The organism is Acinetobacter psychrotolerans, from assembly GCF_048552595.1.
In the GTDB taxonomy this organism is placed as follows: Bacteria; Pseudomonadota; Gammaproteobacteria; order Pseudomonadales; family Moraxellaceae; genus Acinetobacter.
In genome coordinates this window covers 1-57671 of the sequence record NZ_JBIMDK010000010.1, presented here as the reverse complement: position 1 = coordinate 57671, position 57671 = coordinate 1, and the positions used below count along the sequence as shown (strand labels likewise).

At 36.8% G+C, this 57671-nt stretch carries 46 protein-coding genes and 5 tRNA genes (1 of these 51 running past the window's edge); 27 read left to right on the top strand and 24 right to left on the bottom strand.

From position 1 onward, the window contains the following. Window positions 1–176, bottom strand: the start of a protein-coding gene (locus tag ACG94X_RS10435) for an L-cystine transporter (protein WP_419383665.1). 1216 nt of this gene lie to the left of the window's left edge; the window shows 176 of its 1392 coding nt (coding positions 1–176); it begins with the start codon at window positions 174–176; the stop codon falls past the left edge of the window. Window positions 177–686: 510 nt separating this feature from the next. Between ACG94X_RS10435 and ACG94X_RS10430 the strand changes: the two genes are divergently transcribed. Further along, window positions 687–1829 carry a YbfB/YjiJ family MFS transporter gene (locus tag ACG94X_RS10430; RefSeq protein WP_419383712.1) on the top strand — a complete coding sequence of 381 codons (1143 nt, stop codon included), beginning with the start codon at window positions 687–689 and terminating at the stop codon, window positions 1827–1829. A gap of 187 nt (window positions 1830–2016) precedes the next feature. On the opposite strand, the gene ACG94X_RS10425 is transcribed toward ACG94X_RS10430, so the two are convergent. Together ACG94X_RS10425 and icd are read right to left on the bottom strand one after the other, a co-directional pair. Beyond that, window positions 2017–2379, bottom strand: a complete 363-nt coding sequence (locus tag ACG94X_RS10425) for a DUF4124 domain-containing protein (protein WP_419383664.1) — start codon at window positions 2377–2379, stop codon at window positions 2017–2019. 432 nt (window positions 2380–2811) lie between these two features. Continuing rightward, a complete protein-coding gene (gene icd, locus ACG94X_RS10420; RefSeq protein ID WP_419383663.1) occupies window positions 2812–4068 on the bottom strand; it encodes an NADP-dependent isocitrate dehydrogenase in 1257 nt (418 codons plus the stop codon). A gap of 1062 nt (window positions 4069–5130) precedes the next feature. On the opposite strand from icd, the gene ampC reads away from it, so the two are divergent. Further along, entirely contained in the window at window positions 5131–6300 is a 1170-nt protein-coding gene (gene ampC / locus ACG94X_RS10415; protein ID WP_419383662.1) for a class C beta-lactamase, read from the top strand. Between the two features lie 221 nt (window positions 6301–6521). On the opposite strand, the gene ACG94X_RS10410 is transcribed toward ampC, so the two are convergent. Next, window positions 6522–6722 (bottom strand): hypothetical protein, encoded by a 201-nt coding sequence (locus ACG94X_RS10410; protein ID WP_419383661.1) that lies wholly within the window; start codon window positions 6720–6722, stop codon window positions 6522–6524. Between the two features lie 502 nt (window positions 6723–7224). On the opposite strand from ACG94X_RS10410, the gene ACG94X_RS10405 reads away from it, so the two are divergent. Then, window positions 7225–8013 carry an rRNA large subunit pseudouridine synthase E gene (locus ACG94X_RS10405; protein ID WP_419383660.1) on the top strand — a complete coding sequence of 263 codons (789 nt, stop codon included), beginning with the start codon at window positions 7225–7227 and terminating at the stop codon, window positions 8011–8013. A gap of 298 nt (window positions 8014–8311) precedes the next feature. Here ACG94X_RS10405 and ACG94X_RS10400 read toward each other — a convergent pair whose 3' ends face one another. Further along, a complete protein-coding gene (locus ACG94X_RS10400) occupies window positions 8312–10543 on the bottom strand; it encodes an NADP-dependent isocitrate dehydrogenase (RefSeq protein WP_419383659.1) in 2232 nt (743 codons plus the stop codon). Between the two features lie 720 nt (window positions 10544–11263). Between ACG94X_RS10400 and ACG94X_RS10395 the strand changes: the two genes are divergently transcribed. Beyond that, a complete protein-coding gene (locus ACG94X_RS10395; protein WP_419383658.1) occupies window positions 11264–11650 on the top strand; it encodes a carboxymuconolactone decarboxylase family protein in 387 nt (128 codons plus the stop codon). Between the two features lie 75 nt (window positions 11651–11725). Here the strand turns inward: ACG94X_RS10395 and ACG94X_RS10390 are convergent, their stop codons facing one another. Continuing rightward, window positions 11726–11980 (bottom strand): hypothetical protein, encoded by a 255-nt coding sequence (locus ACG94X_RS10390; protein WP_419383657.1) that lies wholly within the window; start codon window positions 11978–11980, stop codon window positions 11726–11728. 387 nt (window positions 11981–12367) lie between these two features. Between ACG94X_RS10390 and ACG94X_RS10385 the strand changes: the two genes are divergently transcribed. The 4 genes from ACG94X_RS10385 to ACG94X_RS10370 all read left to right on the top strand — a co-directional run bounded on the left by ACG94X_RS10385 (window position 12368) and on the right by ACG94X_RS10370 (window position 15460). Next, window positions 12368–12721, top strand: coding sequence for a hypothetical protein (locus ACG94X_RS10385; RefSeq protein WP_419383656.1), 354 nt, complete (start codon window positions 12368–12370; stop codon window positions 12719–12721). A gap of 1 nt (window position 12722) precedes the next feature. After that, window positions 12723–14486: a PepSY-associated TM helix domain-containing protein gene (locus ACG94X_RS10380; RefSeq protein ID WP_419383655.1), complete on the top strand. Its 1764-nt coding sequence runs from the start codon at window positions 12723–12725 to the stop codon at window positions 14484–14486. Continuing rightward, window positions 14483–14821 (top strand): DUF3325 domain-containing protein, encoded by a 339-nt coding sequence (locus tag ACG94X_RS10375; protein WP_419383654.1) that lies wholly within the window; start codon window positions 14483–14485, stop codon window positions 14819–14821. The genes ACG94X_RS10380 and ACG94X_RS10375 overlap by 4 nt, the downstream gene beginning before the upstream one ends. Before the next feature lie 111 nt (window positions 14822–14932). Continuing rightward, complete coding sequence (locus ACG94X_RS10370; protein WP_419383653.1) at window positions 14933–15460, top strand: tetratricopeptide repeat protein; 528 nt, start codon at window positions 14933–14935, stop codon at window positions 15458–15460. 55 nt (window positions 15461–15515) lie between these two features. Here the strand turns inward: ACG94X_RS10370 and ACG94X_RS10365 are convergent, their stop codons facing one another. The 5 genes from ACG94X_RS10365 to kdpA all read right to left on the bottom strand — a co-directional run bounded on the left by ACG94X_RS10365 (window position 15516) and on the right by kdpA (window position 23577). Continuing rightward, on the bottom strand, window positions 15516–16223 hold the full coding sequence (locus ACG94X_RS10365; RefSeq protein ID WP_419383652.1) for a response regulator: 708 nt from the start codon (window positions 16221–16223) through the stop codon (window positions 15516–15518). A 25-nt stretch (window positions 16224–16248) separates the two neighbouring features. Beyond that, a complete protein-coding gene (locus tag ACG94X_RS10360; protein WP_419383651.1) occupies window positions 16249–18903 on the bottom strand; it encodes an ATP-binding protein in 2655 nt (884 codons plus the stop codon). Between the two features lie 199 nt (window positions 18904–19102). Further along, window positions 19103–19720 (bottom strand): potassium-transporting ATPase subunit KdpC, encoded by a 618-nt coding sequence (kdpC, locus tag ACG94X_RS10355; RefSeq protein WP_419383650.1) that lies wholly within the window; start codon window positions 19718–19720, stop codon window positions 19103–19105. A gap of 48 nt (window positions 19721–19768) precedes the next feature. Further along, window positions 19769–21838, bottom strand: coding sequence for a potassium-transporting ATPase subunit KdpB (gene kdpB, locus ACG94X_RS10350; protein ID WP_419383649.1), 2070 nt, complete (start codon window positions 21836–21838; stop codon window positions 19769–19771). Between the two features lie 14 nt (window positions 21839–21852). Next, the gene (gene kdpA / locus ACG94X_RS10345) at window positions 21853–23577 is read right to left on the bottom strand and encodes a potassium-transporting ATPase subunit KdpA (RefSeq protein ID WP_419383648.1); all 1725 of its coding nucleotides are present in this window, start codon (window positions 23575–23577) and stop codon (window positions 21853–21855) included. A 312-nt stretch (window positions 23578–23889) separates the two neighbouring features. Here kdpA and ACG94X_RS10340 point away from each other — a divergent pair, with 312 nt between their 5' ends. Continuing rightward, window positions 23890–24690 carry an undecaprenyl-diphosphate phosphatase gene (locus ACG94X_RS10340; protein WP_419383647.1) on the top strand — a complete coding sequence of 267 codons (801 nt, stop codon included), beginning with the start codon at window positions 23890–23892 and terminating at the stop codon, window positions 24688–24690. Between the two features lie 579 nt (window positions 24691–25269). Here the strand turns inward: ACG94X_RS10340 and gyrA are convergent. The 5 genes from gyrA to ACG94X_RS10315 all read right to left on the bottom strand — a co-directional run bounded on the left by gyrA (window position 25270) and on the right by ACG94X_RS10315 (window position 32374). Next, on the bottom strand, window positions 25270–28284 hold the full coding sequence (gene gyrA, locus ACG94X_RS10335; protein WP_419383646.1) for a DNA gyrase subunit A: 3015 nt from the start codon (window positions 28282–28284) through the stop codon (window positions 25270–25272). Between the two features lie 258 nt (window positions 28285–28542). Further along, entirely contained in the window at window positions 28543–29220 is a 678-nt protein-coding gene (locus tag ACG94X_RS10330) for a hypothetical protein (RefSeq protein WP_419383645.1), read from the bottom strand. A 486-nt stretch (window positions 29221–29706) separates the two neighbouring features. Beyond that, entirely contained in the window at window positions 29707–30540 is an 834-nt protein-coding gene (locus tag ACG94X_RS10325) for a zinc ribbon domain-containing protein (RefSeq protein WP_419383644.1), read from the bottom strand. A 131-nt stretch (window positions 30541–30671) separates the two neighbouring features. Continuing rightward, window positions 30672–31604: an FAD-binding protein gene (locus ACG94X_RS10320; RefSeq protein ID WP_419383643.1), complete on the bottom strand. Its 933-nt coding sequence runs from the start codon at window positions 31602–31604 to the stop codon at window positions 30672–30674. A 17-nt stretch (window positions 31605–31621) separates the two neighbouring features. After that, a complete protein-coding gene (locus ACG94X_RS10315) occupies window positions 31622–32374 on the bottom strand; it encodes an electron transfer flavoprotein subunit beta/FixA family protein (RefSeq protein WP_419383642.1) in 753 nt (250 codons plus the stop codon). A gap of 650 nt (window positions 32375–33024) precedes the next feature. Between ACG94X_RS10315 and ACG94X_RS10310 the strand changes: the two genes are divergently transcribed. Next, complete coding sequence (locus tag ACG94X_RS10310; protein ID WP_419383711.1) at window positions 33025–33591, top strand: GNAT family N-acetyltransferase; 567 nt, start codon at window positions 33025–33027, stop codon at window positions 33589–33591. Between the two features lie 66 nt (window positions 33592–33657). Here ACG94X_RS10310 and ACG94X_RS10305 read toward each other — a convergent pair whose 3' ends face one another. Further along, a complete protein-coding gene (locus ACG94X_RS10305) occupies window positions 33658–34029 on the bottom strand; it encodes a hypothetical protein (RefSeq protein WP_419383641.1) in 372 nt (123 codons plus the stop codon). A gap of 413 nt (window positions 34030–34442) precedes the next feature. Here ACG94X_RS10305 and ACG94X_RS10300 point away from each other — a divergent pair, with 413 nt between their 5' ends. Further along, a complete protein-coding gene (locus ACG94X_RS10300; RefSeq protein WP_419383640.1) occupies window positions 34443–36119 on the top strand; it encodes an amidase in 1677 nt (558 codons plus the stop codon). 29 nt (window positions 36120–36148) lie between these two features. On the opposite strand, the gene ACG94X_RS10295 is transcribed toward ACG94X_RS10300, so the two are convergent. The 5 genes from ACG94X_RS10295 to ACG94X_RS10275 all read right to left on the bottom strand — a co-directional run bounded on the left by ACG94X_RS10295 (window position 36149) and on the right by ACG94X_RS10275 (window position 41091). After that, window positions 36149–37099, bottom strand: a complete 951-nt coding sequence (locus ACG94X_RS10295; RefSeq protein WP_419383639.1) for a tyrosine recombinase XerC — start codon at window positions 37097–37099, stop codon at window positions 36149–36151. 79 nt (window positions 37100–37178) lie between these two features. Continuing rightward, window positions 37179–38024 carry a diaminopimelate epimerase gene (dapF, locus tag ACG94X_RS10290; protein WP_419383638.1) on the bottom strand — a complete coding sequence of 282 codons (846 nt, stop codon included), beginning with the start codon at window positions 38022–38024 and terminating at the stop codon, window positions 37179–37181. A 12-nt stretch (window positions 38025–38036) separates the two neighbouring features. Beyond that, window positions 38037–39281: a diaminopimelate decarboxylase gene (gene lysA, locus ACG94X_RS10285; RefSeq protein ID WP_419383637.1), complete on the bottom strand. Its 1245-nt coding sequence runs from the start codon at window positions 39279–39281 to the stop codon at window positions 38037–38039. 33 nt (window positions 39282–39314) lie between these two features. Further along, window positions 39315–39545, bottom strand: a complete 231-nt coding sequence (locus ACG94X_RS10280; RefSeq protein WP_419383636.1) for a hypothetical protein — start codon at window positions 39543–39545, stop codon at window positions 39315–39317. A 148-nt stretch (window positions 39546–39693) separates the two neighbouring features. Continuing rightward, window positions 39694–41091, bottom strand: a complete 1398-nt coding sequence (locus ACG94X_RS10275) for an amino acid permease (RefSeq protein ID WP_419383635.1) — start codon at window positions 41089–41091, stop codon at window positions 39694–39696. 280 nt (window positions 41092–41371) lie between these two features. Here ACG94X_RS10275 and radA point away from each other — a divergent pair, with 280 nt between their 5' ends. The 3 genes from radA to ACG94X_RS10260 all read left to right on the top strand — a co-directional run bounded on the left by radA (window position 41372) and on the right by ACG94X_RS10260 (window position 44744). Then, window positions 41372–42760: a DNA repair protein RadA gene (gene radA / locus ACG94X_RS10270; protein WP_419383634.1), complete on the top strand. Its 1389-nt coding sequence runs from the start codon at window positions 41372–41374 to the stop codon at window positions 42758–42760. Window positions 42761–43290: 530 nt separating this feature from the next. Next, window positions 43291–44268 (top strand): Tim44 domain-containing protein, encoded by a 978-nt coding sequence (locus ACG94X_RS10265; RefSeq protein ID WP_419383633.1) that lies wholly within the window; start codon window positions 43291–43293, stop codon window positions 44266–44268. Window positions 44269–44423: 155 nt separating this feature from the next. Continuing rightward, entirely contained in the window at window positions 44424–44744 is a 321-nt protein-coding gene (locus tag ACG94X_RS10260; protein WP_419383632.1) for an EF-hand domain-containing protein, read from the top strand. 448 nt (window positions 44745–45192) lie between these two features. Here the strand turns inward: ACG94X_RS10260 and ACG94X_RS10255 are convergent, their stop codons facing one another. Next, on the bottom strand, window positions 45193–46368 hold the full coding sequence (locus tag ACG94X_RS10255; protein ID WP_419383631.1) for a S1C family serine protease: 1176 nt from the start codon (window positions 46366–46368) through the stop codon (window positions 45193–45195). A gap of 171 nt (window positions 46369–46539) precedes the next feature. Here ACG94X_RS10255 and ACG94X_RS10250 point away from each other — a divergent pair, with 171 nt between their 5' ends. From ACG94X_RS10250 to ACG94X_RS10225, 6 genes are all read left to right on the top strand, one after another. Continuing rightward, window positions 46540–47298 (top strand): Nif3-like dinuclear metal center hexameric protein, encoded by a 759-nt coding sequence (locus ACG94X_RS10250; protein WP_419383630.1) that lies wholly within the window; start codon window positions 46540–46542, stop codon window positions 47296–47298. Between the two features lie 216 nt (window positions 47299–47514). Then, window positions 47515–48141: a superoxide dismutase SodB gene (sodB, locus tag ACG94X_RS10245; protein ID WP_419383629.1), complete on the top strand. Its 627-nt coding sequence runs from the start codon at window positions 47515–47517 to the stop codon at window positions 48139–48141. A gap of 332 nt (window positions 48142–48473) precedes the next feature. Next, a tRNA-Asn gene (locus ACG94X_RS10240) sits at window positions 48474–48549 on the top strand. A 5-nt stretch (window positions 48550–48554) separates the two neighbouring features. After that, a tRNA-Asn gene (locus ACG94X_RS10235) sits at window positions 48555–48630 on the top strand. Between the two features lie 566 nt (window positions 48631–49196). Next, window positions 49197–49272 (top strand) — tRNA-Asn (locus ACG94X_RS10230). Between the two features lie 58 nt (window positions 49273–49330). Continuing rightward, a complete protein-coding gene (locus tag ACG94X_RS10225; RefSeq protein WP_419383628.1) occupies window positions 49331–49780 on the top strand; it encodes a DUF2726 domain-containing protein in 450 nt (149 codons plus the stop codon). Between the two features lie 93 nt (window positions 49781–49873). Here ACG94X_RS10225 and ACG94X_RS10220 read toward each other — a convergent pair whose 3' ends face one another. Continuing rightward, window positions 49874–50905, bottom strand: coding sequence for a L,D-transpeptidase family protein (locus ACG94X_RS10220; protein WP_419383627.1), 1032 nt, complete (start codon window positions 50903–50905; stop codon window positions 49874–49876). A gap of 686 nt (window positions 50906–51591) precedes the next feature. Here ACG94X_RS10220 and pyrC point away from each other — a divergent pair. From pyrC to ACG94X_RS10185, 7 genes are all read left to right on the top strand, one after another. After that, complete coding sequence (gene pyrC / locus ACG94X_RS10215; protein ID WP_419383626.1) at window positions 51592–52626, top strand: dihydroorotase; 1035 nt, start codon at window positions 51592–51594, stop codon at window positions 52624–52626. After that, window positions 52611–53273, top strand: a complete 663-nt coding sequence (gene rnt, locus ACG94X_RS10210) for a ribonuclease T (RefSeq protein WP_419383625.1) — start codon at window positions 52611–52613, stop codon at window positions 53271–53273. Before pyrC ends, rnt begins: the two co-directional genes overlap by 16 nt. A gap of 19 nt (window positions 53274–53292) precedes the next feature. After that, window positions 53293–53368, top strand: a tRNA-Glu gene (locus ACG94X_RS10205). A 170-nt stretch (window positions 53369–53538) separates the two neighbouring features. Next, window positions 53539–54972 carry an amino acid permease gene (locus ACG94X_RS10200; RefSeq protein WP_419383624.1) on the top strand — a complete coding sequence of 478 codons (1434 nt, stop codon included), beginning with the start codon at window positions 53539–53541 and terminating at the stop codon, window positions 54970–54972. A gap of 575 nt (window positions 54973–55547) precedes the next feature. Then, a tRNA-Glu gene (locus ACG94X_RS10195) sits at window positions 55548–55623 on the top strand. A 98-nt stretch (window positions 55624–55721) separates the two neighbouring features. Further along, entirely contained in the window at window positions 55722–57149 is a 1428-nt protein-coding gene (locus ACG94X_RS10190) for an amino acid permease (RefSeq protein WP_419383623.1), read from the top strand. Window positions 57150–57262: 113 nt separating this feature from the next. Next, window positions 57263–57592 carry a hypothetical protein gene (locus ACG94X_RS10185; RefSeq protein WP_419383622.1) on the top strand — a complete coding sequence of 110 codons (330 nt, stop codon included), beginning with the start codon at window positions 57263–57265 and terminating at the stop codon, window positions 57590–57592. Window positions 57593–57671: the final 79 nt, after the last annotated feature.

Sequence of the window (57671 nt, the reverse complement as noted above, 5' to 3'; positions counted from 1 at the left end):
GTTAAAATTTCAGGATTTGTACCATAAAGCAACTGTAAACCTAAACCGAAAACCACTCCTAAACATAAACCTGCAAAAACTTTTTTCGCTAAACTCCAGTCAGTTTTTCTCGTTTGCATGAGTAATATGATTAAGGCAATGAATATAATAATATTCAAAATAAGTGGATAATTCATTTGAGTTCCAGAAGTCTTGATCCGCTTATTATAAGCTTATTGCAGATTATCCAATAGTCTTTAGCATTTTTAGCGATTTATGTGAATTTTGCCAAATATAAGTAAATACCCATAGAAACAAAACCTTATGCTATTTATACTTAAATTAGATAAGCTTTTGAAAATAAAGACTGTTACTTTTTTATACGAAGCCAGTAAATATTAATCCAATTAAAATCAATTACACAGAATAAAACCAACCCTCAGTACAATTTATGCCCAGCCTAATTGGAAAACTGAAATCGTGTTGTATGCAAATAAATACAGTTACTATCACTCAGCTTTCTCTTCCTTTTATTTAAACTATTGGAAAATAAGCAGTGATTTATTGATATTCTCCAACTAAATATTGGTTATTTATTGTCATTTTCTAAAATTCACTTTAAGGTGAATTGATTAAAATGGATGATAAGTAACGTGAATAGGCAATTCTCAAATAAAGTTCAACTCAGTATTTTCCTCTGTCTAAGCATGTGTCTAGGTATTGGTATTCTGCGTTTTTCCTATACCGCTTTATTGCCTTCAACTCGCCTCGCTTATCATTGGGATATGAATTTTGCCAGTATTTTAAGCAGTGCTAACTTACTCGGCTATTTGATTGGTGCATTTTGGGCGATGAAACTCCCTCAAAATTCGACAATGCCCCGTTATATTTTATTGGCTGCTTTTTCAGGTTCGATAAGTTTATTGAGTTGTGCCTTTTCAGGATTATCTGAAATTTGGTATATCTTTTGGCGGGTAATTTCTGGAATCAGTGGTGGTTTGCTAATGATTCTTGCACCAAGTATCGTTGCACAATGTTGTAAACCTGAACAACGCTTAACTATTAATTTTATTGGTTTTAGTGGGATCGGAATTGGCGTTCTTGTTGCGACATTATTTTTGCCCTATCTAGATCGTATTTCAACACAATCCGCATGGCTGATTTTATTTGCCTTTGCGACTGTAATCAGTATGGTTATTGGTATTTTATTGCATATTTTTAAAAGCCAATTAACTGCTCATGCGCCACAAAGTGATAAAATTACTGCAATTAATGGTATGTATTTTAGTTTATTAATTGTCTATGCATGTAGCGCTTTTTCTTATGTACCACATTCGTTATTTTGGATTGATTATTTAAAAAACACCTTACATTTAAGCCTTTATGATATTAATTTAAATTGGATTCTCTACGGCTCTGGCAGTGCTCTGGGAGCAATTACTGCCTATTTATTAGCTCGAAAGTTTGGGAATTTTACGACTTTAAAAATACTCTATGCGTTCTATGTTGTTGCAATCTTAATCGCCATTTTTGCATCGCATCCTATTTTTACTTTTATTTCTTCATTTTTCACAGGCTTACTCAATCCTGCTGTCGTTTTTTTAACGTCATATACAATTTTAAGTCTCTATGGTGCTGCCTACAAAAAATTATGGAGCATGGCAACACTGAGTTTTGCGATTACCCAATTAATAGGTGGTTTATGTTTTAGCGCTTTACAACATTTTGGTATTTCCTATCACCATCAATTCATGCTTGCTTCGACTGTTTTATGTTTAGGCACGATTCAATTTTTTATATATTCTTATGCACAACAAAAACGTCCAATTCAAAAGCACCATTCACAATAACGATCCCAGACGAGCAATCAAAATAATGATGTACGATCAGCATTAATAAATTTTTATTACCCATCGCTACTTTGATAAATACCGATGAATACATACTTCTTGATTAAAAAATCAGTTTATTCAACTCTATTTAATATATAAAGGAGGAAGTCTTTAATACTTCCTCCTTTATTATTCTCATCACAGATTAACGATTTTTTGTCATCTTATAAGCATCTTGAGCAATGGCTAAACTTTTCTTTTTACCTTCAACTGTATCTGCTATCTCATTCGATGTTCTATTTTCAGGCTTACGTTGCAAATGCTGCTGTTGCGAATATAACTGTTCAGACTGCGAAGCTTGCACAATTTGCTGCATTTTTGCATTTTGATTTGCTGTTTTTTGTGCCAATTTCTTTTGCATCTCTAACTGCTGACTTGGTCGAATTGCACCTGCACAAGGTCGAGTTTGATATGTTACAGAACCATTGTTTTCGCATTTATGAACATCTTTTGCCAATACATGTTGGGAAACTCCCAAAGCAAAAAATAATATGAATAATTTTTTCATTTTAAAACCCCAAACCAGTCGTTATAAAATAACAATAAGTGCTTGAAATTACTATTTACTTAGAAAACATGATTGTTTTTTGATTTTTATCTAACAATTTGAAGATAAATCTGACTTTTTTTGTTAGATTCGTCAGGAATTTGTCATATTCCTCATAGCAAATGGTTAATTTATAAACCATTATTCGAAGATAATTTTAAATAAAATTCAATTATTTCAAATGATATTTGCTCTTTCATTGCATGAATCAAAAATTTGGGTGAAATGCTAATCAAATTATTTTAATTATTGGATACACATAGAGATATAACCTGAAATAATGTTTAATATCACTTTTTTATGATTCATTAAACATCATATCTATACATAGCGGTGATAACTTAGTTTAGAGAAACCTACAATATATGCAGGTTTCTCTCTATGTAATAGAAGTTAATCATCCATATGCTGAATAATCGCTTGCCCGAATTGAGAACAACGTAACAGTGTTGCACCTGACATTAAGCGTTCGAAGTCATAAGTTACGGTCTTCGCTTCAATTGCACCCGATATTCCCTTAATAATTAAGTCTGCGGCTTCTGTCCATCCCATGTCTCTCAGCATCATTTCCGCAGAAAGGATGATTGAACCGGGATTGACTTTGTCCTGCCCTGCATACTTGGGTGCTGTACCATGTGTTGCTTCATAAACAGCAATTGCACCACCGACATTTGCACCTGGTGCAATACCTATACCACCGACTCCTGCTGCAAGCGCATCAGAAATATAGTCACCATTTAGGTTAAGCGTTGCAATGACAGAGTATTCAGCAGGACGCATGAGAATCTGCTGTAAGAACGCATCTGCAATCACATCTTTGATAATAATGTCTTTGCCCGTTTTCGGATTTTTAATTTTTACCCACGGACCACCATCAATGAGTTCACCACCGAAACGTTCAATCGCAAGTTCATAACCCCACTCTTTAAACGCACCTTCGGTATATTTCATGATGTTGCCTTTGTGAACTAAAGTCACAGAAGGTTTATCATTATCAATCGCGAATTGAATTGCTTTGCGTACTAGACGCTGTGTACCTTCTTTCGATACAGGCTTAATACCAATACCACAGTTTTCTTCGAAACGGATTTTAGTCACACCCATTTCTTCTTTTAAAAATTTAATGACTTTTTTTGCTTCTGGAGAATCTGCTTTCCACTCGATCCCTGCGTAAATGTCTTCCGAGTTTTCGCGGAAAATTACCATATCCGTTAATTCTGGATGTTGCACAGGTGAAGGTACACCTTCAAACCAACGCACTGGACGCACACAGACATAAAGGTCTAATTCTTGACGTAATGCAACATTTAAAGAGCGAATACCACCACCAACAGGCGTCGTTAATGGACCTTTAATAGAAACCACGTATTCACGCAATGCTTCAAATGTCTCTTCTGGCATATATGTGCCATAAATTTTATCGGCCTTTTCGCCACAATAGACTTCCATCCATTCAATCGAACGTTTACCACTGTATGCCTTTAAAATTGAAGCATCTACAACCGCTTTCATTGCAGGCGTAATATCAATACCAATACCATCTCCTTCTATAAAAGGAATAATAGGATGATTTGGAACATTCAGTGATAAGTCTGCATTTACAGTAATTTTGCTACCATCCGCAGGTACTACAATCTTTTGATAACCCATTTTGCAAGCGCTCCCTTTTTTTATAGTTTGATTAATCCAAAAATATTTGCCAATAAACGATACTTTCTACTGTTCTTCACGCATATTAGATTAATCGAATTTTAATGTTTTTGAGATTTATATAGAGAATAACCACATTTTTCATATAAATAAGACACACTATTTTTCAATTGATTTGAATCAAAGATGGTAGGACAAAAATAACTTATAACCATGCTAAATACATGGGTGATGTATGCTGAAATTTCAGGAGACTTCTACTTGGGAGGCTGTAGGCAGCCAACTTATAAAAGTCATTTATAATTAAATAGATATCAACCCAATAAATAAGCGTGCGATTCTATAAATCCGTTAGTTTTAAACAAAACGGCTGATTTATAAACCAGTTCAAAAGAGTTTTTGATGTGGTGGGAAGAATCATCTGGACTCTACGAAATATCTGTGTAATCCATAGAGTCTTTACTACAGGCGTATTTATATAAAACGAGGATCTATAACCCCTGCTTTTCTGTACTTTGCGTAAAAAAGTTGTGTTAAATCAAATCAGGAAATATTCTTGATATAGGCTGTTAATATTATGTTTACTATATAAATAACAATACTGATGTAAAAATAATTCATACTTAAAAAGTTATTTTTTTGTCTTTTAAATACATATACTGGAAATAAGACAAACCATTCCCATGCTGGACAATAAGCTAATTTAGCTTTCAAAAATTTCCTATCTTGTATAAATAGAATTACTTGTAATACCACTAAAATGATATTGAATATATAAATTTGGCTAAATTCAAATCCAGTTAAATACAATCCAAAATTTCCCAAAATACATATCAATGGTAATAAAATTAATAGTTTAAAACTTAGGTTATTGAGTTTTTCTAATTCTTTAAGAGCATTCATTGTTATCAAAAATTATTGTAATTAAAAAATTTTACCAATTAAATTTAAAAATGGAAACTTAATTATTCACCATATAAATAAAAATAAAGTATTTATTACAGAATAACTACTGGTTAAATGAGAAGATTACTACTTATATTTTTTAGGAAAATTACAGGAATGTTGTCTAAAGTCCCAAAAGCATTAAAAACAAGTATCATTACTTTAGCAATAGGATTCAGCGTCCATTCAAATGCATATGAAATAACAAATGAGAATAAGAAAAATATTGAAAATGTTGTCAATCAGTCATTTAAGCCACTTATGGAAAAGTATGATGTATTCGGAATGGCGATAGGAGTAATTTATAAAGGGGAAAGCCACGAACAATATTATGGCATTCAATCTAACATTGATAACAAAGCTGTAGATAACCAAACTCTTTTCGAGTTAGGTTCTGTTAGCAAAACTTTTACTACAACTGCAGGTGCTTATGCTAAAACTCAAGGTAAACTCTCTTTTGAAGATCATCCAAGTAAACATTGGTCAGCATTAAAAAATTCAGAAATAGATAAAGTTAATTTGCTGGAATTAGCGACGTATACAAGTGGTAATTTACCTTTACAATTTCCAGATGAAGTCAAAACAGACAAGCAAGTTTTAGAGTATTTCCAGAATTGGCATATCAAAAATCCTCCTGGTAAATATCGTCAATATTCTAATCCGAGTATCGGATTATTTGGGGAGTTAGCTGCAAGATCGATGAAAGTTCCTTTCACATCATTATTAGAACAAGTGGTTTTTCCAAAACTCAATTTAAAACATACTTATGTCAATGTTCCGAGAGAACAAAAAGGACACTATGCTTTTGGTTATGATCAAAAAAATAATCCAATTCGGGTTAACCCTGGACCTTTAGATGCTCAAGCATATGGCGTCAAATCTACGCTTCCAGACATGCTTAGGTTTTTAGATGCAAATGTAAATATAGAGAAAAATAGTCCTGATATTAAAAAAGCGATTTTAGAAACGCATAAAGGATATTTTAAGCTTGGGAATATGTCGCAAGCACTTGGGTGGGAGTTGTTTTCTTATCCTACGACTTTAAAAATTTTACAAGAAAGTAATTCTGAAAGAACTGTTATGCAATCTAACCCAGTTGTAAAGGATACTACGCAACCCAAGTCAAAAGCTTTCCATAAAACTGGCTCTACGAATGGTTTCGGAACATATGTTTTCTTTATCCCTGAAGAAGGCTTTGGATTAGTGATGTTGATGAATAAAAGAATCCCAAATGAAGAACGAATAAAAGCTGCATATGAAGTCTTTAAAGCAATAAAAAATAGTTAGGATTTTTACAATCACTATAATGCACATTATAAAAAGGCCCTCAACTGAGGGCTTTTTAAGATAGTTTATTTTCTATTTCCCTGTAATTTAAAGCACTTTTACAACAACCATAGCCCTTGTCCTCTTAATTTGCTCATGCATGTCACAAACACCTTTAAAATTTAGACAATAAAAAGCCCACCTTTCGATACGCTTTCATTTAGAAATAATGCATTGTTCTATTAGTGAGATTGAACTTCTAGCTCGTCATCACCAGTGATAAGAACTGCGGTTAAAATTGGAACTGCTAAAATAAGTGGGAAAAAGACGATCCATAAATCAATGGATAATGTATTAGAAAAAACAAAATGAATAATAATAGCCATTAAAGCTAATATTCCAAACAGAATACCTGCGAATCGAGTTGCAAATTTTAAAAGCATTTTTGTTCCCCTTGATATTAAATTATTTCACTTTAATAGTTATCTCTTATTTTTAGAAATTAAGCAAAAGTTCTTTAATCAAAAATACCTATTCTTTTTAGGAAGTGGGTATATAAAGTTGTGTAGTCAAACTTTAATAAAACAATATATAAAAACGATACCTTATATTTCGCTAAAACGGAGAATGAGAAATTTTGGATGAAGTACTGAAATGGAAATTGTTCGTCGAATTCGAGTGACAAAGGTTTTGCATCCTATATTTTATAAAGACATTTATAGCGTGGTAAAATCAGGTGATATTGAGCAATTATTATGCCTTTCTATAAAAAATATAGTTTGACATTCATCTCAGGTAAAAACAAAATTGAAGAATATAAGCATTAATCTGATATAGTAGCTGACATCCTGTTGGCTTTTTTTACCTATTTTCTATCGCACTCATTCCGATACAGGTAAACCCCCAAAGCCACAAAAATTTATTTATATTTATTAGTAGTTTAAAATGAAGATTGTAATTCTAAACAAGCCTTATGACGTTCTCTCCCAGTTCCGTAAAGACGAAGCACACATGACCATTTCGGATTTTGTAAATGATCCTGATTTGCGTATTGCTGGTCGTCTGGACATGGATTCTGAAGGCTTAGTATTTTTGACAGACCACGGCGGTCTAAATCAGTATATTACCAACCCTGAAAATAAGAAATTTAAAACTTATTTGGTTCAATTGGATGGTGATATTACAGAAGAAGCGCTTGAACAACTTCGTAAAGGTATTGAACTGAAAGATGGTATCACTTTACCAGCCAAAGCTGAAAAAGTTGAGCAGCCTGAATGGTTGTGGGATCGTGATCCTCCTGTTCGTTTCCGTGCCAACATTCCAACTTCATGGTTAGAAATTTCAATCTGTGAAGGTCGTAATCGTCAAGTACGTCGTATGACTTCGGCTGTAGGTTTTCCAACTTTACGTTTAATCCGCACTCAAATTGGTGCGATTGATATAGTTCAACTGAATCTTAAACCAGGTGAAACTAAAGAAATCGAGCCGATTTTATATCCAGATTTCCAAAGTATTCCTGCGGAAGAACCTTATCGTTCACGTTCTTATGTGAAAAAACCGGGTGGTACTGGTGGTAAACCTATGGTTCGTAAGAACAAAGATGGTACTGCTAAAAAGTCTGGTACTGCACGTATTTGGCAAATGGCTGACAGTGACAAACCTAAGCGTAAAACCAATGGTACAACTCGTCCAAATGCTAAAGCACCGCGTGGTCGCGGACGCAACGGTCGTTAAAATTTAATTGTTGAATAAAGCTCACGAAAGTGGGCTTTTTTTGTAAGTTAATTATTGAATATCCAAATAAAAATCAAACTGCTATCACTTGGTATTTCTACTTAATATACACTCGTGATCATTATAGATAAACGTAAGAGCGATTCTATATATAGACACAGAACTCCTAATTTCCCAATTAAACAATAAAACCCATCAATTAAAAAATATTCATAAAAATCAAACACAAAAAAGCCGATGTATTAACATCGGCTTTTCACTACATTGCTGACTTAATCAGCTTTGTATTTAATGATATTTAGATCGTTTCAAGTGCTGCATTTAAAGTAGCGCTAGGACGCATTACCGCTTCAACCTTAGCTGTATCCACTGCATAGTAACCACCAATATCAACTGGCTTACCTTGTACTTCAGCAAGCTCAGCTAAAATTTTCTCTTCATTGTCAGCCAACGCTTTTGCAAGTGGAGCAAATGTTGCTTTCAACTCAGCATCTTCATCTTGTGTAGTAAGCGCATCAGCCCAATACTTCGCAAGATAGAAATGACTACCACGGTTATCCAGCTCACCTGTACGACGTGAAGGTGATTTGTCATTGTCGAGTAATTTACCTGTTGCTTGATCCAACGTTTTCGCAAGAAGTTTTGCACGAGTATTATTTTCTTTAATACCCATTTCTTCAAGAGAAACTGCTAGAGCCAAGAACTCACCTAATGAATCCCAACGCAAATGATTTTCTTCAACAAGCTGTTGTACGTGTTTTGGTGCTGAACCGCCTGCACCAGTTTCGTACATACCTCCGCCCGCCATTAACGGAACGATAGACAACATTTTCGCAGAAGTACCCAATTCCATAATTGGGAACAAATCAGTCAAGTAGTCACGTAAGATGTTACCTGTTACCGAAATCGTATCCAAACCACGAGCAACACGTTCAAGCGTATAACGCATCGCACGTACTTGTGACATGATATGAATTTCAAGACCTGTTGTATCATGATCTTTCAAGTATTTTTCAACTTTCTTGATCAATTCATTTTCATGTGGACGGTACGGGTCAAGCCAGAAAATTGCAGGCATGCCAGAGTTACGAGCACGAGTCACTGCAAGTTTAACCCAGTCACGAATCGGTGCATCTTTCACCTGACACATACGCCAGATATCGCCTTCTTCAACGTTTTGCGACATCAACACTTCACCTGTTTCAAGGTCAGTGATGTTGGCAATACCCGCTTCAGAAATTTCAAAAGTCTTGTCGTGTGATCCGTATTCTTCAGCTTTTTGCGCCATCAAACCAACGTTTGGCACAGTACCCATTGTACGTGGGTCAAAATTACCATTCCATTTACAGAAATTGATCATTTCTTGGTAAATACGTGCAAAAGTCGATTCAGGCATTACTGCTTTACAGTCGTACTGTTTGCCGTCTGCGCCCCACATTTTACCGCCACCACGAATCATTGCAGGCATAGAAGCATCTACAATTACATCGTTCGGTGAATGGAAATTTGTGATGCCTTTTGCAGAGTCAACCATCGCTAAAGCAGGACGGTGTTCTTGGCAAGCATGTAAATCTTCAATGATTTCTTCACGTAATGATGTAGGAAGCGTTGCGATTTTCTCGTACAACCCAGCCATACCATTATTTACGTTAATACCTAATTCATCGAATAATTTCGCATGTTTTTCGAAAGCTTCTTTATAATAAATTTTCACACAGTGACCGAATACGATCGGATGTGAAACTTTCATCATGGTTGCTTTTACGTGTAAAGAGAACAAAATGCCCGCTTCACGGCAATCATCAAGTTCTTTTTCATAGAAATCACACAATGCTTTCTTGCTCATGAACATTGAGTCGATGATTTCACCATCTTGCAATGCAACTTTTTGCTTAAGCACAATGCTCTCACCACTTTTCGTGATAAGTTCCATTTTTACATTGCGTGCATGATCAAGTGTGATTGACTTTTCACCGTGGTAAAAGTCACCTTCTTCCATATGAGAAACGTGAGTTTGCGACCATTGCTTCCACTCACTCATAGAGTGAGGATGCTTTTTCGCATAATTTTTCACGGCTGCAGGTGCGCGACGGTCAGAGTTACCTTCACGTAACACTGGATTTACTGCTGAACCTAAGCACTTGCCATAACGTACTTTGATTGCCTTTTCTTCATCTGTTGTCGGATTTTCTGGATAATCTGGGATCGCATAACCTTTCGACTGAAGCTCTTTGATACATACCATTAACTGTGCTACAGACGCACTAATATTTGGAAGTTTAATGATATTAGTATCAGGATCTTGCGTAAGACGACCTAGCATCGCAAGGTTATCAGGTACCTTTTGCTCATCGCTTAGGTATTCCGAGAATTCTGCAAGTACACGTACTGCTACAGAAATATCAGTTTTGATGATCTCAACGCCAGCTGGCTTAGTAAAGGTCTCAATGATCGGCAGTAGCGAGTAAGTCGCCAATAATGGCGCCTCATCGGTCAGTGTGTAAATGATTGTTGACTTTCCACCAGCCATATATAGCCCCTTGCATTGAATTAAGTTTTTTAGGGGGATGAGCTTATGACTCAGCCCCTGAGAACCGATTGCTTGAATAAAACATTGAGAGTATCGTCCCTCACCGCTTTTCAGTCAACGTAAGTTCCGTGATAACGACATTTCGTCAGAAAATGGTACTAAAAGAATGTTTAAAACCACCAATTCAATCACACTAATGATGATTAAATCACATATTTATTAATAACCGTGATTTAAAATAAACACTATCACTATTATATAAAGTATTTATCGTAAGAATATACAGATATCGCAAACCAGATTCACGTCATCAAACTCATAAAGGTCATTGCTTTACATTTGCAGTATGTTCATCTACAAGTCACTTTCATACTATTCTATTGAGTTTACAACTGAATGAGACAAGATAAATGACTGCTCTATCTATGCAATCCTCCCCTCTGTTTCGTGAAACGGATTCAAAAAAATACCTTTATTGTCAATATGTTCTTTAGCAAAGCTTTAAATGAATGCAAGATGATCAAAAAAAAATATGGCATGATTTAAAAATAAACATGAATCACTACATTTTGATTTTGAAAATACTATCCTGAGGTTTTATGATACTCAGTTTTAACATGACTTGAATAACTCATATATAGACCATCTACCAATACATCTTAATCACAATCGGGTGTAGGGTCTGTTGATAATTTTTTAACAATGATTTAGAGAATCGCTATGTCACAGCAAGATTATGAAAATGGCTTAAAAGTACGTAAAGAAGTTATGGGTGAAAGTTTTGTAAATCGGGCACAAGACAATACTGTGCCATTCACTCAACCTTTGCAAGACTGGATTAATGAACATGCTTGGGGTTCTACATGGCAACGTGAAGGTGTTTTACCACGTAAATATCGTTCATTGATTACACTTGCATTTTTAACTGCACAAAAAAGTCCAACAGAATTGAAAGGTCATGTTCGTGGTGCATTAAATAATGGTGCAACGGTAGAGGAAATTCAGGAAGTTTTACTTCATAGCTTACCGTATTGTGGCGCACCTGCGACTCAAGAAGCTTTCCGTGCCGCTTTAGAAGTGATTAATGAATATCAAAAAGCTGAATAAGTTGTCTATTTAAAATAGTCAGTGATAACAAATAAGTTTAATTAGAAGCTTTTTACACCAAGGCTTCTAATATTTTTAGTTCCAAAAAACATTAAAACTATAAAAAAACTCATCCACTTCAAAGCGAACTTGATAACCTAAATGTGTTAATTCGGCAGAAAGTGCCCGAATATCTTCTAAAGGTAAATGTTTAGGTAAAACGGTGAATACCGCAGTGTTCCCTTGTTGGGCATTATCATGAATCATTTTTGCTAAATTCTTTTTGTATAACTCAATATTTAACTGAGAACTTTCAACCAATTGCTTTGCTTCAGATGCAGGAATAAACATTTGAGATCACCTTTTACACTTAAAATAATGCTTAAATATTGATCTAAATTACTCCAAGAGTCACATTTAACGTAGTAGCAAGATGTTAATGAAGACCCATTCAAAGCCTTAATGTTGTGAATTTATATGCTAAATATGCAGAATTTAGTTGATTAATTTACAATTAGAACAATAACAATAATATGGACTTATTGATTCAATATTGATTTTGCAATGTCTAAATTCAACCGTATAAAATTATTAAAAAATAGAACCAATACATAGCAATCCAAACAATTTATTTTAAAATTCTGTGATTTATTTGAAATAATATTAAATTAACAATATCAAAAGTAAATGATAATTGTTATTATTTGCATCTTTTCTAATCTTTAGATTTTATTGCTTATGAATAGCCAGACTGACTTGGATGCAATGCATGCATCAATTTCAACTCCGACTTTGAATACACGAATCAAATCACCTTCAGCCCTAATCCGCTATCGATTCATGATTTTTTATCGTTTTTTGCTTGCAATTTTTGGTGGATACGCTCTCGCAACCCTTTCAGCCATGGTGATCGCAAAAGTATTTGCAGATTACAGAGCAGCAAGTGTTATGAGTGCGACTCTTATTGCATTCAGCATTCACTGCGCTGCTTTTATTTGGGTATTTATAGTCAATAAAACCCTAAAAGCCAGTTTAGGAATCCTCATTCCGAGTGTCATTTTGTTGATTATTTATAAAGCAATGGGGAACTAAGATGCGCGTTGATGCAAAAGTCGAAGGTCCTCGCCAATCCATGTCATGGTTGCACACATGGGCAAGTCTAGTTCTCGGTTGGTTACTCTATGCAATTTTTCTCACAGGAACGTTAAGTTTTTTCCAATCTGAAATATCGGTTTGGATGAAACCTGAAACACATCAATCCGTTCCGAGTCATTCTCAAATCGAACAAACTCAAGTTGCATTGGATTATTTACAAAAACATTATCCAGATGCGGGTAGCTGGATGATTCAACTGCCAAATTCAAGACAGACCACCACTGAACTTAATATTCGTAAGCAAGGTGAAGACCTTCAAGCACGGCGTGGTGGTGAACGAATTACGATTGATAGTGCGACTGGACAAGTGATTGAAGCGCGAGAAACCCGTGGTGGTGGCTTCTTGTATCGTTTCCATTTTGAATTGTATGGATTAGATCGTATTTGGGCACGTTGGATTGTTGGCTTAGCAACCATGTTGATGCTCGTTGCAATCATAAGCGGTATTATTACCCATAAAAAAATTTTTAAAGATTTCTTTACATTTCGTTCAGGAAAAGGGCAGCGTTCGTGGTTAGATGCACATAATGCAACTGCGGTTTTTGCACTGCCCTTTCATATCATAATTACTTTTAGTGGTTTGTTATTGCTCATGTTTACACTGATGCCTTGGGGAATTAACCAAGTCTATGAAAGTCGTCAGCAGTTTTTACAAGATCAACGAGGTGGAACTACGCAACAAAGTACAGCTAGACAAGCTACTACGCAAAAAACAGCAAATCAAGAATCGAATATACCCAAAGATAATGCAATAGGTGAAAAAGCTGAACGTCAGCAATCACGTGAAAATAGTGAGCGACCACGTGGTGAAAGACGTGGTAAACACGAACAAAAGCAGAGCCACCCTGCACCATTAACAGACTTAAAACCAATCATCGCTGCTGTTCAATCTGAGTGGAAAGATAATCCTATTGCTTCAATTCAAATCCTTGCACCCAATACGTCCAATGCAACCATTGAACTGCGAGCTTTGTATACCGACAGTGTTGTAAAACGTGGCTCATATTCGAGTCTGAAGTTTGATGGCGTAACAGGTCAAGCAATCAATGACCAAGCTAATACATTCAATAATCCATCTATTCCAATGGGGATTTATAATGTGGTCACCGTGCTACATGAAGCCCGTGGTGTAGATTTGGCAATACGTTGGTTACTGTTCTTCTCTGGTATCATGGGCACACTCATGGTCGCTACTGGCTTAATTTTATGGTGTGTTAAACGCGCTCCACAACAGCAAAAACAAGGCTATAAATCATTTGGTTATCGTCTTGTTGAAGTCACCAATATTACTGCGATTATTGGTTTACCGATCGCATGCGCCGCCTATTTTTATGCCAACCGCTTAATTCCTGCAGATTTGGAAATGCGTTTAAACTGGGAAATCCGTGTCTTTTTTATCATATGGTTGATCAGTTTTATTTACGCATGGCTGCGCCCACATCGCCAAGCTTGGTTAGAACTTCTCTTGGTCGCAACTGTTGCTTATACCTTATTACCTATTGTGAATTTTATGACGGGTGGACAAGCGCTTTGGAACAGTATCGCCAATGGTCAATGGATGATTGCTTCATTTGATTTGATGGCATGGGTTTTAGCACTGCTTTGCTTCTTCTCCTTTTATAAAGTTAAAAAGCACCAAGGTTTGAGCCCTAAAAAGAATAAAAGAGTCATGAATACAGCAAATAAGGAAATTGAAGCATGATATTTTTTATCTTGATTTGGTCTCTAACTTGTTTGGCTTTTTTTGCGATTGCCTGTTCGATGTCTAAACATCAAAAGCAGATTTTTAATCGTCCATTAGATGTAAAACAAACACACCTTGCAACGATTGCAGGATGGAGCTTACTGATCATTTCATTGATGATTTGTTTAATGGTTGGAAAGATCAGCAATATGGTCAGTTATTGGGTCGGTGCGCTGGCCTTCTCTGCTTTATTTGTCGGATTGTGTTTAAGTTATTTTCCAACACGTATTCAGCCAATCACATGTGTATGTATTGCAATCACATTATTGAGTGGAATCATTTATTTTATTTAAAATAGCTCAAATTATATGAAATAAATGCAGTGCCCGAAATTAAGCTATAATAGAAAAGCCAATCTACAGATTGGCTTATTTTTTAAGATTAATTTATCTAGCGGAATGTCTATGTCTAAGCCTTTATCCATCTCTTCAGAATTGTTAAATCTTGCTGCAATGGGTAATCCAGATGCACAATTTGAACTTGCTGAAACTTACATGCAAAGTGAGGATGAAGATAATAATCAACTTGCTGAAGAATGGGCATTAAAAGCTGCACAATTGGGACATGTCGAAGCCATGTATTGGTTAGGTGAAGGATACGCTGTATATGCCAAAGACATGCTAGAAGAAGATCCTGAAGAAGCAAAAACGTATTTGGAACATGCGCATCGTTGGTTAGAACAGGCAGCAAACCTTAAACACCCTGCTGCAATTTTCGAATTGGCTAATTTCTTCCGCCGTGGGGATGTTGTGGAAAAAGATGTCGCAAAATCTGTAGAAATGGTCATCCAATCGGCTGAATTAGGTGAAGTGCAAGCAATGCGTGATTTAGTCTGTATTTATGAAAATGGACTAGGTGTTGATATTGATGAAGAGAAAGCTGACTTTTGGGCAGAAAAAGCCAAAACTGCTGAAGATGATGCTACTGAATAATTCAATACAAAGCCCATGAACAAATATAAATCATGGGCTTTTTGAGTGATTAGACTTAGCCTAAAAAACGTAATCCAACGCCAGGTTCAGTCACAATATATTTAGGTTGAACTGCATTATCATTTAACTTCGCACGTAATTTTGCCACTAATATGCGCAAATAATGCGTATCTTCCTGATGCGATGGTCCCCATAAATCTTTCAAAATCTGCGGTTGGGTAATCAATTGACCTTTGTGTTGTGCAAGTAAATTCAGTAACTGATATTCTTTTCGTGTAAGCGAAACAAGTTGTTGATTTAAGAATACTTGTCTTTGTGAAAAATCTATTTTTAAACTACCATCATCAAAAATAACCGACTCTATGACTGCATTTTGAAACTGCCGTAAAAGCACCCGTATTCTTGCCATAAGTTCCTGCACACTAAACGGTTTAGTGACATAATCATTCGCTCCCGCATCTAAAAGTTTCACTTTTTCAATATCATCGGAACGAACAGATAACACAATCACAGGCACATGCGACCAAGCACGAAGCTCAGATAGAACTTCAAAACCATCTAAATCGGGTAATCCTAAATCTAAAATAACCAAGTCTGCACCCTGCAAAGCCAAAAGTTCTAAGCCTTTTTGACCATTTTCAGCCAATAAAGTCTTATAGCCTTGCGCTCTTAAAGCAATATCCAAAAACTTACGGATCTGTGTTTCATCGTCGATGATCAGCACATTAGTCATAGAACTTGCTGATACATTTTGTTCAGACATCATGACTCCTTAAAACAATGAACGATTACGCAGGTTGAATCGGAAGCAATATACGGATACATGTCCCGATATTATTCTTGGCTGATGATGCAGAAATTTGTCCCATATGTGCCCCAATAATTGCTTTAACAATGGTCAGTCCCAAACCAGTACCAGACTGTCCACGATCACCTCTTTGCATGGTATAAAACATATCGAAAATCTGTTCACGCTCATCTTTTGGAATACCCTGTCCTTGGTCACTGATCGCAACTTCAATTTCATTATCATTCATTTGTACGACATCAATAATCACCGCTTTATTTTCAGGTGAAAACTTGGTGGCATTTTCTAAAACATTAAATATTGCCTGTTCAATCAACGCTGCATGTACAAATAAACTGAGTGATTCCTGTGGTAAATGTACATCAATCATTGCCTGAGGCATATAACGTTTTAAACGGCGAACCGCAGAACCCACCAATTCATCCAAACCAATCCAATCTCGTTTAAGACTTAAACCTTCATGACCTAAACGTGTCATATCCAATAAATTTTGAATATAACGATCTAACCGCTCGCCTTCTAAGTGAATCGCTTCCAACAAACTGTCCTGATCCGCTTCATTCATTGAATGACGATAATTACTCAACGTCTCCGCTGCTCCAATAATTGACGCAAGTGGTGAACGTAAATCATGTGAAACGGATGAAAGTAGTGCTGAGCGGAGTTTTTCAGTTTCTGAGTTCACATTGGCAATTTCTAACGCTTTACTTAATTGAGTACGTGAAATCGCTTGTGCAATATACTCAATCATGGTTTCTGCTAATTGTTTTTGTTCAATATGAAATGATGATTGTTGTGATGGAAATTTAACGCCAATAACACCTAAGCATTGTTTGGATGCCAATAAAGGCACAAACCACCAATCATTTTCTGTTAATGTCTGAGTAAAACGACCTGATGGTTGAAAATTTTTATAAGACCATTGTGCGGATATTCTTTCTTTTTCATTGAGTTGTTGCAAAGCTTCTGCTTGATTAGAAGGTTCTGGAAAATACAGTAAAACCTCTGCTTTTAAATTTTTCCTCAAGCTGGCTATCGCTATTTCTTGTACTTGATTTAAATCTATAGCAACCGACAATTTCTGCCCTAAATCCTGCATCACACTATTATAACTATTGGCAGCTTTCAATGCCGTCACTTGCTCTCTTAAACGTGAAGCAAGACGACTGGCTATTAGTGCTGCAGCAAAGAATGCAACGACAGTGATCACACCTTGATGCGCTGAAATTTGCAAAGTAAACTTTGGAGAAATAAAGAAAAAGTTATAAGCGAGAAAAAATAAAATTGCTGAAAAAAATGCGGCAAGCATCCGTGTTTTAGATGCTACAAAAACCACGGCGGTAATAAAAATGACAGATAAATCATCAATTCCCAAAAATTCATCTGCCAGACTCGCAATGATGACACTGAAAATGGTCGTGCCCAATACATAACATGTTTCTCGTAATGTGAGCCATTGACCTGTATGAGAAAAAATAGATGAATGATTTTCTTTGGTCAGAATAGGAACAATACTTAACTCAAAACTGGGACGAAGTTTTAAAAGTTGATTGAGAAATTCTTGTCCTGAAAATATACCCAGTGAATACGGATTGCGCTCATATTGCGACACAACCAATGTTGAAATTCCCCGACTCATGACATAATCAAAAAGCGTTTTTGCATGTTGCTTTCCGTATAATTTCTCAGTCATTCCGCCCAATTGACGCGCCAAATTTAAAGCACGTTCAATTTCCCGACTTTGTGAATTCTCCTGCTTGTCTGTAATTTGTGAATCATTCAAAAAAGCAACCACGGTCCAATTCGCTAAACGATTTTCTGCAATGCGACAGCCTGTACGAACTAAAGCTTCAGAATGCCCATTTCCATCCACCATAATTAAAACATGGTTTTTTAATGGAATTGGAGAAAGCCCTTGAATCGCAAAATTTTCCCGTACATTGGCATCGACATGACTCGCAACGGTTTGCATTGCCAATTCACGTAAAGCAGTAAGATTGGAGTGATTAAAAAATCGTTGCAATGCTTGTTCCGCCAATTCAGGAACATACACTTTCCCCTGATTCAGACGCTCCAACAACTCATTCACAGGTAAATCAATCAAACGAATATCACGGATTCTTTCAAAGACCCGATCAGGTACAGTTTCATTGACACGAATCCCAGTAATTTGAAAAACCACGTCATTCAGACTTTCTAAATGCTGAATATTCATCGTAGTAAAAACATCAATACCTGCATCGAGTAATTCATTGATATCTTGCCAACGCTTTTCATGACGGCTTCCCGGCATATTGGTATGTGCAAATTCATCCACCAATACAATTTTGGGTTTTTTCTCTAGAATGGCATCCAAATCCATTTCTTCCAGATGGAGCCCTTGATATTCAATTTTTTTCCGAGGAATAATGCTTAGTCCTGCAATCAAGTTCGCAGTTTCAATTCGTCCATGTGTTTCTACATAACCAATAATGATATCTGCGCCTTGTAACGCCAGATCATGGGCACGAACCAACATGGCAAAGGTTTTTCCTACACCGGGTGCAGCACCAAGAAAAATCGTCAATCGACCTGATTGATAGCGTTGATTTTGTTGTAATAATGCATTTGCTTTATTGTTTCTATGATCAGTCATAATCCGTCTGCTTTAGCATCTTTTTTAATCAATATTGGACAACTTTCATAAGTCATGTTTATCAATGCTTAATTTTCCATTATAGGCTCCTTCTCATTAAAAAAGAAAAGGAGGACGAGGATTTTATTAACAAATCCCCCACCTTCTTCATCTCCTTAATGGAGAAAGACCTTTCAATCTTTTTTCTAAGATTTTTTGATCACTTTCCTATCCGATCCAACGCCAGATTTAATTCAAGTACATTCACCCTTGCTTTTCCAAGCAACCCAAAACTTGGTTGAATGGTATATTCTTGCACCAGTTTCATCACGATTGGTTCAGATAAATGCCTTGCATTTGCAATACGTTTCACTTGAATCATAGCAGATTGAACACTTATTTCAGGGTCAATACCACTCCCAGAAGCAGTGACTAAATCCGCAGGAATTCTCGATTTTTCAACCTGCTCTTGTGCAGCAATATGATTTAAACGCTCATCGACAATTTTATTTAACTCAGGATTGGTTCGCGCCATATTACTCCCTGCCATTGCCATAGGATCATATTTTGAAGCCGATGGTCTTGGATGAAAATATTGTGTTTGAACAAATGGTTGTGCAACCAAACTTGAACCTAAAACTCGATCATTCTCAATGATCATACTGCCATTGGCTTGGTTAGGAAAGAGCACTTGCCCCAATCCTGTTGCCGCTGCACTATATACAAAACCACATAATCCGAGTGCAATAACTGTTAACCCAATAGAGCCACGTGCTAACTCACCTATTGATGAATCAATCAATTGATGATCTTTTAATGGATTATTTTCAATATTCATTTTCCTAACCTTTAATTTATGGTCTTCAATTTATAATCGGCAATAATGCTACAGAGCCAACAGTGGGTTGATCATCAGATCAATCACTTTAATGGCGATAAAAGGCAATATCACGCCACCAACACCGTAAATCAGCATATTGCGACGTAACAATTGTGTCGATGTTGATGGTTTAAATTTCACACCACGTAAAGCAATCGGAATAAGCAGTGGAATAATGATGGCATTGAAGATTAATGCGGACAGGATCGCACTTTCAGAACTCCCCAATTGCATCACATTCAGTACACTCATTTGCGGAATGGCTGCAACAAATAACGCAGGTAAAATTGCAAAATACTTAGACACATCATTTGCTAATGAGAAAGTGGTTAATGCACCACGTGTAATCAACTGTTGTTTACCAATTTCAACAACAGCTAATAATTTGGTTGGATCTGAATCCAAATCTACCATATTGCCTGCTTCTTTCGCAGCTTGTGTTCCGGAATTCATGGCTAAACCTATATCCGCCTGTGCCAATGCAGGTGCGTCATTGGTACCATCACCAACCATGGCAACTAAGTGACCTTTATTCTGTTCATCACGAATGCAGGCGAGTTTATCTTCAGGCTTCGCTTCTGCAATATAATCATCGACACCAGCCTCAGCAGCAATTGCTGCCGCAGTGAGTGGGTTATCACCAGTCACCATGACTGTTTTAATCCCCATCTCACGTAAACGGGCAAACTTTTCTTTAATACCTTGCTTAATGACATCTGAAAGTTCAATCACACCCAAAATATTTTGGTCTTTCGCAACAACCAAAGGTGTTGCTCCTTTAGAAGCAACTTGTTCCACTCGGGTTTTAAGTTCACTCAGATTTTCAATATTTTGTGACGCAAATTTCAGTATCGCATCCGATGCACCTTTGCGAATTTGATGACCATCGGCAAGGTTGATTCCCGAAATTCGTGTTGATGCACTGAAAGCAATAAATTCTGCATGTTCAGGTTCAGTGACCTTTTCACCCTGCTCTTTTGCCAATGCCACAACAGATTTACCCTCAGGTGTTGGGTCTGCAAGTGACGTTAATACAGCAGCTTGGCGCAGCTCAGATTCCGTCACACCTGTTAGTGGATAGAATGCTGTTGCTTGACGGTCACCGTAGGTAATCGTTCCTGTTTTATCTAACAATAGAACATCGATATCCCCTGCAACTTCAACCGCCTTACCCGATTTAGCAATCACATTGGCTTTTAAAGCACGGTTCATTCCCGCAATACCAATCGCAGGCAACAAGCCACCAATCGTGGTTGGAATCAAACACACCAACAGCGCTACCAATAAAATTGGATTGATTTCTATCTTTAAGAAATGCCCAATAAATGGCAAGCTAACTACGACGACAATGAAAGTTACGGTCATTACTGTGAGTAATATACCCAAAGCAATTTCATTGGGCGTTTTCTGACGGTTTGAACCCTCAACCAATGCAATCATACGATCTAAAAAGCTATTACCCGATTCCGCAGTCACTTGCACAACAATTCGATCTGTTAAAACCTTCGTACCACCAATCACACCAGATTTATCTGTACCTGCTTCACGCAATACAGGTGCAGATTCACCTGTAACCGCCGCTTCATTAATCGTGGCGAAGCCCTGAACGATTTCACCATCGGCAGGGATCATTTCCCCTGCACGTACTTCAATCAAATCATTCATTTTTAATAAAGTGGCAGCAATTTGTACGCCATCTAAATCATTTATTGAATCAATACGGCGTGCCGTTAAATTTTGTCGAGCCTGTCTTAATGATGATGCCTGACCACGACCTTTGGCTTCTGCAATCGCTTCTGCATAATTGGCGAATAGCACTGTGACAAATAAAATAAATGTCACCATGAGGCCAAACAACAAACTCGCTTTGCCTAATATGGTACTCACGAAAGTAATGATCGTACCAAGCCAAACAATTGCCATTACAGGATTTCTTATTGCATGTTGCGGCAATAGTTTAAGAAAGGCATTTTTCCACGCTTCGCTTTGAAATAATGTTGATGTCGTACTGTTGTTAGCAGCATGGCTATTTTCAGACACTTTTTTTGTTTGAACAGCTTGTTTTGAATGATTCATTTTATTCACCCTCATTAACCTTGAACCAATAACAGATGATCAGCAATCGGTCCTAAAACAAGGACAGGCATGAATTGTAATAAAGTCAACATCACCACAATTGCAATTAACGTCAGTGCAAAGGTCGGTGTTTCAACTTTTAAACTACCATTGCTTTCAGGTGCCTGACGTTTTGCTGCTAAACGTGCTGCAATCATTAAAGGAACAATTAATGTCGGGAAACGTCCTAATAACAATGCAAGACTACAGGTGACATTCCACCAAATCGTATTGTCTGCCAAGCCTTCAAACCCAGAACCATTGTTGGCAAATGCCGAAACATATTCATACAGCACTTGGGAAATGGCGTGATAATGCGGATTACTACTCCCTGTCAGTTCTGAGAAAAAGAGCGCTATAGAGGTTAAACTCAATATCGTAATGGGCTGAATTAAAATCACAACGGCAAGTAATTTAATTTCGCCTGCTTCAATTTTTCGCCCAAATAATTCTGGAGTACGGCCTGTCATTAACCCTGCAATAAATACAGCTAAAAACAGATAGATAATGAATTGCTGTAAACCACAACCGATACCTCCCCAAATTGCATTGATGAGCATGTTGGAAATTTGGACTAATCCTGTTAACGGTGCAGATGAATCATGCATCATGTCTACCGAACCATTATTTACCTGAGTGGTAACAGCAGACCAAAGCGCAGATGATGTCTCACCAAAGCGCATTTCCTTACCTTCCATGACCGTCAGTTGATGAGAAGCTGCCGAAAGACTTTCAGACCATATCGCACTTGATGCAGAAACAACTGACATCAACAACATTGTACCGAAAACAAAACCTGCAAATTTTGCACGTCGGGTAAAAAATCCCAACATGAAAATAACCGAAATTGGAATAAGTAGAATCGCAATCATTTCCAAAAAGTTTGAAAAAGGTGTTGGATTTTCCAATGGTACACTACTGTTTGGCCCATACCAGCCACCACCATTACTACCCAACTGTTTGATTGCAACCATTGGCGCAACAGGCCCTAATGGTATTTTCTGCATTTTCAATTCACTAAATTGATCAATCACCTGAACTTCAGGCCCACCTTGAAAAGTCGAAGGAACACCCTGACTGTTCAGTAATAACGACCAAATCATACAAAGAGGAATAAGAAAGCGGAAAGTAGGACGAATCACATCTGCCCAATAATTCCCGACATTAATTTTATTTACTTTAGAATTGAAACTTGTTTGCTGGTCTGCATCCGTCACTGCATTTGAATGTTTATAAAACAATGCTCGAACCGTTGCGACAACCATTGCCAAACCCATCATTGGGGTAATGATCTGTAAACCAACGACCCCTACCATTTGAGATAAATAAGACAGCTGCGCTTGCCCTGAATAATGCTGCTGATTGGTATTAGTCAAAAATGAAATCATGGTATGCAATGCCAAATCCCACGACATATTCGGTGCATGATTAGGATTCAACGGTAAACTCGCTTGGATCATAAACAGCACCCAAGTCACCAAGCCAATGACAAAACAACTCACAACAAAACTGAGCGAATATGTTTTTACGCTCATGCCCTTTTTGGCGTTCGTTCCTAATACTGCATAAATCGGTTTTTCGATCCAATTGAATAAAGGATCTATCTTCATCTCGCCATTTTGCATAATCGCAGCAAGATATTTACCCAATGGATACGCCAAAATGGTCACTATGGCTAAAAGTAAAATGAGTTCTAGCATGACACTCCCTCCAATTTTGAATGGTAGGAAATTGAAATGTGAATATTGCGACATTTATATTTTGTATGTTTTTTCAGCAAACATATTTTTGAATGCTGTATGTACTGATGCGCTATGAATGTAGCACTCATCTTTTTCATCCTAAAACGGGGATATTCCATTGCTAAGTATGAGAAAAAAGTACGTAAACTCTCTATTCACTAAAAAGTCTGTCGCGTAAAAATTTCGTAAAAATTTGTCTTTATTCATTTATAAATTCATCGAAATGCATTAAAAAGATTAAAATTTTTATAAACGTTAAGTTTTTTATCTATGCAAAATATTGAGCTGCTTAAAGCCCTCTTTTTAGGTCTAATCGAAGGATTAACCGAATTTTTACCCATTTCAAGTACTGGACATTTAATTCTATTTGGCCATTTAATCGATTTTCATTCAGATGGTGGACGCGTTTTTGAAGTTGTTATTCAACTTGGCGCAATTTTAGCCGTTTGTTGGCTCTATCGATTAAAAATTATTGATCTCGTCAAAGGCTTTTTCTCTGGGGATGTATATGCACGGCGCTTTGCGATCAATGTCTTACTTGCATTCATTCCAGCAGTCGTAATTGGTATTTTAGCCGTTGATTTTATTAAACAAGTACTATTTAGCCCGATTGTCGTAGCATGTGCTTTAATTATTGGTGGTTTAATTATTTTTGCTGTTGAAGCAAGAAAATTTGAACCTAAAACCATTGAAGCTACAGATATTACAATTAAGCAAGCCATTATTGTTGGCTTTGCACAATGCGTTGCAATGATTCCAGGTACATCACGTTCAGGTGCAACTATTATCGGTGGTATGTTGGCAGGCTTATCACGTAAAGCGGCAACTGAGTTTTCCTTCTTCCTTGCTATGCCAACCATGCTAGGTGCCGCAACCTATGACTTGATTCGTAATGCCGATGTTTTAACTTCAGATAATATGATTAATATCGCAGTCGGTTTTGTTGCGGCATTTATCGCAGCATTACTTGTGGTCAAAGCCTTAGTAAAATTCGTCGAAAAACATACGTTAAGAGTATTTGCTTGGTATCGTGTAGTTCTGGGCGTAATCTTATTGATAGTATTCTTTTAATTATTATTTTATATACAATAATAGATACATTATTTCATTGCAAAGAACAACCCTAAACTGGTTTAAAGTAAATTCAGTTTAGGGTGTTTCAATATTCTAATAATAAAAAATATTTTGATCAGATTTATTTTAATTAAAAATTAATTAATAAACAATTACTTATTCAACAACATTCACTAAAACCTTAATCAAAACTCAAATTTTAGATAGACAAAAAATACAATTATTCGCCACTTTTAAACGAATATTGACTCATTTTTCATTGACCATATTCTGTTATTTAATACTCTTAATAATATGGTTTTATCCATTTATCCTACTAAAAATAACTATTGATCATACTGTTCGCTATATCCACGCCTTCGAAAGATAGGCTCTCCATAATAAACAAGCAAATGACTTTTCGATCTATATAAATCACTAAAAAATTTATTTTCACTATACAAAATAATAATATATATACATTTTTATTTTCAATATTATTTAAGCTGATTATATTTTATTAAATTTTTTGGAATTTACACGATTATTGAAATAACAAAAAAGGACGCCTAAGCGCCCTTTTTTTCTCACTCAAAATTATTGGTCAGATTCACTACCATCGGATTCAGTATTACCTTCATCCATAATCGTTTCATCTTCAACCAATTGTTCTGAATCAATTAAATCTTCAGGCGTTTCTAGCACTTCACCATCAATCACTTCTGGTAAATCTAAAATTTCATCTTCTTCTACAGCATCAACAGCAACAACACCCACCAAGACCTCATCATTTCCTAAACGGATTAAACGAACGCCTTGAGCATTACGACCTGTTTGAGCAATTTCAGAAGCACGAGTACGAACTAAAGTACCACCATCAGAAATCAACATCACTTCTTTAGTAACATCAATTGCAACAGCACCGACCAATTCACCATTACGTTCAGAGGTCTTAATTGCAATGACACCCTTACCACCACGTTTCTTGGTTGGGAAGTCGCCTACAGGTGTACGTTTACCATAACCATTTGCAGATGCACACAGTACTTCACCTGTTTCAGGTACAACAACCAAAGAAACAATACGAGTAACTACATTTAAGTCAGCAGAATCTTCATCATCAGACTCTACATCAACTTCTGTTTCTTCATCTACTTGTGCAGCAGCGAGTGTTACACGCATACCACGAACACCCTTCGCAGTACGCCCCATGACACGAGCATCGGTTTCAGAGAAGCGAATTGCTTTACCTTCATTTGAGAACAACATAATTTGCTGTTCGCCATCGGTAATTGCAACACCAATTAAGGTATCTTCTTCTTTCAATTCAATTGCACGTAAGCCGTTCGAACGAACATTACCAAACTGTTCTAATTCAACACGTTTTACCGTACCAGAAGCTGTTGCCATAAATACATAGAAGTTTTTACGAACACTTTCAACTTGTTGTGCAAAATCATTAATAATTTCATCATCTAAATCAGTAGTAGAAAGCTCTACACCTAATTCTTTCAATTGCTTACGCAATACATCAGAAATATCATCGGCACCATCTTCAAGCTCTGCTAGAGCCGCTTCAAGTTCAACATAATGCGCACTGATCACTTCATTTTGTTGAAGTTTTACAGCATTGGCTTTAACAAATTCTTTGAAAGTCACCAAACGATCTTTAAATTTCTTCGGTGCATCTATTACAGGTAAAATTGCTGTAATCGTTTCATCTGCATCCAATGGTAACAAGTTCACCATCGGGCGACCTTTCGCACCACGAGAAGCTTGTGGTACTTCATATACTTTCAAGCGGTACACTTTACCTACATTGGTAAAGCACAACACCGTCGCATGGTTAGAAGTCACAATTAAATGTTGAATATAATCATCTTCTTTCATCGATGTTGCAGACTTACCACGTCCACCACGGCGTTGTGCCGCATAGTCAGACAATGGTTGAGTTTTCGCATAACCTGTTTTAGAAACGGTTAATACCATTTGCTCTTCTGGGATTAAATCTTCACGAGAGAAATCGATACGAGATTCAACAATTGAAGTTTTACGACCATCACCATATTGCTGTAAAATTAATGCTAATTCTTCTTTAATGACATTCATTAGCAAATTAAAGTCATTTAAAATTGCAGTTAATTCAGTAATTTGACCTAAAATTTCAGAATATTCAGCATGTAACTTATCTTGTTCAAGACCAGTTAAACGATGTAAACGTAATTCTAAAATTGCCGCCACTTGCGTAGGTGAAAGACGGTAAATACCACCATCAAAACCATATGGTTTAGATAAATCTTCGCCATCAATAATTTCTGGACGTACCGAAACTGAACCTGCTTTTTCCAACAAAGCAACTACGCCACCCGCAGCCCATTCGCCTGCATGTAAACGCTCACGTGCTTCAGCAGGATTTGCAGAAGTTTTAATCGTCTCAATAATCGCATCAATATTCGCTAATGCAACCGTTAAACCTTCTAAAATATGACCACGTTCACGCGCTTTGCGTAATTCGTACATCGTACGACGTGTTACAACTTCTTGACGATGACGAATAAATGCAGCAATAATATCTTTCAAATTCATCAATTTAGGCTGACCATTATCTAGGCAAACCATATTGATACTAAATGAATTTTCAAGTTGCGTATTTTGGAACAAATTATTCACAATCACTTCAGCGTTTTCACCACGCTTTAAGTCAATTGCAATACGCATCCCGTCTTTATCAGACTCATCACGCAGTTCTGAAATACCTTCAAGTTTTTTCTCTTTAACCAATTCAGCAATACGCTCAATGGTTCTGGCTTTATTGACTTGATACGGAATTTCCGTAAATACGATGGTAATACGACCATTCTTCGGATCTTCTTCGAAGTGATACTTACCACGAATATGTAAACGCCCCTTACCCGTACGGTAAGCATCTACAATTCCTGATTTACCATAAATAATACCGCCTGTAGGAAAATCTGGACCAGAAATATGCTCCATCAACCCTTCAATGCTGATATTGGGGTTATTGGCATATGCCAAGCAAGCATTTACAACTTCAGTGATATTATGCGGTGCCATATTGGTTGCCATACCTACAGCAATACCAGTTACACCATTAATCAGTAAGTTAGGAATACGTGTCGGCATGACGTGCGGAATCCGCTCCGAGCCATCGTAGTTATCTTCCCACTCTACGGTATCTTTTTCTAAGTCAGCCAAAATTTCATGGGTCAACTTACGCATACGGACTTCGGTATAACGCATTGCCGCAGCACTGTCGCCATCGACAGAACCGAAGTTACCCTGACCATCGACCAATTGATAACGTAAGCTAAAATCTTGCGCCATACGAACAATGGTTTCATAAACAGCAGAATCACCGTGTGGGTGATATTTACCGATTACATCACCAACCACACGGGCAGACTTTTTGTAAGCTTTATTGTAGTCATTGCCTAATACGTGCATAGCGAATAGCACACGACGATGAACGGGTTTTAAGCCATCTCTCACGTCTGGTAATGCACGAGATACAATCACACTCATGGCATAATCGAGATATGAGCTTTTTAGTTCATCCTCAATGGCAATCGGTCTAATTTCCGATACGCTCATGCATACTCCTTATTACAAACAGCGCGAACAGCTGCTGCTCATTTATATAATCAATCTTGCAAAAAATTAACCCAAAATGACTGGGCTAAAATACAAAAATACAGTCGAACACTATAGCATAAAAGCATTGTAAAAGGTGCCAATCAATCCTGACTATAATCATGATTATTTGTACTAAATTCAATCAAAATCAAGATTTTTTAATACAAAAAAAGCCTCCACAATTGGAGGCGAAAATTCTTTAAAAATTACAGCATATCAATGCACATTATTACACGCTGAATATTCTTCTTGATCAACAGTTTCATTTGACTGCAGAGCTTGATTTTCAGACTTCATCTCTTCTTTTTCTTGCTTCATTAACAGGAAAGTGACTTCGAATAATCCCCAAATCACGGGAAACTCATACATTTCTTCCATAAAGTCTTTATATGCAATGTCATGTAAAAACACAGGTAAAATCATACGACTATGTTCTATTGAATCGGCAATGAGTAAGGCAATCACCGCCAATGCAAAACTCCACATTGGGAATTGAACTGTTTTAAATTTATTGACAATTTCTTGACGCAATGCCGATGAAAATAGCATTACAACGACTGGTGCAATGAAAACAACTGACAACGTACGGAAATATACTTTGGGAACTTCTGGGAAATAATCTCGCCCCCAACTGGTACTGCGCCCGAAAAGTAGAACCCACCAAAAGATTGCCCAGAGCCAAAATTGCTTCTTTCCATCTGAACATCGGTCAGGACGGATATATAAAAAACTAAAGATTGCAACCAAGAGTAGTAAAATTGCTTGAATATTTTCTATATACTTTACTGCAATACCGTGAACTAATGGTGTGTGTAGATCAGCTAGGAAAGGGAAAAAGAGACATAAACCAACAAGTATCATTGTAGGACTTGTTGGCCTATTGGATACAATCATTAAAATATTCCAGAATACATGATTATTAAAGCAAGCTTAATTTTAACACAATATTACATTTTTTATTTTAAAAAATCCCACAAAACCTGAGCAAGAAACCTCAAGCAATTTACTGAAATATTAATTTTGTTTAATTTAACTAAACAACCTGTAAAAAATAAGTTTTAAAAAAGTTAAATACTCACGATTTATTGGCAAAATCTCACATTTCATCAATAATAAAAAGGTAGATAAAACATTAAAAAATGCTCAAAAATAGTAACAGCGTAAATTATTATTATCAGCAAAGTGACTGAGGAGTATTTTCACTCACCCGAAGTTGAGTATTAAAAGACGATATAAATATTATCAAAATGTACAATAAGAAGATAAAAAATCTAGAAATGATCAGTTTAAGCTACGCCATTTTTACTACAGATTAATTTTCAAAACATGCAGCTTTAAATTAGATATAGCTTTTAATCATCTATTGTTATTCTTTCAATTCTATACAAATGGATCACTTTCAAGGAGTTGGCATTCACTCATGAGATCATCATCTATATTGATTCGATAGCAATCCCAATTCGTAATTTCATTTCTTTCAATCACAGGCATCATATAAATTTTACTTGTAGGCGAATCTTTAAATTTACCCACTAAGGCTCCATCTTTAGTTATTTCAATTTCATCAAAAATAAAATCGCTAAATTGAGTTTTTTCAAATTTTTCTATGTCTTTTAGGCTCGTTGCATACGCATGTTTTGACTGATAATAACCTGCTAAACGCTCTTGATAACCGAGCATTTCAAAATACCGTGCTTGATATACATTTGATATTACAGCTGTAGCTGCTTCGGCTGTTTGTGATGTTTCAGCATCTGTTTCACGTACAATTCTTAAGTGTTCACGAACTTGGTACTGTATTTCTGGAATGATGACTCTCGTGACTACATCAATAATCGGTGCAGCAAATATAAAAATTGCCGCAATCATCCACAACCATTTACCATTTTTCTTTTTAGATTGATCTGGAGTGTTTTCTGAAGATGCGCTATTTTTCCATGAATCTAATACAATTTTTGCTTTATTTTCAAGCGAAATATTTTGATCCATGATTATTTCTGTGACTGAACGAGGAACTTGGTTTAGGTTATTTTCTTGAGCGCGTTGAACTTGTTTATTCGGTTGCTTTGGAGGATTACCACGCCGTACAGAAGATTCAACCTGTTGGCTTCCCGTGAAACCATTCAGTATTCTAAAGTGCTTTAAACGAATGCCGCACATACCACATTTCACTGCTTCACTAATATTTTCTGCATGGCATTTTTGACATTTCATTTTATTTCTTCATCATTTTATTTATCAACATGATTTATCTATAACACAGTTTGCATAAAAAACGCTCCTATATAAGGAGCGTTTTTCGAAACAGTAATATCAGAACTGTTATTTCTAATCAAATTTAGAAGTTACAATTTAGACACTAATTCTGGAATAACCGTATTCAAATCACCCACTAACCAGTAGTCAGCTACTGCATTAATTGGCGCTTCTTCATCTTTATTGATCGCAACGATCACTTTAGATTCTTTCATACCAGCCAAATGCTGAATCGCACCAGAAATACCAACAGCGATGTATAGGTCAGGCGCAACAATTTTACCTGTTTGACCAACTTGCATATCGTTTGGAACGAAGCCAGCATCAACCGCAGCACGTGAAGCACCTTGAGCAGCACCAAGCTTATCAGCAAGTGGATCAAGTACTTTATGGTAGTTCTCACCAGAACCTACACCACGACCGCCAGATACAACGATACGAGCAGCTGTTAATTCTGGACGTTCAGATTTCACGATTTCTTCAGAAATGAACTTAGAAATCCCTGCATCACCTGTCGTTGCGACAGCTTCAACTGCAGCAGAACCGCCTTCAGCAGCAACAGGATCAAATGCTGTACCACGTACAGTTGCAATTACAATTGCTTCGTCTGATTGAACAGTTGCAATTGCATTACCTGCATAGATAGGACGTTTGAAAGTTTTAGGACCTTCAACAGCAGTAATATCTGTGATCATGCTTGCATCTAAAAGTGCTGCAGCACGTGGCAATAAGTTTTTGCCTGTTGTTGTAGATGTCGCAAGAATATGTGTAAAACCTTTACCTAAACCTGCAACTAAAATAGCAACATTTTCAGCCAATTGATTTGCATACGCAGCATCATCAGCAAGTAATACTTTGCTAACACCAGCAACTTTAGCAGCAGCGTCAGCAACGGCTTGAGCGCCAGAACCTGCAACTAATACAGTGATATCACCACCGATTTTTTGAGCCGCAGCAACAACGTTTAAAGTTGCACCGTTAAGTGTCTTATTGTCGTGTTCAGCGATAACTAAAATACTCATGATTTTACCCTTCTGTATTAGATCACTTTCGCTTCATTTTTTAGTTTGTCGACTAATTCATCAACAGACTTCACTTGTACGCCAGCTTTACGCTCTGCAGGTGGCTCAACTTTAACTGTTTTAAGTTTAGAAGTTGTCGTAACGCCATAATCTGCAGGTGACTTGGTATCAAGCGGTTTTTTACGAGCTTTCATAATGTTTGGAAGCGCAGCATAACGTGGCTCATTCAAACGTAAATCAGTCGTGATAATCGCAGGAGTGTTCAATTCGACAGTTTGTAAACCGCCATCTACTTCACGAGCCACTTGTACTTTGTCGCCATTTACAGTCACTACAGAAGCGAATGTACCTTGACCTGCGCCAAGTAAAGCGCCAAGCATTTGACCAACTTGGTTAGAGTCGTCATCGATTGCTTGTTTACCTAAAAGGATAAGCTGTGGTTGTTCTTGTTCAACAACACCTTTTAAGATTTTAGCAATTTCTAAAGCACCCAGTTGGCTGTCATCAGCTTCAACTAAGATACCGCGGTCTGCACCAAGCGCCATAGCAGAACGAATCTGTTCTTGCGCTTCTTTAGCACCAATAGAAACCACAATAATTTCTGAAACAGTTCCTTTTTCTTTTAAGCGAACCGCTTCTTCTACTGCGATTTCATCGAATGGGTTAATCGACATTTTAACGTTAGTAAGGTCTACCCCACTATTGTCCGGTTTAACGCGAACTTTAACGTTGGCATCAACCACACGTTTTACAGCAACAAGAGCCTTCATGTAATCCTCGGCTGTTTTAGCAAAAGTAAAAGTTAAGAAAAGTAATAATAACCTTTCTTTTTAATTTTTTAGGTGTCCTATCTTGCAATGTGTTTGGCATTTCGGTCAAGTCACAATTCACAAAACAACGATAAAAAGTCTTAAAAAAGCTTGAACGTGCAGTTCACTTTTTTTTAATATATTTTGACTTAGACACATAAGCATACTATTTCGATAATATTTATATATTGATAAATAACATTATTTGTATAAATTCTGTATAAATATTCTAAATAATGAAGATAAATTCCCAATCAATCAATAACATCGTAATAACCATTCATTGATCTATATTTAAATTGTCAATTTAGACAGAGTCGTAATTTTCTGAGTATCTTTATGGATTAAATTTGTCAATTTATAGACTTGAACTTGTAACAAAATAATTAAATCAACCACTTTTATAAATTTACTGTTTTCATGTTGCTTCCAATTCATTTCTAAACGGCTCCATAGCTACACTCATGGATAGTACATCTGAATAAATATCAGACTATTTTGTAATCAATGCCATACATTTAATTGTTTTATTGAAGCAACTCAATATGATCCAATGTTCTACAATATAACACTATTGCATCTGTGTTATTTAAAAAATGAATAGGTAAATGATGAATCAATTCCAGCAAGTAATCACTTTACAAACAAAGCGATTAATTTTAAGACAATGGAAAGATACTGATTTTGAATCTTTTTATCAGCTCAATGCAGACCCCACAGTCATGCAATACTTTCCCAACTGTTTAAACCAGTCTGAAAGTAATGCTTTAGCAGAAAAATTTCAGGCACTTATTCATGAAAATGGTTGGGGATTTTGGGCAGTCGAATTAAAGAAAACAGGGGAATTTATCGGTTTTGTAGGTTTGCATGATCAACCGACTCAATTTAGTTTTTCACCTTGCGTTGAAATCGGTTGGAGATTGGCAAAACAATTTTGGCATCAAGGTTATGCAACTGAGGCTGCACATGAATGTTTAAATTTTGCCTTTGAACAATTAGCACTTGAGCACGTTGTCGCATTTACTGCAGAATTAAACACCCCCTCGCAAAAGGTCATGCAACGCTTAAATATGCAAAGTGTTTCTGAATTTTCACATCCCAAACTTGAAGCGACTCATCCATTAGCACAGCATTGTTTATATAAAATTTCTCAACAGGATCATAAAAAGAAATCATAAATTCGACAACTTGAATTCTAGAGATCTTTAAAACTGCTTACTTACATACCCAAATACTGTTTATTTTCAGTTTGGATTACTTTCTAAGAAATCACGATGCACATGACTCAATGCAATTAAATCTTGATTCTGTAAATTGAAAATTTTCCAAACCTCTTGAAAATCTTCTTTAATATCTACATGGCTTGAAACAGTATTTGCTGCTTGCCATTGTTGATCAGAAATCCACAAATAGGTTTGATTGGTCGCAGTATTTATCGCTTGAACTTTACCTTCTGCATTAATGCCGAGAACCTTGCCTTCTTGTGGCAATGTAGCCTCAATCTTTGGCAGGCTGAATTCTACAAAATGTTTAATTTGACGTAAGCCATAGCCCTTAAAGATTTCTTTTTGAGCTTCTGTGAGTTGCTTATATTTTTGTTCAAGTTCAAGGATCATTACTTTACCTAAAAATTTCAATCAATTTTTAAAAATATTTATGGAAATTAGACTTAATCATATCGTCTAGAAGATATACAACACTGCTATCAGAAAAACAATTATCCTTTTTATTATTTATGCTCAAATGAGTGCATTTTTTCTTTTCAAAAAAAAAACTATAAATTAATCATCATTTTTATTGAAAATATTAACGACTTTATAATTTTAACAACATCAAATTTAAAAAAAACATTCTATTATTCTTGCACCATAAAATCCCGATAAACAATACTCACTTTTACAAAAAAACATTTATTTGTCATTATTATATTCAGATTACATCTAACATTATGCATAAACCATTCATGTGAAAGGTGGTATATAATTTGCTTAGTTGCTGAGATCAATATTCCATTCACTGGACGTTCTCAATGCAAATATTCAACAAAACACTACTTTCTCTTTCTCTTTCTGTATTTCTTGTTGCTTGTAATGATTCAGACAATCAAACGTCAACCGAACCGCAAGTTGATCCAATTAAATTTAATCCTGTTGAAGCAACCATTTCAGATGTACATCAATCCATTTTGAGTCACGGCTCAAGTTGTGTACAGGTGGTACAAAGCTATTTAGATCGCATTACGGCATATGATAAACAAGGACCGACGTTAAACAGTATTATTACAGTCAATCCGAATGCACTTAAAGACGCACAAGCCTTAGATGATTATTTTAAACAATCTGGAAAACTAAAAGGTGCACTACATTGCATCACAGTACTGCCTAAAGATAATATTGATACCTTTGATATGCCAAATACAGGCGGATCGGTTGCTTTAGCCAATAATATCCCTGCAAATGACGCATTTATTATCAAACGTATTCGAGAACAAGGCGGCATCATATTAGGTAAAGCCAATCTTGATGAATTTGCATTTGGTTTTGGCGGAAAATCGAGCCACCCGAATGCTGGACAAGTCAAAAATGTTTATGATTTGACGAAAGGTCCAGGTGGTTCATCAGCAGGTACAGGTGCAGCAATTTCTGCGAGCTTAGCACTGATTGGTATTGGGACAGATACAGGTGGGTCTATTCGCGTACCGTCTGCCGTTCAAGGCTTAGTCGGATTAAGACCTTCTCTACGTTTGGTCAGTCAAGATGGTATTATTCCACTAGCTCCAACCCAAGATACTGCAGGTCCTATGTGTCGAAAAGCGATTGACTGTGCAATTTTAATGGATAGTTTAGTTGGTTTCGATGCTTCAAACTCATCTAATCAAAGAAGTAGCTATGAGCGAACTTCAGCTTTAATCAACTCTGAAACTGCTTATCGCTCATTAACGCAACAACCTACAAGTTATGTGCCAAATAGTTCAGCAAGTCTTATTGGAAAACGTATTGGTTTAGTAAAAGCATTGTATGCTCAGCCCAATACTACCGGTGAATTATCAGAAGATGGGAAACTTGTGAATGCTTCTATTGACGAATCAGTCGCAAAATTACGTGCTGCAGGTGCCACCGTTGAGGAAGTGAATATTGATGATTTATCGACTATTTTGACTCGTTACTCAAGCCTTTCAAGTTATGAATTCAAGACGTCTCTGACCGAGTATTTAAAAACTACAGGCAGTATTTACCAATCATACGAGGCACTTTTAGACAGTAATTTAATGATTTCAAGCTTTTCGGGCTATAACAGAGACACCACAACCGCATCATTTATTGCGGGTTATGAACTGAACTCAACTGAACGTAGCCCTTTTGTTCGTTCACGTATTGGTGCTGCCTTAGAGAATGCTCAACTTGATGGTGTGTTGAAAGGCGTAAAATATGATGTTTTAGCTTACCCTTCCATTACAGGACTAGCAGCAAATCTTGGCTCAAGCCCAACAACAGGAACAAACAATCGTTTGAGTCCTTTTAGTGGTTTTCCTGCGCTTTCTATGCCTTCAAGCACCGTGACGTCAAGCCGTAGCCAATATCCGATGAACGTCAATATAGAATTTATTGCCCGTGAATTTGACGAACAAACTTTACTTAATATTGCAGTCGCTTTTGAAAAAATTAATCCTGCACGTCAAATTCCAACCCATACGCCTGCACTATAAGTATCCATAAATTCTATGAAAAGCTTCTTTTAGAAGCTTTTTTTAATTTTTGATGAGGATGCTCTCGGATGTGCTTGATCGTACACTTGTGCTAAATGATCAAAATCGACATGGGTATAAATTTGAGTCGTTGTTAAATTACTATGACCCAACATTTCCTGAACAGCACGTAAATCTCGACTATTCGATAACATATGACTGGCAAAGCAATGTCGCAATAAATGAGGATGTAAATCCACATTTACACCTGCGCGTAAAGCTTGAAACTTCACACGATTTTCAATTTGTCTTGGGGTAATGACATTACCCTGTTGAGTAATAAAAACATGAGATTCTGGACGAAACTCACCATTCCAAATGCGATTAATTTTTAGCCACTCAACCAAACTGTCTTTTGCCTTAGAGCCAAAAGGTACAATACGTGTTTTATTCCCCTTACCCGTAATACGCAATAAAAGTCGAGTAAAATCAATATCTCGAATTGTTAAGCCTTGTATTTCTGCCAGTCGTAAACCACTTGAATAAAGCAGCTCGATAATCGCTTTATCTCGTAACCACAATTGTTTATCTTTCGGTTTTTCAGGCGCAGCTTGATCTATAATTTGGTTAATGGTTTCAATATCAATCAGACCTGGCAATGGTCTTGATTGCCGTTTCAGTTGAAAATCATCAGCAGCATTAATTGCTAAATAATTGCCTTGTTCTGCCCATTTCATAAATTGACGAATTGACGTTAAATGACGTTGTAAACTGGTTGAACTCAATTGATCTTTTTCTACACGAAATGCGACATATTCTCTTAAATCTGAAGTTTCAACTTGTTTTAATTCAAGCTTTTTGGCATAACAAAAATCAATAAAATTTGATATATCACGAAAATAAGCATCTAAAGTATGTTCAGATTGGTTCTGTATTTTCCGATCCTTAATAAACATAGCGAGCAATTGCATTGCACCAAATTGCGCAGTGTCGAATGTCATTTCACTCACCTCTTTCTGAATGTTCATCGCGCAATATTATAAAAAGGTTCTGAAATTCAGAACCTTTTTATTTTTACAATTAACTTTGGAAGTAACGTAAGTCTAATCGACCTTCGTACACCGTTGCAGTTGGACCTGTCATCCAAACTACATCGCCTTCTTTCCATTCAATTTGTAATGTACCACCTGCCAACTCAATTTTAACATTATTGGCAAGTAAACCACGGCGCATTCCAGAAACCGCCGCAGCACAAGCACCTGTACCACATGCCATTGTTTCGCCTACACCACGTTCAAAAACGCGTAAACGTGCATGTTTTTCATCAACAATTTGCATAAAACCTGCATTTACACGCTGTGGAAAACGTTCATGTGATTCAACTTGTGGCCCGATTGTCGCAACGTCGGCTGTCAAAACGTCAGAAACAATGGTCACCGCATGCGGATTGCCCATATTCACAACATCAATTGTCAATTGCTCTTCATTTGCCAATGCAATGTTGTACAACGTATCTGGTTCTTCTGCGATGAACGGAATCTCGTTCGGTAAAAATTTTGGATAACCCATATTGACACGAACCCAACCATTCTCACCCAATTCAGGCTCTACAATTCCCGAACAGGTTTGAACTTTAAATTTGGTTTTATTGGTCAATTGACGTTCATGCACAAAGCGCGCAAAACAACGCACTCCGTTTCCACATTGTTCTACTTCTGAACCGTCCGCATTGAAAATACGGTACTTAAAATCTACGTTTGGGAAATCAGGTGGTTCAACAATGAGGAGTTGGTCGAAACCAATTCCGAAATGGCGATCTGCCAATCGGCGAATAGTCATGGCATCGAAAAAAGCACGTTGGCTGATTAAATCAACTACCATGAAGTCATTGCCCAAACCATGCATTTTGGTAAATTCTAATAACATTTAAATGGCTCCTTATGGCAATAAACGTTCATTTTTCCACAGCGATTCAATCGTTTCACGCTCACGAATTAAATGTGATTGATCCCCATCAACCATCACTTCCGCAGCACGACCACGGCTGTTGTAATTAGAACTCATCACAAAACCATACGCCCCTGCACCCAATACTGCAAGATTGTCATTTTCTTGAATAGCTAATTCACGCTCCTTGCCTAAGAAATCACCTGTTTCACAAATTGCACCCACAATGTCCCACTCTTTCGTTTCCACATCTGTACGTGTAGCAACAGGCTGAATATCCATCCAAGCTTGGTAAAGTGACGGACGAATCAAGTCATTCATTGCAGCATCAACAATTGCAAAGTTACGATGATTAGTTGGTTTTAATAAATCTACTTTTGTCACTAACACACCTGCATTTGCAGAAATACTACGACCCGGCTCCATATACACTTTAAGGCCTAATTTTTCTAAAGCTGGACGCATTGCATTGGCATATTCTACAACGCTTGGCGGTGTTTCATCTTTATACGTCACCCCTAAACCACCACCAATATCGATGTGCTTTAAGTGAATACCCAGCTCTTTTAATCTGTTAATCATGCCAATCACACGATCAAGTGCATCGACAAATGGCTGAGTTTCAGTCAATTGTGAGCCAATGTGACAGTCAATTCCAACGACGTCTAAATTTGGCAAAGATGCAGCATATTGATAAGTTTCAAAAACCGAATCTGAAGGGATACCAAATTTATTTTCTTTTAAACCTGTCGAAATATACGGATGAGTTTTGGCATCTACATCTGGATTTACCCGTAAAGAAATAGGCGCTTTTTTACCAAGTTCAGCAGCCACTTTTTGAATACGGTCTAATTCGGCATATGACTCTACATTAAAACAAGAAATACCCACTGCTAATGCTTTTTGAATGTCAGCTTCTTGCTTACCCAAACCTGAAAATACAATTTTCGATGGCTCCCCACCTGCCGCAAGTACCCGTGCAAGCTCACCACCTGTCACGATGTCAAAACCTGAACCTAATTTTGCTAATACATTCAAAACCGCAATATTTGAGTTTGACTTCACTGCAAAACAAATTTGATGATCGATAAAACCAAAGGCTTTATCCATATCTAAATAATGCTTTTCAAATGTCGCTTTTGAATAGACATAAAGTGGTGTGCCATATTGCATTGCGAGTTGGTCTAGAGAACATTGCTCTGCATGCAATACCCCATTAATACGGGAAAAACTCATGAATGTATCCTTTCTATGAAAGTGTAATTAGCTTTAGTTTGAAGTGACTTGTGACACTGGCGTAGACTGATCTGGTGCAACTTCTTGCTTCTGCACTTTCTGATCAGCTTGTACGATTTTGTTGTCATTATTTGAATGCAACAAATACTTCGCACGCTTATCATAATCTTGGTTATTCACTAACTGTAAATTGCCAGATTGACCACAACCGAGCAGAACACTGCTCATCAAAACTAAACTGATGCCACAAATAACAAAACGCATCTGTTCACCTATTTCCAAAATTTTCGTCAGTATACCTTGATTCTAAAATATAGACCAAAGCAGAACTGACAAAGCTTAGAACGAGAATAAAAAAAACGCCAGTAAATAACTGGCGTTTCCTTATCAGAATCTTTGAAATTGGAAATGACTATTTTTTCTTATAGAAACAGAAATAACCGATTGCAAGGATCACTAACCAAATTGGACTCACCATCAACGATTTTAATGTATCTGGTTCTAAAGCCAGAATACCAATCGTACCGATGAAGAAAGCTATCACAATGTAGCAAGTAATTGGTCCACCTGGCAGTTTAAATACAGATTTTGCATGAAGTTCTGGGCGTGTTTTGTAATACACCAAATAACTCCACAAAATAATAATCCAAACCAAAATAAACAGAATGGTTGATAGTGTTGTTGCTAAAGTAAATGCTTCAACTGTATTGGGAACGAAGTACTGTAATGCAGCACCACCCAATAAACACACACCAGAGAAATAAAGTGCATTCGCTGGAACTGCACGTTTATTCAAAAGCCCAAACGATTTAGGTCCCTGTTCTTCACGAGAAAGACCAAATAACATACGACTGGTTGAGAATACACCACTGTTCATAGACGACATAACAGAAGAAAGTACCACCAAGTTCATGATGATCGCTGCTGCTGCAATACCTGCTTGGCTGAACAAATTAACGAAAGGACTCACTTTCGGATCAATCGTATTCCATGGCGTAACGGACATGACAATAACCAATGCCAATACATAGAAGAAAATGATACGAATAGGAATCGAGTTCACTGCTTTTGGTAAATTCTTTTCTGGATCTTTAGTCTCAGCAGCAGTAGTACCTACAAGTTCCACACCGACAAAGGCGAAAATTGCAATCTGGAAGCCTGCTAAGAAACCACCTGCACCCGTAGGGAACATGCCGCCATGACTCCACAGATGCGTAAATGATGCGACTTGACCTGTTGTAGAAGTGAAGCCTGTAAAGATCATCCACAAACCGACTAATATCAACACGACAATGGCGATAATTTTTATCAGTGCGAACCAAAACTCTAGTTCACCGAACAATCTTACAGTAACTAAATTAAGCCCCAAAATAAAGAAAATTGCGGCAACACTAATCATTACCCCTTCAGTTGGACTAAAGGGCATACCATTATTAAAGAACTGCAAATAGTAAATAATCGCGGATAAATCTGCGATACCAATGGTGATCCAACATAACCAATAAGTCCATCCGACAAAATACCCTGCCCAAGGACCAATTAAATCGGTTGAAAAATCGATAAATGATTTATATTGCAAGTTTGACAGTAATAATTCACCAAGCGCACGCATGACAAAAAACACCATTAAACCAATGATCATATAAATAAATAATATGGATGGTCCTGCAAGACTAATTGTCTTCCCCGAACCCATAAATAATCCTGTACCAATAGCACCACCAATAGCAATCAATTGAAGGTGACGATTGGACAAACTTCTCGCTAGTTCACCTGTCTCCGCAGAAGAACTGAGTTTTTCATTCGACATTGTTATATTCTTCTCTCAGATTTCGTTGTACAAAAGTAGCTTAAAACAAAAAAAATAATAAAGCCTTTTTCAAGAAATACTTAAATAAACTTAAGTATATCCATCCTTTAGCCTATAAAACAGCCAAAAAACTATCCTTTATCTTTTTTATTTTAACGTTCCATCACTTTGCAGTTTACGTGCCAAAAATGAATTTAGCGAGATCTTCGACAAAAAATTGTTTTTCAATGCATCAATTGCTACATTCTCACCACCTGACATAATATTGATGCACTAAAACATGGCAAAAGCAAAAACACTTTACCGTTGTGAACAATGTGGCACAGATCATCCAAAATGGTCGGGACAGTGTTCTGATTGTGGTGAATGGAACAGTTTGTCTGAAGTACGCATAGAACCTATGGTGTCACATCGTGCTAAACCCATGGGAGGCGGTTATGCAGGTCAAGCTGCCAATATCACGACACTCAATAAAATTCCAGTTTCAAATGAAACACGTTTAGGTACGGGTATTAGTGAATTTGATCGAGTGCTTGGTGGCGGTTTAGTCACAGGCTCAGTAGTGTTGATTGGTGGTGATCCTGGTATTGGTAAATCGACTATTTTACTGCAAACAGCAACTTACATGGCTGCTGCCAATAGCTCAGCATTATATGTCACAGGTGAAGAATCACTTCCGCAAGTTGCATTACGTGCAAATCGGCTTGATTTACCAACAGACAAACTACAAGTCATGGCAGAAACATGTGTAGAACGTATTTGTGATGTTCTTGCTCAAATTCGCCCTGCCGTGGCTATCCTCGATTCAATTCAAACGCTTTATACGGAAACCTTACAATCCGCACCAGGCGGCGTTTCACAAATCCGTGAATCAGCTGCATTACTGACCCGCTTTGCTAAGAATAGTGGCACTGCATTATTCCTTGTCGGTCATGTGACCAAAGAAGGTTCACTTGCAGGCCCTCGTGTTCTTGAACATATGGTCGATTGCGTCTTGTATTTTGAAGGGCAATCTGACTCACGCTACAGAATGATCCGTGCGGTTAAAAACCGTTTTGGTGCTGTGAATGAACTTGGCGTATTTGGCATGACGGATAAGGGGTTAAAAGAAGTTGCCAACCCCTCAGCCATTTTTTTAAGTCGTTATGATGAGGCCATTCCTGGTTCAGTGGTGATGATTAGCCGTGAAGGTACACGCCCATTATTGGTCGAAGTTCAAGCACTTGTCGATGATGCGCATGGGCAACCACGACGTGTTGCACTTGGCTTAGAACAAAACCGTTTAAATATGTTGCTCGCGGTGATGCATAGGCATGGTGGTGTGCAAACATCTGGACAAGATGTTTATATCAATGTTGTCGGCGGTTTAAAAATTACTGAAACAGGTTCGGATCTGGCTGTACTTTTAGCATGCGCTTCAAGTTTACGCTCCAAAGCCTTACCGCAACAATTGGCTGTATTTGGTGAAGTTGGTTTATCTGGTGAAATCCGCCCAGTTCCCAATGGACAAGAACGCTTAAAAGAAGCAATTAAACATGGATTTAAATACATTATTGTACCTCGCGGCAATGCACCACAAAAACCCATTGCAGGCGTTCAAATCATTGCTGTTGCACGCTTACATGAAGCCTTAGCAGAAGCAATGCAACTCACCGATGAAGTTGATTAAGTTTTTAAGAAACTACGTTTGAATCTAATGTCTTTCATTAGGATTTCATAACAGCTCTTTTATTCGTAAAAGAGCTGTTCCAGTCAGATTTGAGACATCATCATTCCAAAATCACACGCCATACAATTAAAGTAAATTCACCTTATATATTTATAATTGACATCTAGATTGGCTCATTATTTCCATTGCATATTTGATTTATTAAATTTCATTGAGCAAAATCATCTACATTGAGAATTTCCACTTCGTACTGAGTAGAAAACTCACATGTAAGTAAATGATTTTACCTATTTGATAAAACCACATAAAAATATCGTTTCCAACCATTTCATATATATTCTGTAAACACTTTCTATATTTTCTAGCAAAAATAATATTCGTTATTTTTATGTGAATATATGACCAATTAAACTCCAAAAACATTGAAATTCTATTGAAAAGGCTGCATATATAGAAAGATGAAAACAACTTAACAATATCGTTATGATTGTTTCTCTCATATATATCAATTTTTTAAATAGGTAATTTCAATGGAAGTTCGACAGCGCGGCTTGATCGCAGGTATTTTAATGGCGACTTTGACTGTAGCTCCTTTAGCCGAAGCAAAACGTGCAGGTGGCGGTAAAAGTCATGGTATGAGCCGTTCTTCGAGTTCAAGTCAATCTTATTCTCAACCTCGTCAAACCACGCCTGCTCCTGCTCAATCTGGTCAACAAAAGTCTGGCTCAGGTGTTGGTAAAATGGTTGCTGCAGGTGTTGCAGGTGCAGCAGTCGGTGCAATTGCAGCCAATGCGATGGCTGATGATAACAATAGCAATGCTCAAACCAATGATGCTGAAGTTGCTAAACAACAAGCAGCGCAACAAGAAGAAAAAGGTGGCATTCCAAGTTGGATTTGGTTGATCCTGATTGCAGGTGGTGCATTCTTCTTGTTCCGTAAATTCAGTGCCAAAAAAAAATTAGCAACCAATAATCCATTCTCACCGAATAGTTCAGGTCCATCATCTGCACCATTTGGTCAGGCAAATACGACTACTCGTAACAGCAATGACAATAGCAATATTTTTGGTCAATCTGTTGGTGGTAGCGTAGCGCCACAAGGACCATTTGGCGCATCTATGCAAAGCGGTAGCCAACTTCCAGATGGAACAGAGCCTGCTGCATTTTTACGTATTGCACGTCAACGCTTTAACCACATCCAGTCGATGAATACTGCGAGTAATATTGCAGAAATTCAACGTTATTTAACCCCTGATCTTTATCAGTCTATGTATAACGATATCATGGGGAATCAAGATCAAGACGTTGCTGAGTTTTCAAACTTAAATGCGATGGTGGTGAATAGCGCAACTGAAAATGGTCAATATGTTGCAAGTGTTCGCTTTACGGGTTCAGTGAGTGAAGACTTAAATAGCCAAGCTGTACCATTCTCTGAAATATGGCACTTTGTTAAACCTGCAGGCTCTAGCCAAGACTGGTTAGTTGCAGGCATTCAGCAAGAAAGCTAATTTATTGTTATGATAAAAACCAGCACTTTGATGCTGGTTTTTTATTCGGTAAAATGCACAATCTAAATGATTAAAGTTGCGCTATAGAATCATTTTCGACTTGAAAGATTTTCAATTTTAAATATCCTATACATATAAAATAAAGAAGACCTGTGATGATAATACGATCTATATTCTATTTTATGTTATGTGTAAGTTCTTATAGCTTTGCATGCGAACCTGCTTCTTTAAATTGGGAAAAATTCCACCATACTTATGATTTAAATAAAAATGAGACTTTTGAATTAAAAGAATTTTTAACAGTCAGAGATTTTGACCCGCTTCCTTGGATAAATGACAAACGATTTCAAGGCAAAGATAAAAACATTAAGTTATTCAAATTTCTAGATCAGAATAAAGATGGAAAGCTCACCAATGAAGAGTTAGGTGAAATACATTCCTTACTCCCAAACCCTTGTGCAGACTGGCATAAATAATATATTACGATCTAAAAACCATATTAAATACCTTGTCATTATCACTTTGCTCTTGCCTTGCAGTACGCTACTCGCATGTAAACCAGCCAATATTGACTGGGATGCTTTTTTTCAACATTACGATAAAAATCATAATCAATTGATACAGTTTAAAGAATTTAAATTGATTAAAGACTTTTCCGCTATCCACACCCCAATCAAACTGAATTTCATGCTAATGACGGACATCAACAGTTATTTATAATGCTAAGTCAAAACCATAACGACAATCACAATCATCCATTAACAAAAAAAACGAACTTATGAAGATCTAGAAATTTATTCAAAATCCTTGTGCTCTTTGGGAATGTTCTATTCCACAGCATGAAAAACATAGCTATCAACATCAATAAAGTTATAAAAACAAAAAAAGCCCTGAATCATCAGGGCTGCAAATTCAATATTTTATTTAACGCTTAGGCAATGGAATATATTGAGAATCACTGCTTTGAAGTTTTCTTTCACCAACTTTCACCGCAAGGGTTACTGTTTTCCCACCACGAACCACCTCAACCTGAATGATTGAATTTGGAGCTTGTAAAGCCACGTAATTGATCAAGTGTGAAGTTGAACTAATATTTTCATTATTCACTTTGACAATACGATCACCGACTTTGATACCAGCTTCTGCCGCAGGGCCATTTTTCAATACATCAGCAACAATAACACCTGCTTGACGAGGCTGTAAAACATCATCCTGAGTTGGTGGTACCAGGCTAATGCCCATCCAACCACGAATCACGCGACCATCTTTTAAAATTGAATTTAAAACTTGCTGACAAATTTTTGCAGGAATCGCAAATCCAATACCCAAAGAACCGCCTGATTGAGAGAAAATTGCAGTATTTACACCAATTAAATTACCCGCAACATCAATTAAAGCACCGCCAGAGTTTCCTGGATTAATTGCCGCATCCGTTTGGATAAAGTCTTCGTAAGTATTGATACCTAAATCTGAACGACCTGTCGCAGAAATAATCCCTTGCGTGACTGTCTGTCCTACACCAAATGGATTACCAATTGCCAGTACAACATCGCCAACTTCATTACCACTCAATTTAAACGGTAATACAGGAAGATCCGCTAGCTCAATTTTAATCACTGCCAAATCTGTATCTGGATCTGTACCAATCACTTTTGCTTCAGCACGGCGACCATCTTGTAAAGCAACGACGATTTGGTCTGCTTGCGCAATTACATGATTATTCGTCAAAATATAACCATCTGGACGAACAATTACCCCTGAACCTAGACTATTTTCGTTTTTACTTTGATTCTGTTCTGGAATCTGATTTCCAAAAAACTCTCTAAAAGCGGGATCATTAAGTAAGGGATGGTTTTGTTTGACTTTTTGTGTCGTGAAAATATTCACAACCGCAGGTGCTGCTACTTTCACAGCAGCACTATATGACACCACACCACCTGTTCTAGAAGTATTGACCAAAGGTTCTACTTTTTCAGCAGGCATTTTTACACCATCAGGTGCAATGGGTGCTTTAGGTTGTTGTAGTTTCTGCCACATCACAAAACTGATAATGACAAGGATAAGTAATATCCACGGTAGCCATGCAAATGAACGGCGCACTTGTATTTCCTCTTAGAAATTTTTTAATTCGTTGATGCAAAAGCATTTTGTATATTGTAAAGCAAATAGAAAAAGATACATAAAAAACACAAAGAATTTTGTTCAGCTTTAGTTACAATTCAAAATATGTTTTTATGTTTGAAACATGTTTAACGCATTTTTAGGTACGTCATGGCTTTATTAAAAGAAATTATTCAGTGGTGTGATCAAACTTTAAAATCTCACGAATTTAAAGACTATGCACCCAACGGTTTACAGATTGAGGGTAAATCTGAAGTTAAAAAAATTCTCTGTGCAGTTACAGCATCACAAGATGCAATTGAAGCGACGATTGAACAAAATGCAGATCTGCTTTTGGTTCATCATGGTTATTTCTGGAAAGGTGAACCCTACCCGATTACAGGAATGCGTGGAAAACGCATTAAATCATTAATCCAAAATGATATTTCATTGGCTGGCTATCATTTACCTTTAGACGCACATCCAATATTGGGCAATAACGCTGCAATTGCAGATATTTTAGACTTAGAAAATATCGAAGCGCTTGATCCGAATGAACGCCATCCTATTGGCAATATTGCTTATCTGAAGCAAGCGATGTCTCCAGAGCACTTTAAAGACTATCTATCAGAAAGATTAGGTTTTAATACAATTCACTTAACAGCAGAAAAATCGAGTATTCAAAAAATAGGATTTTGTACGGGCGGTGCGCAAGATTTTATTGCGCAAGCTGCACAAATGGATTGTGATGCCTATATTTCAGGCGAAGTGAGCGAACGTACCTTTTACGAAGCTAAAGAACTAAATGTGCATTATTACGCATGTGGGCATCATGCGACAGAACGTTATGGCGTACAACGACTTGCAAAAGCTATTTCAGAACAGTTCAATATTGAGTATAGTTATTTCGAATTAAACAATCCGATTTAATCTTGATGTTAAACCACTCATTTCGTGCGCATAAAAAGCTGTAAATGAAAAGTTTTTTCACCGTAAATAATCACTGATTTTTAACATTTTCTTTATACGTATTAAATCGAAATAAATTGTGTATTGTTATTTAACATCCTGCACAATTGTTTGAAGAATCTATTACAATAAAGCCACTTAATGTTAAAACCCAGCAAAATGCAAGGAATTTAAAACATGACAACCATTACTTTACCTGCGCTTCCATACGGTTATGATGACCTAGCTCCACACATCAGCAAAGAAACTTTAGAGTTTCATCATGACAAACACCACAACACTTATGTTGTTAACTTAAATAACCTAATCAAAGGCACAGACCTTGAAGGTAAATCTTTAGAAGAAATTATCGTTGCTGTTGCTGGCGATGCATCTAAAGCTGGTGTTTTCAACAATGCTGCACAAGTTTGGAACCACACATTCTACTGGAACTGCTTGGCTAAAAATGGTGGCGGTAAAGCGACTGGCGCTTTAGCTGCTAAAATTGATGAAGCTTTTGGTTCTTACGAAAAATTTGCTGAAGAATTTGCTGCTGCTGCAACAACTCAATTCGGTTCAGGTTGGGCTTGGTTAGTTGCTGACAAAGTAAATGGCGAACTTTCTATCCTTAAAACTGCAAATGCAGATACTCCACTTGCTCATGGCAAAGTAGCAGTACTTACAATTGACGTTTGGGAACATGCTTACTACATCGACTTCCGTAATGCACGTCCTGTTTATATCAAGACTTTCCTTGAAAGCCTTGCAAACTGGGATTATGCAAATGCTAAATATGCTGGTCAAGCTGCTGGCGTAGAAAAATAAGCCCCTAAAATATTGAACTTACGTTCTTATTAAAAAGATCGCTCTTTTATAGAGCGATTTTTTTAATTATCAATAATCAAATTTTAGAATTTTCTAAACGAATGGCCATTTTTATCTCAATCTAGCGCAATAAAGAGCATTTATTATTAAATAGACAATTCAGAAATGATTTAATTTTATGCACGATATGAATCAAAAATAGATTGTAAACTTTAAATATAATCAATATATAAGCAAATATTTTAAATTCGGACAATAAAAAAACATTTGAACTTTTTTCTTATAATTTAACTTGACCACTTACACATTCATCCATAGAATGCGGATCAGATTCTCCAATAGCTCAGTCGGTAGAGCGACGGACTGTTAATCCGCAGGTCCCTGGTTCGAGCCCAGGTTGGAGAGCCATCTATTCTTCCATAGCTCAGTTGGTAGAGCGACGGACTGTTAATCCGCAGGTCCCTGGTTCGAGCCCAGGTGGAAGAGCCAGATTCTAAAAAGCCCACTCATTATGAAGTGGGCTTTTTTTATTGAGTTTAATCATTGGGTTTTCAGCACAATACAAATCAATGCATATTCTTATAATTCATCTTAATCTTTAAATCATACCTATAAATATTCGCTGTACCACCTAAGAAAATCAACTTAATCGCAACTATATAACCAATATGATGATCTACACATAAATCTCGGAAATTTAAATCACAAGGGCTTTAAAATTGTAAAATTGAGAATTCATCAAAATTTTATATCTCTCCCATTCCTTCTGATCGATCAATTGTGCAAACAACACCTTCTTGCAAGGCTTCTTTTTATGACTTTACAGTTGTTAATTGATTTCCTTAGAGTTAATTCATATCACATCTTGCAAATAATTAAGCTTCTGACATAAATTTTAAAAACTCATCATGAATAAAGGAACAATGATAATTTTCAAGAATATACTTTTATTGTTTATGAATGATCAAATATTTAGCAAATAATACTTTTTTAACGCGAATTTAACAATTTTTCCTTGACCCATATCATTTTCATCCCTAGAATGCGTTTCAGATTCTCCAATAGCTCAGTCGGTAGAGCGACGGACTGTTAATCCGCAGGTCCCTGGTTCGAGCCCAGGTTGGAGAGCCAAATTCTAAAAACCCACTCATATTTGAGTGGGTTTTTTCTTATCTAAAATATATTAATTATGCCCTTCGACTTACATCAGATTTTGTTTTTAGTTATTGGCTGCATAGCGAGTGTTGCTTTATGCATTGCTTGTTTTGGGCAACATTTATTTCGACATAAAAATTATTATGCTAAACCTGTTATCACGACATTTGAACAGAAAATGTTTGTTCAATTGATAGAGGTATTTCCGCAACATCACGTCTTAGCGCAAGTCGCATTCAGCGCACTTATTACCAGTAAGCAATTTAAATACCGTGCTAAATTTAATCGCAAAGTGACAGATTTCGTAATACTTGATAAAAATATGAAAGTTATTGCGATTATTGAATTAGACGATCCTTCGCATTTAGGCAAAGAACAACAAGATGCACAACGTGATGCGATGCTTGATCAAGCTGGTTATCGAGTCTTAAGATATACCGATATTCCTAGTGGTCGCGAACTAAGAAAAGATATTCAAAATTAATCATTTAAAATAACAAAGCATTTTAAATATCTAAGGCTCTAGACATTTAAAATGCTGATAAAAATTACATCAGTCTTTGATAATGAAAAATCATTAATCTAAAAATTTAACCACCGTACCATTCTGCACTTTGCTCCCTAAATCATTCGCATCCCAATTGGTTAAACGCACACAACCATGTGAAGCAGTTTTTGAAATTAAAGACGGATTTGGCGTGCCATGAATACCGAAAGTTGGTTTACTTAATGCAATCCATATATTTCCAACTGGACCATTTGGACCTGGAGGTAAAGCCAGTTTTTTACGATTACTGCCTTGTACAAAATTTTTCGGGTTATAGCCGTACACAGGATTTGGCGCAACCTTAATCACCTTATGTGTTCCTTTGGGTGAAGGTGTGCCTGAACCACCAATTGTTGCAGGAAATGAAGCAACCATTTGATTCATATGGTTATATAAATAAAGTTGTCGTGCAGGTTTATGCGCAATAATTAAAGCAATGTCTTGGGGTAAATCATTCCGTACGATAGGAACAAGAATAGTTTCACCAACTTTTTTAAAATTCACCTTAGGATTAATTTGTTTTAAAAAATCTTCATCAATATGAAACTTTTCACCTAACATTTCTGTGACACGGGTGTAATACAAGCCACGCATCTTTGATTGCAATGCATAGTTACGTGGAATAGATTTTACATAAGGACCTTTAATATCCTCTGTTGTAATTTGATATGCTCCAAAAGCCGCAGTCTTTTGATTTTTCAGCAAACTATCCCAGGTTTGTTTATCTAGCTCACCTGTAACAGGCAAAGCTTGGATTTGTTGATAGGCAGCCAAAGCTTTTAAGAAGTTTTTGCCACTTTTACCATCAATCGCACCCGGTGATGCATGTAAATTATTCAGCATCACTTGTGCACGAGCATAAACTGGAAATTGCCCTCGCCCTAAATTGCCAGACCACGTCGATTTATTAATACTGTCTATAGACCAGTTTTGTTGAGCATCCGTTTGGATTGCTACATCACTTTTTGTTGCTTCAACTTTTTGTTTTGCATATGTTTGAGCTTGAATAGAAAATCCCAATAGGCACATTACACAGATCACACTTGGCAGAAACTTAGCCATAAGAAACGCTCACATTAAATTTAAGTTTACTTTTGATCATTATTCAATATTAGGTATTATATGATGAATAGATAGAATAACTCCGAAATCATTTTCTTTAAATAAATGATTTTTCATAAAAAATAACTACTTTTAGCTATTTTCTATCTATATTTATTGATGTAAAGATACACCAATAATCATCCAATTTAATCAATCTATTCTAAGATTCTAAAATTTACACTTTCAAAAACCATGAAGCAATTTGCTCAAATTTTATAACTTTGAATAAATCAATTTACGCGCCGTTATTATCGTTTTTTTTAAATAATACGCAATATTTCAAACTTTAAATTTTTAGCATTGATTTGTTTTTGAGATTAAAAATACGAGTAGATCAATGATTTATTTAGATATAAAACCAATAAATAAATTTTCATATTCCAGAATAAATCATTTAAATATCATCAATATTATTTGAATCAAACTTAATGTTAAAAATTTTAATGTCATAAAATCGTGATATCTCCAGTAAACTCACAAAGAATATTGATGTATAAATTTATGACAATTGCATGAATATGTTGACTATTTTTAAGCCAAAAAGCTATGTAAGTATATTTAATTTTGCTGATTGATTTGAAATAGCTGTTATCATTTTTTGTCTTAATCGATTATCATCTGTTTTATTTTTAGTAAGAATTGCCTTGAATACGATTACCTTACTTCAGCCTGATGACTGGCATGTCCACCTTCGTGATGGTCTCGCGTTAAAACGCACTGTTCCAGATCTAGCGAATCAATTTTCTCGCGCAATTTGTATGCCGAATCTTGTTCCACCTGTAAAAACAGTGGATGAAGCCATTGCTTATCGTGAACGCATCATGGCGCATGTACCAGAAGACGTAAATTTTGACCCACGCATGGTGCTTTATTTTACCGATCACACATCTCCAGACGAAGTGCTTAAAGTTAAGCAATCTGAACATGTTAATGCATTCAAACTCTACCCTGCGGGTGCAACAACCAATTCGGATAACGGTGTAAGCGATATTCGTAAAGTTTATGCAGTTATTGAACAATTAGAAGAACATCAAGTTCCGTTATTACTACACGGCGAAGTTACGCACCATCATGTGGATATTTTTGACCGTGAAAAACGTTTTTTAGATGAAGTGCTTTCGCCTTTATTGAAACAATTTCCAAAGCTTAAATTGGTTTTAGAACATATTACCACCAGCGAAGCTGCACATTTTGTTATCGAGCAAGATCGTAATGTGGCTGCAACAATCACACCTCAGCATTTATTATTTAATCGTAATGATATGTTGGTGGGTGGTATTAAACCGCATTTTTATTGCTTACCTATCTTAAAACGCCAAACGCATCAACAGACATTACTAGAAGTCGCGACCAGTGGAAATCCTAAATTTTTCTTAGGAACAGACAGTGCGCCTCACTCTAAAAATGCCAAAGAAAATGCCTGTGGTTGTGCAGGTTGTTATAGCGCACCGACAGCAATAGAATTTTATGCGCAAGCTTTTGACCAAGTGAATAAGTTAGAGCGCTTAGAAGGCTTTGCAAGTCATTTCGGTGCAGATTTCTATGGCTTGCCACGCAATACCAATACGATTACGCTTGTTAAAGAAGAACAGGTAGTTCCTGAACGTTTAGATTATTTGGATGGTGATGATATTATTCCGCTTTATGCAGGAAAAACCATTCAATGGAGAAAGGTGTGACAACTGAAACACAACCTGTAGTAATTGGACAACGCTTTCGTGGATTTTTACCCGTTGTTGTCGATGTCGAAACTGCAGGTTTTAATGCCGACACAGATGCCTTACTTGAAATTGCATGTATTCCAATTGTTTATGATGCCGAAGGAAAATTTGTTCCAGGTGAAGCACATCATGCACATATCAATCCTTTTGAAGGTGCGAATTTAGATCGCCGTTCACTGGATTTTATTGGTGTAGATCCATTCAATCCGATGCGTTTAGCAATGGCTGAAGATGAAAAATCGGCTTTAAAACGTATGTTTAAAGCTGTAAATGAAGTTCGTAAACAACAGCATTGTACGCATGCCGTTCTAGTTGGACACAATGCACATTTTGATTTAGGTTTTTTAAAAGCAGCAATTGCGCGTACGGGAACTAAAAATCAGAATCCGTTTCATAGCTTTTCGGTCTTTGATACAGTGACTTTAAGTGCTGTGATGTTTGGTCAAACCGTATTGGCAAAATCATGTATTCATGCAGGAATTGAGTTTGATGGTAAAGAAGCGCACTCCGCTTTATACGACACTCAAAAAACTGCTGAACTGTTTTGCTATATTTTGAACAAACTCGCTCCTCACTTACTTGACACTTTGGTGGCGGATCAATAAGATAGCGCCACCTTCTAACGACCCTATCGTCTAGAGGCCTAGGACATCGCCCTTTCACGGCGGTAACCGGGGTTCGAATCCCCGTAGGGTCGCCATCTATTTAAATTTCCTCATATTTTTAAAATTAAATTCCTTCTCTGATTTAATCTTTAAGCTCATCTATTATTTTTATATACCCACTTATATCGTTGCTATGATTCAATTTATTTTGTGAATTTTCACGTTTTATTCTAAAATAGATCTTTAAAACTCTGTAACAACACTTATGCAATCTCCCGATCAATCTAATCAACATTTTTCTGTTGATGGAAATTCTATTGCCTTAAAAAGAACAATGACAAAACGACATCTAGTCATGTTGTCCTTAGGCGGTGCGATTGGTACTGGTCTATTTCTAAGTTCTGGCGAAGTCATTGCACAGGCTGGTCCTCTAGGAGCCGTGATCGCATACATCATTGGTGGCTTAATTGCCTATATGGTCATGCTGTGTTTAGGTGAGCTTGCAGTAAACCAACCTGTGACTGGGTCGTTTGGTGCTTTTGCAGCTAATAATATTGGGCCAGGGACTGGTTATATGGTGTCTTGGATGTATTGGCTTGGTTGGTCTGCAACACTTGGTACTGAATTTACCGCAGCTGCCATGCTGATGCAGGAATGGTTTCCCTCAACATCCATTTGGTTATGGACATTGGTTTTTATTGTCACCGTATTAATTTCAAATTTAACTTCCACTCGCTTCTTTGCTGAATCTGAGTTTTGGCTTTCCTTGATTAAAGTTGCCACAGTATTAATTTTTATTGTGCTTGGTTTAACTGCAATTTTTGGTCTCATTCCTTTCTATGGTCATGAGTCTGCTCCATTATTTAGTAATTTGACAGCGCATGGCTGGTTGCCGAATGGTTTATTTCCCATCTTTGCCACAATGTTAATTGTCAATTTTGCCTTTAACGGTACAGAAATGATTGGGATTGCCGCAGGTGAAACCGAGAATCCTGAAAAAAATGTTCCCAAAGCGATTCATGCTGCTGTTTGGCGTTTAATGATTTTCTTTGTTGGTACGACTATTGTGATCAGTTCGCTATTGCCTTATCAAGATGCAGGCTTAGGCGCAGCACACGGAGAAGGTGTCAGCAATAGTCCATTTGTTTCTGTGTTTAACTTGATTGGTATCCCTTATGCAGAAGATATTATGCGTTTTGTAATTATCACAGCATTACTTTCAACTGCAAATTCAGGTCTTTATGCGGCTTCACGGATGATGTGGGCACTTTCAGTACAAAAACAGTTACCTAAGATTTTTTCTAAATTAACCAAATCTGGAACACCAGTCATCGCAATTTTAGTGACAATGATTGGTGGTCTACCAGGCTTGCTCTCCGAGCAATTTGGTGCTGATTTTATTTTTAAAAACTTACTTGGTATCGCTGCATTTACCATGGTGATCGTTTGGATGAGCATTTGCTGGAGTCAGTTTAATTTCCGTCGTAAATGGCTCGCAAGCGGTAAAACCGTCGCAGATTTAAAATTTAAAACACCGTGGTACCCAATAGTACCAATACTCGGCTTTATAACATGTACTGCAACAGGTTTGAGTATGGCGGCTGATCCTGAAATGCTTTCTGGATTTATCGGTTGCTTAATTTTTATGGCAACCTGTTATGCAACATATTACTGGTTGTACCACAATAAAAGTACCTAAGTCCCCAGCTAAATAATAAAAAATCCGCTTTATTGTGGATTTTTTATTATGCTTGAACATAATCTTGTTAAAATAATCATCCAAATGCTTTAAATATGCATTTTGTACATAATCATAATCCACATCGCTGATTTGTCTTTTATTCGCAAATAAATCCACAGTATTAGATTGTTGTTTCAATATCTAATTTTAAATAAAAAAATTATGACGAAAATTCAAGCTAGGCGTATATTTTTAAATATGCTAATGAATACCTGACTGGCTCAGATAATACTCAATTTTGTAAATATATTGATCAAAAACATTTTGTATATTTATTTTTAGCATTTAAATTGTCGCTTTTATAAACATTTAGAATGTCTCATATTTATACTCACTTCAAAGCCATTATTTTTAATTAAAAATGAATTATTGATGATTTGGATCAGGGGGAATTTATTAAAAATGTATAGTAAATCATCAAATAACTCGTTTTTTTGAGTTTCCGTTTAGATATTCATCAATCAATCCATTCTTCAAGCCATTCATTTTGACAATGCACTATTTTATCATTATTATATTCAACACCTCAGTACGACCCTATCGTCTAGAGGCCTAGGACATCGCCCTTTCACGGCGGTAACCGGGGTTCGAATCCCCGTAGGGTCGCCATATTCTATAATTATAATGATGTTAATAATCAATTCTAGATTGATCTATTTCTTAATTTCACTACAATAGCTCCCTTCCTTCGTTACAACACTTCAACTATGTCTTCATCTCAAAATGAGCATGATGCTATGCATTCTAGTTCTAACTCAGCACCTTTAAAACGCGCCATGAGTACACGACATTTGGTGATGATTTCATTGGGTGGTGCAATTGGTACAGGTCTTTTTTTAGGTTCTGGTGAAGTCATAGCGCAAACTGGCCCCATTGGTGCCATCATTTCCTATATTCTTGGCGGAATCATCGCCTATATGGTTATGCTCTGTTTAGGTGAGCTTGCTGTTCACATGCCAGAGTCTGGTTCGTTTGGTACCTATGCCCAAAAATATATCGGTCCTGCAACAGGTTATACCGTTACTTGGCTCTATTGGCTGACATGGTCTGCAACCCTTGGAACTGAATTCACTGCTGCTGCGTTATTGATGCAAGAATGGTTTCCTCACATATCAATGTGGTTATGGACAATTATTTTCGCCGCAATTGTTTTTGGCTTAAATATGAGCTCTACCAAATGGTTTGCCGAATCTGAATTTTGGCTGTCTTTGGTCAAAGTGATTACTGTTATTGCGTTTATTCTCTTTGGTTTATTGGCGATCTTTGGGGTGCTCAATTATCAAGGGTATGACTCAGCACCATTATTTAGTAACTTAACGACAAATGGCTGGTTCCCTCAAGGTCTATTTCCAATCTTTGCAACGATGCTGATTGTAAACTTCGCCTTTTCTGGAACAGAGCTCATTGGTGTTGCTGCGGGTGAAACACAAGATCCTGCGAAAAATGTACCTAAAGCAATCAATACTGCAATTTGGCGTCTGCTGATCTTCTTTGTGGGTACAATCGTTGTCATTAGTGCATTACTGCCACACCAAATGGCAGGGCTAGATGCAGAAGGCGTAAGTAGCAGTCCTTTTGTGACCGTATTCAATCACATTGGTATTCCATACGCACAAGACATTATTCGCTTTGTTATTATCACCGCCTTACTGTCTGCTGCCAATTCAGGTTTATTTGCAGCATCACGCATGATGTGGTCACTCTCTGCCAAGAAACAGCTCCCCGCGCTATTCTCTAGGGTCAATGCACGAGGGATTCCTTATATTGCCGTGATTGTCACCATGTTTGGTGCGCTTCCCGGTTTACTGTCGGAACACTTTGCACCTGAGACTATCTTCAAAAACCTACTCGGTGTTGCCGCATTTACCATGGTTATGGTGTGGATGAGTATTTGTTTAAGCCAATTTAATTTTAGACGTGAATGGTACAAACAAGGCCATTCTAAAGCCGATTTGGCTTTTGCAGCCCCATTCTTTCCAATTGTTCCTATTCTAGGTTTTGTCTTCTGTTTAATTACAGGGATCAGCATGGTATTCGATCCTCAAATGCATGCAGGTTTTATCAGTTGCTTAATCTTTATTGCTGCTTGCTATATTAGCTATGCTGTCTTATATAAAGACCGATCGCAGTCATAACTGTTAAAAAAATCCTCAATTATTTTAAATAAAAAGTGTAGTAATTAACTACACTTTTTATACATTCGTACATAGTCAAAATCCATTTAAACTCGTAAATTTAAATGATACATATGACAATTTATAAAAACCCAATGAAAATTATTTTTATTCATGGCATGAATCAACAAAATTATAATGCTGATACTTTAAAACAATTTTGGCTCGACATTTTCAAACTGGGCATTAGTGAATTACAACTAATAATTTCTACAGAGCAATTAAATATTTCGCTGCCTTTTTATGGCGATTTAATCACCAAACACCAATTAAGTAATCAGTTTGACTTAGAATCTTTTTTACCAAAATCATTGATCAATTTTCATCTACATAGACACACAACAATTACGTCATCGCCAACGTCTAATTTTTCAAAAGTCATTCCTGGGCGAATTCAAACATGAGGTGCGACAGTTTGAAAAGTCTTATGATAATCAACAAGCTGAGCAAATTTCTCTAATGGTGTAAGCCAATCTAACGCTT

Excerpts from the sequence above, each read along its gene's own strand:
- ACG94X_RS10430 (WP_419383712.1), top strand. The coding sequence starts at position 687 with ATGTGTCTAGGTATTGGTATTCTGCGTTTTTCCTATACCGCTTTATTG.
- ACG94X_RS10425 (WP_419383664.1), bottom strand. The coding sequence starts at position 2,379 with ATGAAAAAATTATTCATATTATTTTTTGCTTTGGGAGTTTCCCAACAT.
- icd (WP_419383663.1), bottom strand. The coding sequence starts at position 4,068 with ATGGGTTATCAAAAGATTGTAGTACCTGCGGATGGTAGCAAAATTACT.
- ampC (WP_419383662.1), top strand. The coding sequence starts at position 5,131 with ATGTTGTCTAAAGTCCCAAAAGCATTAAAAACAAGTATCATTACTTTA.
- ACG94X_RS10410 (WP_419383661.1), bottom strand. The coding sequence starts at position 6,722 with ATGCTTTTAAAATTTGCAACTCGATTCGCAGGTATTCTGTTTGGAATA.
- ACG94X_RS10405 (WP_419383660.1), top strand. The coding sequence starts at position 7,225 with ATGAAGATTGTAATTCTAAACAAGCCTTATGACGTTCTCTCCCAGTTC.
- ACG94X_RS10400 (WP_419383659.1), bottom strand. The coding sequence starts at position 10,543 with ATGGCTGGTGGAAAGTCAACAATCATTTACACACTGACCGATGAGGCG.
- ACG94X_RS10395 (WP_419383658.1), top strand. The coding sequence starts at position 11,264 with ATGTCACAGCAAGATTATGAAAATGGCTTAAAAGTACGTAAAGAAGTT.
- ACG94X_RS10390 (WP_419383657.1), bottom strand. The coding sequence starts at position 11,980 with ATGTTTATTCCTGCATCTGAAGCAAAGCAATTGGTTGAAAGTTCTCAG.
- ACG94X_RS10385 (WP_419383656.1), top strand. The coding sequence starts at position 12,368 with ATGAATAGCCAGACTGACTTGGATGCAATGCATGCATCAATTTCAACT.
- ACG94X_RS10380 (WP_419383655.1), top strand. The coding sequence starts at position 12,723 with ATGCGCGTTGATGCAAAAGTCGAAGGTCCTCGCCAATCCATGTCATGG.
- ACG94X_RS10375 (WP_419383654.1), top strand. The coding sequence starts at position 14,483 with ATGATATTTTTTATCTTGATTTGGTCTCTAACTTGTTTGGCTTTTTTT.
- ACG94X_RS10370 (WP_419383653.1), top strand. The coding sequence starts at position 14,933 with ATGTCTAAGCCTTTATCCATCTCTTCAGAATTGTTAAATCTTGCTGCA.
- ACG94X_RS10365 (WP_419383652.1), bottom strand. The coding sequence starts at position 16,223 with ATGTCTGAACAAAATGTATCAGCAAGTTCTATGACTAATGTGCTGATC.
- ACG94X_RS10360 (WP_419383651.1), bottom strand. The coding sequence starts at position 18,903 with ATGACTGATCATAGAAACAATAAAGCAAATGCATTATTACAACAAAAT.
- kdpC (WP_419383650.1), bottom strand. The coding sequence starts at position 19,720 with ATGAATATTGAAAATAATCCATTAAAAGATCATCAATTGATTGATTCA.
- kdpB (WP_419383649.1), bottom strand. The coding sequence starts at position 21,838 with ATGAATCATTCAAAACAAGCTGTTCAAACAAAAAAAGTGTCTGAAAAT.
- kdpA (WP_419383648.1), bottom strand. The coding sequence starts at position 23,577 with ATGCTAGAACTCATTTTACTTTTAGCCATAGTGACCATTTTGGCGTAT.
- ACG94X_RS10340 (WP_419383647.1), top strand. The coding sequence starts at position 23,890 with ATGCAAAATATTGAGCTGCTTAAAGCCCTCTTTTTAGGTCTAATCGAA.
- gyrA (WP_419383646.1), bottom strand. The coding sequence starts at position 28,284 with ATGAGCGTATCGGAAATTAGACCGATTGCCATTGAGGATGAACTAAAA.
- ACG94X_RS10330 (WP_419383645.1), bottom strand. The coding sequence starts at position 29,220 with ATGATTGTATCCAATAGGCCAACAAGTCCTACAATGATACTTGTTGGT.
- ACG94X_RS10325 (WP_419383644.1), bottom strand. The coding sequence starts at position 30,540 with ATGAAATGTCAAAAATGCCATGCAGAAAATATTAGTGAAGCAGTGAAA.
- ACG94X_RS10320 (WP_419383643.1), bottom strand. The coding sequence starts at position 31,604 with ATGAGTATTTTAGTTATCGCTGAACACGACAATAAGACACTTAACGGT.
- ACG94X_RS10315 (WP_419383642.1), bottom strand. The coding sequence starts at position 32,374 with ATGAAGGCTCTTGTTGCTGTAAAACGTGTGGTTGATGCCAACGTTAAA.
- ACG94X_RS10310 (WP_419383711.1), top strand. The coding sequence starts at position 33,025 with ATGAATCAATTCCAGCAAGTAATCACTTTACAAACAAAGCGATTAATT.
- ACG94X_RS10305 (WP_419383641.1), bottom strand. The coding sequence starts at position 34,029 with ATGATCCTTGAACTTGAACAAAAATATAAGCAACTCACAGAAGCTCAA.
- ACG94X_RS10300 (WP_419383640.1), top strand. The coding sequence starts at position 34,443 with ATGCAAATATTCAACAAAACACTACTTTCTCTTTCTCTTTCTGTATTT.
- ACG94X_RS10295 (WP_419383639.1), bottom strand. The coding sequence starts at position 37,099 with ATGACATTCGACACTGCGCAATTTGGTGCAATGCAATTGCTCGCTATG.
- dapF (WP_419383638.1), bottom strand. The coding sequence starts at position 38,024 with ATGTTATTAGAATTTACCAAAATGCATGGTTTGGGCAATGACTTCATG.
- lysA (WP_419383637.1), bottom strand. The coding sequence starts at position 39,281 with ATGAGTTTTTCCCGTATTAATGGGGTATTGCATGCAGAGCAATGTTCT.
- ACG94X_RS10280 (WP_419383636.1), bottom strand. The coding sequence starts at position 39,545 with ATGCGTTTTGTTATTTGTGGCATCAGTTTAGTTTTGATGAGCAGTGTT.
- ACG94X_RS10275 (WP_419383635.1), bottom strand. The coding sequence starts at position 41,091 with ATGTCGAATGAAAAACTCAGTTCTTCTGCGGAGACAGGTGAACTAGCG.
- radA (WP_419383634.1), top strand. The coding sequence starts at position 41,372 with ATGGCAAAAGCAAAAACACTTTACCGTTGTGAACAATGTGGCACAGAT.
- ACG94X_RS10265 (WP_419383633.1), top strand. The coding sequence starts at position 43,291 with ATGGAAGTTCGACAGCGCGGCTTGATCGCAGGTATTTTAATGGCGACT.
- ACG94X_RS10260 (WP_419383632.1), top strand. The coding sequence starts at position 44,424 with ATGATAATACGATCTATATTCTATTTTATGTTATGTGTAAGTTCTTAT.
- ACG94X_RS10250 (WP_419383630.1), top strand. The coding sequence starts at position 46,540 with ATGGCTTTATTAAAAGAAATTATTCAGTGGTGTGATCAAACTTTAAAA.
- sodB (WP_419383629.1), top strand. The coding sequence starts at position 47,515 with ATGACAACCATTACTTTACCTGCGCTTCCATACGGTTATGATGACCTA.
- ACG94X_RS10225 (WP_419383628.1), top strand. The coding sequence starts at position 49,331 with ATGCCCTTCGACTTACATCAGATTTTGTTTTTAGTTATTGGCTGCATA.
- ACG94X_RS10220 (WP_419383627.1), bottom strand. The coding sequence starts at position 50,905 with ATGGCTAAGTTTCTGCCAAGTGTGATCTGTGTAATGTGCCTATTGGGA.
- rnt (WP_419383625.1), top strand. The coding sequence starts at position 52,611 with ATGGAGAAAGGTGTGACAACTGAAACACAACCTGTAGTAATTGGACAA.
- ACG94X_RS10200 (WP_419383624.1), top strand. The coding sequence starts at position 53,539 with ATGCAATCTCCCGATCAATCTAATCAACATTTTTCTGTTGATGGAAAT.
- ACG94X_RS10190 (WP_419383623.1), top strand. The coding sequence starts at position 55,722 with ATGTCTTCATCTCAAAATGAGCATGATGCTATGCATTCTAGTTCTAAC.
- ACG94X_RS10185 (WP_419383622.1), top strand. The coding sequence starts at position 57,263 with ATGACAATTTATAAAAACCCAATGAAAATTATTTTTATTCATGGCATG.